Raw genomic sequence first — 50,891 nt, 5'->3', positions numbered from 1 at the left:
CAGGCGAAGCCCCGCACCACAAGGCCCACCCGCCTCCATGAGGGCTGTCCCAAAACCAGTCACCCAGCGAGGGCGACCTTCGGAGCAGTCGGGGGGAGCCGATGGTCGCCGACAGCACCGCCTTTCGGGGCTTCTGACGGGTCGTCCGGTTTCGTAGCGTTGCCGATCACCAGGACCCGACCGACCGGTCCGCTCCCCACCGCTAAGGAGATCCGAGATGAGCGATGCGCCCGCAGGAGGCATCGCACGCGGCGGCTCCGACGGAGTACCGGCGTCCGCCGCGGACGACGGCGCCCACTCCCGGCACACCGGCCGGCCCGTCACCGCCGTACTGGGCGACCCGTCCGAGCCCGGCCCGTCCACGGCGCCCGCCGACCCGCTGCGCAACACCTACCGGTCGATGCCGGAGGCCGAACGCTCGGCCCTGTGGCGTCAGCGGCTGCACGAGGCGGAGTCCGGGCTGACCCGGCTCCTGGCCGGCCGGCACAACCCCACCCACCTGGCCGACTGGTTCGCGCTCCAGTCCGAGATCTTCGCCGACCTGCCCGACCGCACGACCGGCGGCTCCGCGGACTGGCAGCGCGTCTTCTTCCGCGGCCAGGCGCTCATGGAGCGCTTCCTCGTCTCCCGCTACGGCGAACAGGCCCTCAACGCCTGGGCCCGCGCCATCGCCGAGGTCCACCGCGACGTCGAGCCCGACCACGGACGCGGCGCCGCCGACCCCGTCCACCGCATCGCCCGCCAGGCCGAACTGTACGGATCCGACTACGAGTTCGATGACGCGATCGACACCGGGGGCGCCACCCGGGCGGCCGTGACCATCACCCACTGCGCGATCTGGGACTACCGCGAGAAGGCCCGCCGCTCCGGCGTGCGGCTCACCCTCGCCTCGCCGTGCGCGTACTGCACCAAGGCACTGTCGGCGAACATCCGCGCCAAGGGCTACGAGCCCGCCCACGACCTGCGCACCGGCCCCACCGGACACGGCTGCCGCTGGGAGGCCACGGCCCCGCCGGCCGAGGGCGCGACCCCCTCCGACACCCCCGAGGAGCAGTGATGTGCGGCGTCACCGGATGGATCGACTGGGAGACCGACCTGACCACGCGCGGCGACACCGTCCGCGCCATGACCGGGACCCTGGCCTGCCGCGGACCGGACGCCGCCGGCACCTGGCTGTCCCGGCACGCCGCGCTCGGCCACCGCCGGCTGTCCGTCATCGACCTCGACGGAGGCGCCCAGCCGCTGGGCGCCGGCGCCGGGGCGGCCGACACCGTCCTCACCTACAACGGCGAGCTGTACAACCACCGGGAACTGCGCCGGGAACTGGAAACCCTCGGCCACTCCTTCCGCACCCGCTCCGACACCGAAGTGGTGCTCCGGGCCCACCTCCAGTGGGGCGCCGACGCGCCCCGCCGCTTCAACGGCATCTTCGCCTACGCCCTGTGGGACGCCGGAGCCGAGGAACTGCTGCTGGTCCGCGACCACCTGGGCGTCAAGCCGCTGTACTGGCACGCCCACGCCACCGGCGTCCTGTTCGGCTCCGAACCCAAGGCCGTCCTCGCCAACCCCCTGTTCCGCGCCGAGCTGGACGCCGAGGGCATCGCCGAGCTGTTCGCCCTGCCCGCCGCGCCCACCGCCGGTCACGGCCTCTTCCGCGGGCTGCGCGAGGTGCGCCCCGGCCACCTGGTCCGGGTACGGCGCACCGCCACCACCGAGTCGCGGTACTGGCAGCTCGTCTCCCGCCCGCACACCGACGACCCGGCCACCACCCGCCGCACGGTGCGCGCCCTGCTCGCCGACGCCGTCGAACGCCAGCTCATGAGCGACGTGCCGCTGTGCACGCTGCTGTCGGGCGGCGTCGACTCCAGCGCCATCACCGCGCTGGCCGCGCTCGCCCGGGAACGGGCCGGGCAGGGCAAGGTCGCCAGCTTCTCCGTCGACTTCCCCGGCAGCGCCGACCGCGCGCCCGACGACTGGCGCACCGGCGCCGACGCGCCCTTCGTCCGGGCCGCGGCCGAGCACATCGGCACCCTGCACACCTCCGTCGTCATCCCCGACGACGACCTCCTCCAGGCCCGGGAGGCCGTCCTGCGCGCCCGGGACCGGCCCGGCTGGGGCGAGATGGACGCCTCGCTGCACCTGCTCTTCCGCGAGGTGCGCCGCCGCTCCACGGTCGCCCTGTCCGGGGAGGCCGCCGACGAGGTCTTCGGCGGCTACCCCTACTTCCACGACCCGGCCGCCCGCGACGCGGCCACCTTCCCCTGGCTGCACGGCCGCACCACCCCCGCCGCGCTGCTGCGCCCGGAGGTGCGCGCCGAGGTCCGGCCCGAGGAGTACACCGCCGAGCAGTACCGGGCCGCCCTCGCGCAGACCCCCGAACTGCCCGGCGAGACGGCGGCGGAGCGCCGGGCCCGGCAGCTGTTCCAGCTGGCGCTGACGCGCTGGCTGCCGCCGTTGCTGGAACGCGTCGACCGGATCAGCATGTCGGTCGGCCTGGAGGTGAGGGTGCCGTTCACCGACCCCCGCCTCGTCGAGTACGTGTGGAACGTGCCCTGGTCCCTCAAGGCGCCGGGCGGCCGTCCCAAGGGCCTGCTGCGCGACGCCGTGCGCGACCTGCTGCCGGCCGAGGTGACCGACCGGCCCAAGAGCGGCTACCCGTCGACGCCGGCCGTGCGGTACACGGAGGTCCTCACCGACCGCGCCCACGACCTCCTCGCCGATCCGGCGGCCCCCGTCTTCGACCTGGTCGACCGGGACGCCGTACGCCGCGCCCTGGCCGAGGGCCGCCCCCTGCCCAGCCCCCGCACCGCCCCCAACCCGGTCGGCGGCCTGGACCACCTGGTCCAGGTGGACGAGTGGCTGCGCACCTACCGAGTGAGTCTGCGATGACCGCCCCGCACCCCGCCCGGAAGGCCGGGCCCGACACGACGCCCCGCACCACACAGCCGCCGGGCGCCCGCGGCGACGTGGAGCCACCGGCGGACGCTCCCGCGCTTCCCGCCCATCGCCACCCCGGCAGGCCCTCGCCGGCCACCGCGCGCCACGCCGACGCCGCCGCACAGATCTTCCGGGACGCCGCCCGCTGCTGGACCACCGGCGTCGCCCTGCTCACCGCCCGGCACGGCGAGGAGGTCTTCGCCAAGACGGTCTCCTCCCTGTGCACCCTCTCCCTCGACCCCCTCCTGATCAGCGTGGCCGTGAGCGTCCGCAGTCCGCTGGCCGGCGCCGTGCGGGCCAGCGGCCGGTACGCCGTGAGCGTGCTGGCCGGCCACCAGGAGCCGCTCGCCCGGCACTTCGCCGCCCCCGGCACCGGCCGGGCCCTGGGCCTGTTCACGGCCGCGCCCATGCGCACCGCGGCAACCGGGGCGCCCGTGCTGGAGGACTGTCTGGCCTGGTTCGACTGCCGGCTGCACACCGTGCTGCCCGGCGGGGACCACGCCGTCCTGGTCGGCCGCGTCGCCGCCGCCGACGCGGCCCCCGGCGAACCCCTCGTCTACCACCACGGCGAGTACCACGCCCTCGCCCACCCGCCCATACCCTCCACGGGAGCCCGTACATGACCCTCCTGGACACCTCCGCCGCCACCGGCAAGGGGCTGTTGAGCGGCGAGCGCTACCGCGCCGAACTCGACGACGGCCGCGAGCTGTACCTCAACGGCGAACGCGTCGCCAACCCCGCCGAGCATCCCGCCTTCCGCCCCGCGGTCGACGCCCTCGCGGACCTCCTGGACCTCCAGCACGACCCGGACCACCGGGAGTTGCTCACCTACGAGGACCCGCTCAGCGGCCGGCGCCTCGCCCGCGCCTACCAGCCGCCGCGCACCCTGGAGGAGCTGCGGCTGCAGCGCCGCAGCGCGGAGTTCTGGCACGCGGCGTCCTTCGGCCAGCACGGCCGCTCGCCCGCCTTCATGGCCTCCATCGCCGTCGGCGTCCACGACTTCCGCAACCGCCTGGAGGCCGCCCGGCCCGGCTTCGGCGCCAACGCCGACGCCTGGTACCGGCACTGCGCCGCCAACGACCTCGTCCTCTCGCACGCCCTCGGCGACCCCCAGATCGACCGCTCCGCCAACCCGGTCGACGACCCCGACCTCGCCCTGCGCGTGCTGGAGGAGAACGACCGGGGGATCGTCGTACGCGGCGCCAAACAGCTCACCACCCTCGCGCCCCTCGCGCACGAGGTGCTCGTCTACCTGTCGGCCTCCTTCACCCAGCAGCGCGGAGAGCAGTTCGTCGTCTGGTTCGCGCTGCCGCTGAACACCCCCGGCCTGGTCACCCTGTGCCGGGAGCCGCTGGGCGCCGAACCCTGGGGGCACGCGCACCCGTTGGGCGCCCGCTACGACGAGCAGGACGCCATGCTCTTCTTCGACGACGTCCTCGTCCCCTGGGACCGGGTCTTCCTGCTGCGCGACGCCGCCCTCGCCCGCACCGGACTCGCCCGCATCAACGCCTGGTCCGCCTACATCGGGCACGTCCGCTACCGGGAACGCCTGCGCACCCTGCTGGCCACCGCCACCCTCGTCGCCGAGAGCATCGGCGTCGACGGCTTCCGCAACATCCAGGAGGACCTCGGCAGACTGGCGTCGTACGCCGAACTGACGGAGATCTTCCTCGACGCCGCCGAGGCCCGCGCCACCGTCACCGACGGCGGCCTCCTCGCCCCCGGCGACACCGCCGCCAGCCGGGTCTGGGCCGCCGAGGTCGCCGACACCGCCGTCGACGTGGTCCGCCGCATCGGAGCCTCGGGACTGCTGATGCAGCCCACCGAGAACGACCTCGCCCACCCCCGGCTGCGCCCCTTCCTCGACCGCTACATGCGCGGGCGGGGCATCGACGCCGAGCGCAAGTCCCGGCTGCTGCGCCTGGCCTGGGAGCTGACCGGCGACGGCTTCGGCCAGCGCCAGCACCTGTACGAACTCGTCCACCGCGGCGACCTCGCCCGCAACCGCATCAACCTCTTCAAACGGTACGACCAGAGCGAGGTGCGCCGTCGGCTGGAGCAGTTCATCGCCACGCCGCACGCGGCCGTCCCGCACCCCGACACCCCGCAGCCCACGACCGCGCCCGCCCCCGCATCCGCACAGGAGACCCGCCCGTGACCCAGTCCGACACCGAGGCCCAGGCCCGCACCCTCGGCGGCTACGACGACGCCAGCCGCCTGCGTCAGGTCCACGACCGCGACTGGGTCCTCGACCGGGTGACCGGCGACCCCGCCGTCCTGATCGACCTCGGCAGCGGCATCGGCCAGCTGCTGGAGGCGGCCCTGGACCGCCACCCCTCGCTGCGGCTTGCCGTCGGCCTCGAACGCTCCGAGCACCGCATCGCCGAGGCGACCGAACGGCTGCGCCCCCACGGCTCCCGCGTCGCCCTGCACCGGGCGGACCTCACCGCCCCCGCCCCGCTGCCGCACCGCGCCGACGTGGTGACCATGACGTCGGTGCTGCACTGGCTCTACCCCGTGGAGCACCGCGTCCTGGCCTGGACCCGCGACCACCTGGCCCCCGGCGGCGCCTTCTTCCTGACGACCTATCACCCGGCGCGCGACGCCCACGGATTCGGCGGCGAGGACGACATCGTGCGCGACGCCCTCGCCGAACTCGGCGTCGCGCGGGAGGCGGTGCCGGCCCTGTTCCAGGAGTACGGCGTCCTGCCCATCGCCACCCGCACCCGCCCGCAGGCCGAACTCGGCTACCTCCTCCAGGAGTTCTTCGTCATCGAGGACCAGTGGGAACGGGACGCGGTGGTCACCGTGCGGGACGCCGCCCAGTACGAGCACTTCCACGCGGCCACCTTCGGCGACTACTACGCCGCCGTCCTGGACCCCGGACAGCGCGCCGAGTTCTTCCGCGCCGTGGGCCGCGCCGCCTGGGCCCGCCAGCAGGAGCACGGCCGCGTCAGCTCCATGCCCGTGCGCCTGTGGAAGCTCACGCCCCGTACCGGACGCACCGCCTAGGGTGAGTCACGGGCGGGCTCGGACGTCCTCCGTCCGGGCCCGCCCCCAGGGGTGCCCCGTACCCCTCGCCCTCCGCCCCTCCCGCAAGGAGCCGTCGCCATGCCGACCCCCGCCCCGGGCCCCAGCCAGGAACTGGGCGCCTTCCTGCGAGCCCACCGCGAGTTGCTCAAACCCGCCGACGTGGGCCTGACGACCACCGCCCGCCGGCGCACGCCCGGCCTGCGCCGCGAGGAGGTCGCCTCCCTGTCGGGCGTCGGACTGGCCTGGTACACCTGGCTGGAGCAGGGCCGCGTCACCGCCTCACGGCAGGTGCTGACCTCCGTCGCCAGGGCGCTGCGGCTCGACGCGGCGGGACTGCGCCACGCGATGCGCCTGGCCGGCTACCACGAACCGGCCGCCCCCGACGCCGAGCCCGGGGGCCTCGCGGCCGCCGTCCGGCCCGTCCTCGACTCCTGGCCGGCCAGCCCCGCCGTACTGCTGGACCGCCACTTCGACCTGCTCGCCTGGAACGCCGCCTGGAGCGCCCTGTGGGGCAGCCCGGAGTCCGTGCCCGCCGACCGCCGCAACCTGATGTGGCTCATGGTCGCCGACCCGCGGCTGCGCACCGTCCTGCGCGACTGGGAACCCCTGGCGATGAACATCTTCCAGCACTTCCGCGCCCAGGCCGGTCCCGCGCTCGCCGACCCGCGCACCGGCGAGCTGTACGACCGCCTGGACGAGGACGCGCCCGAGCTGCGGCACTGGTGGAGCTGCCACTCGGTGGCGGAACTGACGGCCCGGTCGGTGACGGTGCAGCCCCCGGGAGCCGCGCCGATGGCGTTGTCGCTGTCGTCGTTCCACCCGGTGGACGACCCGTCCGCGCTCATCCTGCTGTTCACGCCGATGACCGAGCGGGACCGGGTCCGCATGACGGCGCTGTGCGAGCGCCCGCTGCGCTCGCTGGACGGCGACACGGACGAGCGGCGGGCGGGCTGAACGCCCGTCCCGCCGCTTCCCGAACCGCCTCGCGGATCAGGCCTTCGAGCCCTCCCCGACCTCCGGGGCGGGCACGGACACGGAGCCGGGGCTCCCGGACGCCGTGCCGCCCGCCCGCCGCAGCCCGACGCTCACCGTGAGCGCCGTGACCGCGGAGACCAGGGCGAGCCCCGCCCCGACGACGAGCGTTCCGGTACCGGCGTCCCCGAACGCGCCGACGGCCCAGGCGCCGAGGCCGGTGCCGGCGTACATGGTCGAGGTGAGCCAGGCGCTGGACGTCGCCCGCAGGTCGGGTGCGGCGGTGCCCGCGAGCGTCTGCTGGTCGATGACGAACCCGCCGCTCGCGACGAACCACAGGGTCACGCCCACCAGCGCGAGCACGATGCCGGGCCCGGCCGCCGAGAGGGCGACGCCCGCGGCGAGCAGCAGGCCCCAGACGGGCAGCAGCGGCAGATGGTCGCGCCCGGCGGCCCTGGCCCGGTCGCCCAGCCGCCCGCCCAGCAGCGACCCGGCGACGCTGCCCGCGCCGACGAGGACCCCCACGAGACCGAGCGCCGACACCGACAGGTCGAACCGGTCCACGAACACGACGCCGAGGAACGTGTACGCGCCCAGGTTGGCGGCGTGGAACACCGTGTTCACGGCGAGCGCCCTGCGCAGCGCCGGATGGCCCCAGGCGGCGAGCACGGCCCCGATCGCTCCACGGCCGGCCGCGGGGGCGCCGGCGGCCTCGGGCGCGGGCGCGCCCTGGACCTGCCTGAGCAGCAGCGGCACGGCCGCCGCGGTGCCGACGGCCAGGGCGAGGAACGCCGAACGCCAGCCCGCCGCTCCGGCCATCAGACCGCCCAGCGGCACGCCGATCACCTGCCCGCAGGAGAACAGCGCCATCCCCAGCCCGAGCGCCCGCCCCCGCACCCGCTCGGGTGCGGTCTCCGCGATGTGCGCCCAGATCGCCGGACCCGCCGCGGCGGCGGCCAGCCCGGCCAGCGCCCGCGACACGATCAGCAGCCACAGCGAGGTGGAGACCGCGGCGGCGGCGTTGGACGCCAGGAACAGCGCGGTGCCCGCGAGCAGCGTGCGCCGCCGCCCGAAACGGTCGCTGAGCAGCCCGAGGAAGGGTGCGGTCACCGCGTAGACCAGGACGTACGCGGTGACGCCCTGCGCCGCCGCCGACTCCGAGACGTCGATGTCGTCGGCGATGGTCGGCAGCAGCGGCGAGACGAGGAAGGTCTCCGTCCCGAACAGGAACAGGAGCAGGAAGACGCCCGCGTAGCGCCACGGGTTGAACGCCTGCGAACTCAAGAAGGACCACTGCCTTTCGAGGAACCGGGGAACCCCTCCTCGCCCGGAGCGGCAAGGAGGGGAGGGGAGGACGACGGGCGACCTCGAGGAACGCCGGTCCGCCCGTCCGGCCATCGTCGTGCCGGGGAGGGAAGGCAGCCAGGGAGGCGTTGCTCCTGTTACCCGGACTCACAGGCACCGGTCTCGCAGCCGTCTGGCAGCGGGGCAGCGGGCGCCGGGCTCGAAAAATAGTAGCCATGGCTACAGTAGCCATGTACGGTATCCGTCATGAGCAAGGGTTCACCGGGCCCCACGCCCGGCTTCCTGGTGTGGCGGCTCGCCAACAAGTGGCGGGTCGCGGTCGACCGCGCGGTGGCGCCGCTGGGCCTCACCCACGCGCAGTACGCCCTGGTCGCGTCGCTGTACGGCATGCAGCGCACCGGCGAGCGGCCCAGCCAGCGCCGGCTCGCCGACCACACCGGCCTGGAGGCCCTCTACGTCTCGAAGCTGGCGCGCGCCCTGGAGTCGGCCGGCCTGATCGAGCGCACCCGCGATCCCCGCGACCCGCGCGCTGTCCAGCTCGCCCTCACCGAACAGGGCCGGGCCGTCACCCGGCAGGCCATCGAGGTCGTCCAGGAACTGCTCCGGCAACTGCTGGAACCGCTCGGCGGCCTGGACGCACCGCGGGCGCGCGCGTTCGCCGAGGAGCTGACGACCCTGCTCGACGCACCTCTCGCTCCACCCGTACCGCACGACGAGAGCACTCACGAGAGCACTCAGGGGACACCACCATGACCACTGCCCCGTCCACCGCTGCCACTGCCATGTCCACCGGTTCCGCCGCGTCCATCGCCGCGCCGGCCGCCGACTCCCGTGCCCTGGGCCTCGCCCACTACGCCGCCCGCGGCGTCCTGGAACACGTCCTCGCCCGGCACGGCGTCACGTTCCAGCAGCAGATCACCCTGCGCGCCGCCCTCACCGCCGACGCCCCGCAGACCCCGGACGAACTGGTCGCCCGGGGCCGGCACTCCCTCAAGGCCGATCCGGCCGGCCTCCGCGCCACCGTGGACGAACTGGTGGCCGGTCGGCTGCTCGACGCGGACGACGGCCGCCTGCGCCCCACGGAAGCGGGCCGCGCCCTCCTGGCCGCCGTCGGCGCGGAGACCGCCCCGGTCACGGCACGGATCTGGGGCGGCATCCCGGAGGAGGACCTGGCCGCCGCGGGTCGCGTCCTCGCCCTGGTCACCGAGCGCGCCAATGCCGAACTGGCGGCCCTGACGGCCTGACCGCACGCGTGGGGGGAGGCGCCTCGCCCGACCGGCGCCTCCCCCTCGCGCAGCGTCGTCACCCGGCGAGCCGACCGCCGGGCGCACGCGCCGCCGGTGACTTTCCCCGTTGGCTACGCGCTGTGCGCGATCTGGATCAGATTGCCGCAGGTGTCGTCCAGCACGGCGGTGGTGACCGACCCCATGTCCAGCGGTTCCTGGGTGAACACCACGCCCAGCTCGCGCAGCCGCTCGAACTCCGCGTGCACGTCGTCCACGGCGAACGCGGCGGCGGGGATGCCGTCCTCGACCAGCGCCGTCCGGTACGGCCGCACCGCGGGGTGGCCGGAGGGTTCCAGCAGCAGCTCGGTCCCGTCGGGCTCCTCCGGCGAGACCACGGTCAGCCAGCGGTCCTCGCCGCCCATGGGGACGTCGTGCTTCTTCACGAAGCCCAGCACGTCCGTGTAGAAGCGCAGGGCCTTCTCCTGGTCGTCGACGAACACGCTGGTCAGATGAATTCTCACGGGGTGCTCTCCGGTGCGTCGGGCCTGAGCCATCGCGTGACGATGCGCTCGAGGGGTTCGGTGTTGAGATCGTGGAACTTGTAGCGGCCCTGGCGCCGCGACCGGACCAGATCCGCTGACTCGAGTACGGCGAGGTGCTGGCTGACCGCCTGCCGGGACAGCCCCAGTCCGTGCTTGGTCACCAGCCGCGCGCATATCTCGAACAGCGTCTGACCGTCCCGTTCCACCAGCTCGTCGAGGATGCGCCGACGGGTCGGGTCGGCCAGCGCCTTGAACACATCATCCGCCATGACCCCACCATAGGCAAGTGATGACTTGCCTATCAATCGGACGCAGAGATGCGCAGGCGGTCCGTCCGCGTCCCGCACGCGCACCGCGCCCTGCCCACGGAACGCTCTCCGGGCGACCGTGGCCTCCGCGGTGCCGGAGTTCCGGTCGCTCCGCCGTCCGCCTCGGCCGACGGCCACCACGCGCGCCCAGGGCGGCGGCGCGTCCGGGACGTGGTCGGGATCCGTCTCGTCCACACCGCGCGCCGGTCGTGGGAAGAGGCCGACGACCGTGCGGCAGGGCGGCTGCGCGGAGGGCCGCGGTGTCCGGCCGTCCGCCAGGGCGACGATCACGTCCGGGCGGGGCCTCGAGTGCAGCGCCCGTTCGAAGCCGGAGCGCAGGTCCGTTCCCCCCGCCGCCGATCAGCTCGATGCTCTCGGCACGGCAGAGCGGCACGGCGACACCGGCCGCCGCGTCGCACGAGACGACGGACACCAGAACGCGCCGTCCGCCCACGGCCCGCGAGATCGCCCCGCCACCCCAGCAGCGCGCTCCCCAGCTCGGCGTCGCTCACCGACCCGGACGTGTCGATCACCACGCACACCCGCGGAGGCATGCGTCGCAGGCTCGGCAGCAGCCCCCGGGGACGGCGGCCGAGCGGCGGGACGGACGCCGGTGGGTGTGGCCTCTCCCATTCCCGGCGCGCCCGCCGCCGAACGCACCGCCGCGCCCAGCAACTGCCGCCACGGCTGGGGCGGATGGAACGCCTCGTCCGCCCACCGCCGCCACCCCTCCGGAGCCTCGGCGGGCCGCCCCCTGATCCCCTCGGCGACCCGGAACCGTACCGCGTCCCGCTGCTGCCTGCTCGGCCCGTGCGCCCCGTCGGGCCCCGGCTCCCACGGCCGCGCCCGATCGGCCCCTTCGCACGCGCCGGAGGCGGACCCCGGGAGTCTTTTGTGTGAGAAGTGAACCAAGCGCCCATTGCGCTCGTGTTAACTGAACACCCCGACCGGGCCGGTGCCGCAGAGACCGGCGAAAGGAGCAGAGCGTCCCTTGCCCACTGACCACGCCTGTCACGCGGCAGCAGAGCAGGCCGCGTACTGCCTCACCCCCGTCCGCTCGGTGCTCGTGCCGGTCGAGGAGGCGGAGTCGCCGCCCGCCGAGGTGATGCCCGTCGTCCTGCGGAACTACCTCGGCGCGAACGCCCGGCCGCCCGCCCCCGAACCGCGACCGCCCGGCGCCCGGTGCAGGTGGGCGTCGCGACGGGCGCCGTCGCCGTGCAGATGTGCCTGGACGGCCTCTGCGCCGAGATCACCGGGTCGATGGCGGCATGGCACGCGGATCTGGGCCGCAGGCTCCAGGAGTTGCTGGTCGATCCGCGCTCGTCCGGGCGTCCGACCGACCTGTGGCAGGCTCTCGCTGATCTCCAGCGGCGGGCGCACGACGCCCTGGTGGCGGTGACCGACGGTCAGCGCGGATCGGCCGGACCCCGGCTGCTCGTGGCCCGGTTCGCCCTGCTCGAGGACGCCGTCGCGGGCGCCCTGCGGCGGATGACCGTACCGGCCGAGACGGCCACCGCGTGCGCGGGCGGGCTGTGCGCCTCGACGGGCTCGCTGTTCGGCCTTGCCCTGCCCCACGGCAACGGCGAAGGCGGCGTGTAGCGGCGAGCGCCGCCACCTACAGGCGTACGCGCTTCCCCCCCGACCCTCGCCTTCGCCCCGTCCTGCACCAGGCCGACGATCCTGCGAACCGATGATCCTCCCGGGCCCGCCTCGAGCGGCTGATTCGGGTGCGTGGGGGCGTTGGCCGTCCTCCAGCGCACTCCCGTCCATGACCCGTGCGCTCTGCGATGGGCCCTTCCTCCTGCCGAAACCGTAGAGAGCGGGTGCCCCGCAACGGTCGGAAGGACGGCGGCGGATCGGCGGCCATGAACCTGCCGCGCCGCGCCTCCCTCATGGTGAAGGGCGGACAGCGCATGCGAGGACACTCCGGGATCAAGGAGCCCGGGTCGGGTCGGGACGAGCCGGTCGCGGTCGTCGGAGCCGCGTGCCGGTTCCCCGGCGAGGTCAGGTCCCTGGCCTCGTTGTGGCGGTTGCTGATGGCCCGCCGGGACACGGTGCGCGAGGTACCCCCCGAGCGGTGGGAGCAGGCCGAACTGGCCGGTCTGCCCGCCCAGGTGGCGGCCCGGCTGCGCCACGGCTGCTTCCTGGACGACGACGTCTACGCCTACGATCCGGAGTTCTTCGGCATCAACGCGCAGGAGGCGCCGTGGGTGGACCCGGAGCACCGGCTGCTGGCCGAGGTGGTCTGGGAGGCGATCGAGCACGCCGGAATCCCGGCCCGGCGACTGGCGGGCACGTCGACGGGCATGTTCTTCGGCGTCTACCAGAAGGACTACATGCTGCGCGTGCAGCGGCCTCTGGAAAGCGTCGACGCCTACGCGATGTACACCGGCTTCGACAGCATCGGTCCCGGCCGGGTCGGCTTCCTGCTCGACCTCCGCGGACCGCAGGTCGTCGTGGAGAGCGCCTGCGCCTCCGGCCTGGTCGCCGTGCACAGCGCCTGCCAGAGCCTGCGCACCGGCGAGTCGGACATCGCCCTGGCCGGCGCCGCCATGCTGACCCTGGGACCGGAAGGCGTCGTCGCCCCCGCCCTGTGGGGCGTCTTCTCGCCCACCGGCCGCTGCCACGCCTTCGACGCCGCCGCCGACGGCTACGTACGCGGCGAGGGCTGCGGCGTCGTCGTACTCAAGCGGCTGCCGGACGCGCTGCGGGACGGCGACCGGGTGCTGGCGGTGCTGCGCGGCACGGCCGTCAACCAGAACGGCAGGGGCACACGGCTGAGCGCCCCGTCGGAGCCCGCGCAGATCGATCTCTACCGGCTGGCGCTGGAACGCGCCGGTGTGGAGGCCGGTGACGTCGGCATGGTGGAGGCGCACGGCCCGGGCACCGCGGTGGGCGACCCCATCGAGTTCGCCGCCCTGGCCGCGGTTTACGGCAAGGGCCCGGGCCGGTGCGCGGTCGGCTCGGTGAAGACCAACATCGGCCACACCGAGCCGGTGTCGGGGGTGGCGGGGCTGCTGAAGGCGATCGCCTCCCTGCGCGAGGGCCTGGTGCCGGCCAGTCTGCACTTCACCGCCTGGAATCCGCAGATCGACCCGAGCGGCACCCGGCTGTTCGTGCCCACGGACACCACCGAGTGGCCGGTGCGCGGCGGGGCCCGGCTGGCCGCCGTGTCGTCCTTCGGCATCAGCGGCACCAACGCCCACGTCGTCCTCGAACAGCCTCCCGCCCTGCCCGGCGTGCGGCGCACCGCACGGCCGCGGCCGGAGCGGTCGGACGACGAGCTGCGCGTCTTCCCGCTGTCGGCCGGCACGCCCGCGGCCCTGCGCGCCGCGGCCGGCCGGCTCGCCGCATGGCTGCGGACCGAAGGGGCGCGGGTTTCGCAGGCCGACGTGGCCCACACGCTGGCGACGCGTCGCTCGCCCGCCAGGGAACGCGCCGCCGTCGTCGCCGCGAACCGGGCGCAGTTGGCGTCCCGGCTGGAAGAACTGGCGGCCGGGACGATCCCGCCCGCCGGGGTGGCGACGGGCAGGGCGGTGCCCGACGCCGGGCAGGGCGTGGTGTGGGTGTTCTCCGGGCACGGCTCGCAGTGGGCGGGCATGTGCCGTCGACTGCTGGACCGGGACCGGGAGTTCACCCGCGTCGTCGACGAACTCGAACCGCTCGTGGCCGAGGAGTCCGGGTTCTCCCTGCGCCACACCCTGTCCCGGCCGGAGGTGGTGACCGGGTTCGACCGCGTCCAGCCGGTGATCTTCGCCATTCAGCTGGGACTGGCGGCGATGTGGCGCTCCCACGGCGTGGAACCGGCCGCGGTGATCGGCCACTCCATGGGCGAGGTGGCCGCCGCGGTCGCCTCCGGCGCGCTGAGCGTTCGCGACGGCGTCCGGGTCATCTGCCGGCGCTCGCGCCTCATTCTGCGGACTGCGGGGCAGGGCCTGATGGCATCGGTGGCGCTGGGACGGGCCGAAGTGGAACGGCTGCTGGCGGACGGGGACGTGCGGGGAGTGGACGTCGCGGTCGTCGCCTCCCCGGAGAACACCGTCGTCGGCGGCGACGCCGACCGCATCCGCCGGCTCGCCCGGGACTGGGACGAGCGCGGCGTGGGCATCCGCGTGATCGAGGTGGACGTCGCCTCGCACACCGCCCACATGAACCCCATCCTGCCCGACCTCGCCGACGCGCTCGCCGGCGTCACCGGCCGGGCGCCGACGACGGCCTTCTACAGCACCGTCACCGACGACCCGCGCGGGCACGCCGCCTTCGACGCCGGGTACTGGGCGGACAACCTGCGCCGGGTGGTGCGCTTCTCCGACGCGGTGCGGGCCGCGGCCGAGGACGGGCACCGGCTCTTCGTGGAGATCGGCCCGCATCCGGTGCTGTCCCATCCCGTGCAGGCCACGCTCGCCGCGCACGGTCACACCGCCGTCGCGGTCGTGCCCAGCCTGCTGCGCGACACCGACGACGAGCTGGCGTTCCACACCCATGTGGCGGCGCTGCACTGCGCGGGCCACCCGCTGGACTGGGACGACCGCTACGGCGAGGGCGCACTGGCCGACGTCCCGCCCACCACCTGGGAGCGCACCCGGTACGTCGTCGACCCCTCCCCGCTGCGGCATCCGGCCGGAGCCCACGCCTCGCCCGCCCCGCACCCGCTGACCGGACCGCGCACCGCCGATCCCGACGGAGAGGGCAGGCACCTGTGGCAGACCCGCATCGGCCCGGCGACGCTGCCGTGGCTGGACGCCCACCGCGTCGACGACGTCGTCGTGGCGCCCGGCGCGGCCCTGTGCGAGATGGCCGTGGCCGCCGCCGCCGACCTGTACGGCGTGGGCCCGCAACGCGTCCGGGTCACCGGCGTCGACCTGGAACGGCTGCTGCTGCCGGCGTCCGACGGCACACGCGTCACCGCCACCGCGGAGGAGACCGGCCCGGACACCGCCCGCTGGCGGGTGACCAGCACGGCCTCCGACGGCACGGGGGTCGCGCACGCGACGGCGACGCTGCACCGCACACCGGACGACGAGCCCCTCCCGGAGGGCTGCGACCCCGAGCACCTGCTCGCCCGCTTCCCGCACGCCCTCGACGTCCCGGACGTCTACCGGCAGATGCGCGAGGAACGCGGCGTCCACCACGGCCCGCCCTTCCTCGGCCTGCAGGCCCTTGCCGCGGACCGCGACCCGCAGCAGGCGGCGCCACGCGCCGGCAGCAGCCTGCTGGCCCGTGTCCGCGTGCCCGACGAGGGCCGGGCCGGCGCGCAGACGCTGCACTGCCACCCCGTCACGCTGGACACCTGCCTCCAGGCCGTCGCGGGCGCCGTCCTGCGCACGGGCGCCGTGCCCGCGGGAGGCATCCTGCCGCGGCACATCGGGGCGCTGCGGCTGTACGGTACGGTGCCGCTCAGCGGGTACTGCCAGGTCACCCTGACGTCCACGGACGGCGGCCGGTACCTCGCGGACTTCCGCCTGTGGGACGACCACGGCGCCGTGGTCGCCGACGCCACCGCGGTGGAGTTCCGCCACGTGCCCGCCGAGAGCGCCGAGGAGCGCTTCGCCCGTCGTCTCCTCCACGCCGCCTGGGAACCCTGCGAACGACCCCCGCTCAGGCCGCCGGCCGGTCCCTGGACCCTCCTCGCCGAGCCCGGACGCGAGCCCTGGGCGACGGCCCTGGCCGAGGCCCTCACGCGGCACGGCGCCGAGGTGGCCCTCCGGACACTCGACCCGCGGGACACCACGGACGAGGCCGGCCACGCGGCCGTGACGCCGGGCGCGGCCACCGGACGCGCCGCGCAGGCGGTCGTCTACCTCCCGGAGTCCGGTCACGCCCGCCCCCACCACCGGGCGCGGGAGCAGGTCGCCCGCCTGGCGGAGACGGCCCGCGCCCTGGCCCGGGCCGACCACGACGGACCGCCGCCTCGCCTGTGGACCGTGACCGCCGCCGCACAGCAGGTCATGCCCGAGGACCGGCCGGACCTGGCACAGGCGGGACTGCGCGGACTGGTGCGGGTCCTCGGCTACGAGCACCCCGAACTGCGCCCCGGCGTCCTGGACGTCGACGCCGGAACCCCGGTCGAGGACGTGGCCGCGGAACTCCTGTCCTGCCCCGACGAGCAGGACGAGATCGCCCACCGCGACGGGACCCGGCGCCTGGCGCGGCTGCGCAACGCCCCGCTGGACCGGGACGAGCGTCGGCGGACCGTCGTCGACCGGGGCAGCGACCGCGTCGCCCTGCACCTCGCGCACGACGGCGACCTGGACTCGTTCGAACTGGTCGCCCAGCCCCGCCGCCGCCCCGGACCGGGCGAGGTCGAGGTCCGCCTGGACGCCACCAGCGTCAACTTCATCAACGTGCTGCAGGCCATGGGCGTCTACCGGCGCTTCACCGCGGGGGACGAGCAGCCGGCCGCGAGCGCCTTCGACGGCGCGGGCGTCGTCACCGCCGTCGGCGACGCGGTGCGCGGGGTGCGGGTGGGGGACCGCGTGGCCGCGATGTTCGTGGAGGAGGGGCAGACCGCCCTCATGGCCTCCTTCGCGACCGTCCGCGCCGACTGCCTCCTGCCGGTACCGCACGGGATGCGCGCCCAGGACGCCGCCGCCCTGCCGTGCGCCTACCTGACCGCCTGGTACGCCCTGCGGCACCTGGCCCGGCTCGGGCCGGGCGAGACGCTGCTCGTCCACTCGGCCAGCGGCGGCACCGGCCTGGCCGCGCTGAACCTGGCGCGAGCCTGCGGCGCTGAGGTCATGGCCACCGCGGGCAGCGAGGCCAAACGGGCCTTCCTGCGCGGCCTGGGCGTCCGGCACGTCATGGACTCGCGCACCCTGGACTTCGCCGACCGGGTCCGCGACCTCACCGGGGGCCGGGGCGTCGACGTCGTCCTCAACACCCTCACCGGCCCCGCGCAGTCGGCCGGCCTCGACCTGCTGGCCCACCGGGGCCGGTTCCTGGAACTCGGCAAGCGCGACATCTACGCCAACACCCGGCTCGGTCTGCTGCCCTTCCGCCGCAACGTCACCTTCGCCGCCGTCGACGTGCTGCTGATGATGCGGCAGGACCCGGACCTGCTCGCGGAGGGATACCGGGACCTGGCCGGCATGCTCGCGGACGAGACCCTGCCCCCGCTTCCCGTCACCGAACACCCCGTCACCGAGGCGTCCACCGCCTTCCACACGATGGCCTCCGCCCGCCACACCGGCAAACTCGTCCTCACCTGGCCCACCGAAGGCGCCGACACCCTGCCGATGCGGCCCGAGGACGTCCCCGTCGTCCGGCCCGACGGGTGCTACCTGGTCACCGGCGGACTCGGCGGACTCGGTCTGCTGGTCACCCGCCGGCTGGCCGAACGAGGCGCCGCCGCGGTGGTCCTCACCTCCCGCAGCGCCCCCGCACCGGGCACCCGTGCCACCCTCGACGCCCTCACCGCCGACTACGGCACCCGCATCGAGGTCGTCAACGCCGACATCGCCGCACCCGGCGCCGCCGACGCCCTCGTGCGCACCGCCCTGAACACCGGGCACGCGCTGCGCGGCGTCGTCCACGCCGCGGCCGTGGTCGAGGACGCCACCGTCGCCAATCTCTCCACGTCCCTGCTGGAGCGGGTCTGGCGGCCCAAGGCGACGGGCGCATGGCTGCTCCACCACGCCACGACCGGCCACGAACTGGACTGGTGGGTCAGCTTCTCCTCCGCCGCCTCCCTGCTCGGCAACCCGGGGCAGGGCGCCTACGCCGCCGCCAACGCCTGGCTGGACGAGTTCACCTCCTGGCGCCGCGCCCAGGGGCTGCCGGCCACCTGCGTCAACTGGGGACCCTGGGCGGAGGTCGGCAGGGGCGCGGGGATGGCCGCACGCGGCTACACCATGATCAGCCCCGCGGAGGGCATCGCCGCACTGGAGCGGATCCTCTGCCACGACCGCCACCGCACCGCCTACACGCCCGCCGACCTGCCCCGCTGGCTCGAGTCCTACCCCGCCACCGGCCGCACCGCGTTCTTCGCCGAACTGGCAGCCGACGCCTCCGCCACGGACACCGCCGACGCCGGCAGCGCCCTGCTGGAGTCCCTCCGGGCGGCCGACGGCCGTCGGGAGCGCCGACGACTGCTGGAGCCCTGCGTCGTCGCGCACATCGCCGCCGTCCTGCGCGTGGGCGCCGACCGTTTCGACGCCGACACCTCCCTCGTCACCCTCGGCCTGGACTCCCTCATGGCGATCGCCCTGCGCAACCGCCTCCAGCGCGAACTGGCCCTGGAGATCCCCACCACGGTCATGTGGACCCACCCGACCGCCTCCGCCCTCACCCGCTACCTCCTCAACCGCCTGCACCCCGAACGGACGCCGGCGCCGAGGGCCACTCCCGGCGAGGACGACATCCCGTAGCCCGGCCGACCGCCCCTATGCCCTCACCCACCGCCCGTCACGCACCACCGCGAGGTGACCACCGCCATGCCGCCTCCCTCCGCGCTCTCCCGCACGCCCCGCACCTGGGACGTGATCGTCGTCGGCGCCGGCCCGGCCGGCGCCACCGCCGCACGGATCGCCGCCGAGCACGGCTGTACGACCCTGTTGCTCGAACGCGCCACGATTCCCCGCTACAAGACATGCGGCGGCGGACTGATCGGAGCCTCCCTCGCCGCCCTCCCTCCCGGCCTGCCGCTGCAGGTCCACGACACGGCACGGGAGTTCACCTTCGCCCTCAACGGCCGCAGGGAACGCACCCTCACCTCCGCGTCCCCGACCTGCGCCATGGTCCACCGCAGCGAACTCGACGCCGCCCTCACCGAGGCCGCCGCACAGGCGGGCGCCACCGTCCGGGACGGCACGGCCCTCACCGCCCTGGAGCAGCACGGCGCCACCGTCACCGTGCGCACCCACCGCGGCGAGACACTGCACGCCCGCGTCGTCGTCGGCGCCGACGGCAGCGCGAGCAGAGTCTCCCGGTACGTCGGAGTGCGGTGCGCACAGGTCGACCTCGCCCTCGAGGTGGAGGCCCCGGTCGACGAGCGCACGGCCGACCGGTGGCGGGGCCGCATGCTCATGGAATGGGGTCCGCTGCCCGGCTCCTTCGGCTGGGTCTTCCCCAAGGGAGACATCTGCACGGCCGGGGTCGTCGCCGCCCGCGGCAACCCGGCCGCCCTGCGCGCCTACAAGACCGACTTCCTCCGACGCCGAGGCCTCCTCGGGCCGAGCCCCCTGCACGACACCGGCCACCTGACCCGGTGCCGCCGCCCCGACTCCCCACTGGCCCGCGGACGCGTCCTGGTCGCCGGTGACGCCGCGGCCCTCGTCGACCACTGGTCCCGCGAAGGCATCTCCTACGCCCTGCGCTCGGGCCACTTCGCCGGCCACGCCGCCGCGGGCGTCGTCACCGCGGCCGACGAAGCGGAGGCGACCGCCGCCATCGATCACTACGCCCTGCGGATCAACAGCCTCCTCGGCGTCGAAATGAGCGCCAGCAGCGCTCTGATGGACGTCTTCACCCGCAACCCCGCCGTCGTCCACACCGCCCTGACCCGCCTGCCGCCGGCCTGGCGCCGGCTCGACGCCTACATCTCCGGACGCACCAGCGTCGCCGGCATCATGACCACGCCGCTCGGACGCGCCGCCGCCGCGATCGGCGTCCGCATCCCGGCCGCCCGCCGCCCAAAGCCGCCCCAGTCGTAACCGGCGGCGCGAGACGGCCGCTGCCACCGCGCCGCGACGTCGTCGGGCCTGGGTCCGCACCGGGCCCGGCGCGAGGTTCACCGTCGCGGCGGCCCGACCGCCGTCGGCCGTGGCGCCGCCCGCGGTCGCGTCGTCAGTGCCGCGCGCAGCGCCGGTGCGGGGCCCGGCCGGGGTGAGCCCTGCCGGGGTGCGCAGCGGGTTGGAGTACCGGCTTGGGCTCGGTGCCGTCGGCCAGCACGGCACCGGCGGCTGACCGGCGGACGCGGCGCCGACGTGATCCTCGACGCCGTCGGAGGCCCCGGTTTCCGCCCGCTCGGCGAGGCCGCCGCACCCGGCGCGACCATGGTCCTGTACGGCCGGCTCGACCCTGACCCCGCCCACATGCCGGTCAACTGGCCGATCACCGTGCACGGCTACGCGGGCCCGGAGGTCGGCAGAACCGTGGAGGGGCGCCGGGAGGCCGCCCACTACATCGACTCGGGGCTCGCCGACGGCAGTCTGCGACCGGTGATCGCCGAGGTGTTCGACGGCCTGGACGCGATCGGGGACGCACACCGGCCGATGGAGTCCAACCGGCACACGGGAAAGGTCGTCCTACGGGTGTGAGGGCGGACGCGGGCGCGGGGCCGTCGGCATCCGGCCGGCCGCAGGACCGCCGTCCGCCGAGAAGCGACCGTGCGGGTCGCAGCCGCTCGTCGAGGACTGCGACCCGCACGGTCACCGCAGTTCTCAGACGAAGTCGACGTTCAGGCAGGCCAGGCGGGCGCCCGCGGTGCCGGCGTGCCCGTCGTGGGTGGCGGTGGCCATCTCGTGGATCACGACCGAACGCGCGCCGCCGTCGCGGAAGCGCCAGTCGTTCCGGGACGTGGCGTGTGCGGCGCCGCGGTGGTCGGTCTCGAAGTCGAGCCAGACCTCGTTGCGCGGGTTGGCATAGCGGGAGTCGACCGACGGCGTGACGGGGTCGACCTGGTCCTGGTAATGCGGGCCCGCGTCGGCCGGCAGCTTCCCGCAGGGCTTGGTGTGCACATGGGCGCCGTACACGCGGTCGGCGACCATGCCCTTCACGAACAGGTGTATGCGGGTCGAGCCGTCGGGACCGGCCCACTCCACTACGGCGGCCCGTGCGCCCTCGGGTGCCAGCGTGGTGTTGTAGGTGACCGCCGTCGCGCCGTCCGCCTGGCTCGCGGGAGCGAACTTCCCGTGGGCCACGGCGAGTCGGGGCGGCTCGGGGTGCCCGGTGGCGGCGGAGGCGGTGGCGGTGGCAGCGCCGAGTGCGGTGACCAGCGTGGCGGCGGTGGCGGCTAAGAGGACGTTGCGCGGGACTCGGCGCATGCGGCTCTCCACTTCGGTGACGCGGACACCGTGTCCGCGGGGTCGGAAACGGAGCGGAGCGGGCCGCGGGCCCCGGCCGGTCGCACCGGCCCGGCCCCGGTCGGCCGACCCCGCTGAGCCGACCCTACCGAGGCGTCGACGGACGTACGTGACCTACGGTCGACATGCGCCGTAATTTCGGGGGAGATACGGTGGAGGCCAACTCGACAAGCGGGCAAGGGCAGTTGACACCCGCCCGGTCAGGTGCGGCGTCCGCGGCACCGGTCGGCCGATCGGCCGCTGCGCCTCCAGGCACCGCCCCGGATCCCCTCCACCGCGCCCCTCAGCTCACTTCTCCAAGTCCCCCCGCATCTCCACGAACAGCTTCCCGGCCTCCGCCAGAGTGCTGTCCTGGAACAGCGCGACGGCCGCCGTGCCCTCGTCGGCCCAGCCGCAGATGACGTTGCCGTCCTCGCTCAGCGAGGCCAGCAGGCACTCCACCGAGCCGCCGAGCGGTCCCGGCTCCACCGGCTGCGCCTCGGGGTTGCCCAGCTCCGGGTCCCACTGGATGTACTCGAGCATGCCCCGGAACAGGTGCTCACGGCGCTTGTTGGTGTCCTCGGGGACATGGTCGACGCCCTCGAACAGCACCGGTCGGCCCTGCCCGGCCGGGTCGCCGTAGTTGCCGGTGACCAGCGTCATGCCCTCCCGCATCTCGCCCGGGTCGACCGGGACGTCCGTGAGGGCCTCGTCGCCCGTCAGCTTCTCCAGGCCGCCCGCGGTCGGGGCGTCCACCAGGGTGCGCGGGCCGCTGTGGTCCGCCGAGGGCGTCGCCGACGCCGGCTCGGAGGCCTGCCCGCTCGGAGAGGCGACGGGGTAGGCCGTGTCCTCCGCCCGGCAGCCGCTGACCGTCAGTACCGTCAGCACCGCCAGCGCCGCGACGGCCGTCAGGCCCGGTCTCGTTCTCCCGGCAGATGCGCGCTTCATCGAATCCCCCCGCTTGCTTCACTCACTGTGTCCTTGGCCGCCCGGTTGCGGCGACCATGATCAGTGACGAGCCGTCCGGCCGATTGGTTCCGGCCACTCGGGGATCTTTTTTCGGGCCGCGTGCTCTCCACGCCGCCCGTTCCGTGCGACCGACCACCGGCCCTCACGCCGCCGGACCCCGGCCTGCAGGCGGCCCGACCTTGCGGGAGCGCTCCCACGACGCGAAGCGCTCCCGTTCGGTCGTTCTTCCGAGCAGGGGGGTGGCCGGCCGGCGGATCAGCGTCCGACGGCGCAGGCGTCCCCGTTGAGCATGAACCGTGCCGGTGCCGAGGCGTCACCGGTGTGGTTGGCGAGGTACCCGAGGGTCACGCTCGCTCCCGGGGCGATCGTGGTGTTGTGCGAGGAGTTCATCGCCCTGACCGTGTTGCTCAGCTGGGTGAGGTCCGTGTTCCAGTCCGAGACGACGGTCTGGCCCGTGGCCAGCGTGAAGTTGAGCGTCCACCCGTCCACCGGGGCGGTGCCCGTGTTGGTGACCGTCAGATCCACGGTCGTACCCGTGCCCCACGACTTCACGGTGCGGTCGACGCGGCAGGTGGGCTCCTGGCGCTCGAACGACACCTTGTGCAGACCGCCGGGCAGGTCGTTGACGACGTAGAACTCGCCCTCGGCCGTGGTGCCGATGGCCGTCACCTGCGTCGGCATCTGGCCGATCTCCGCCGTCTCGTAACCGCCGCTGCCGTTCGGGCGCAGCGCCCAGATGGTGGAGGAGCAGTAGTCGGTGGCGATGTACGTGCCGCCGACCAGGTCGGCGTACTGCCGGCCCCGGTAGACCTGGCCGCCGATCACCGAGCAGCCGCCCGTGTAGGGGGAGTACGTGAAGACCGGCTTGGTGTAGACCTCACCGGGCACGCAGTGGCCGCCCTCGAACTTCTCCAGGCCCTCGTAGCAGGACCAGCCGAGGTTCAACCCGCCCCGTCCGGCCGGGATGTGGTCGATCTCCTCCCAGCGGCCCTGGCCGACGTCGCCGATCCACATGGAGCCGTCGACGCTGTCGAACGAGAACCGCCACGGGTTGCGCAGACCGTAGTGCCAGATCTCCGGGCGGGCGCCGGCCCGGCCGACGAAGGGGTTGTCCGCGGGGACGCAGTACGCCAGCGTGCCGCAGGTGCGGCTGACGTCGATGCGGATGATCTTCCCCAGCAGGGTGTCCAGCCGCTGACCGGCGCGCAGCGGGTCGGCGGAGCCGCCGCCGTCGCCGATGCTCAGGTACAGCTTCCCGTCGGGGCCGAAGGCGAGCTGACCGCCGTTGTGGTTGTTGAACTCGGCGTGCTCGTGGGAGAGCAGCACCTCGAGGCGGGACTCGTCGAGCCGGTAGCGGGCGATGGTGACCGCTCCGTCGGGCAGCGCCGTGTACGCCAGGTACAGGTCCTGGCTCTGGGCGAAGTCGCGCGGAACGGCGAGGCTGAGCAGACCGCGTTCGTTGCCCGACTCGTCGACGGACGAGGTGATGTCCACGAGCGGGGTGCCGGCGAGCCCGGTGTTCGGGTGATAGACGCGGATGGTGCCGGACTTCTCGGTGATGAACAGGCGGCCGGTGCCGTCGTTGGCCGCGACGACGGACGTGGGCCGTCGGAGGCCGAAGGCGACCTGGGTGGTGGTCGCGTGCAGCGACGGCATCGGCACGGCGGCGGCGGCGGTGTTCGCCGCCGCCTTCCGGGGCGCGGTGGTTTCGGCCGCGGCGGACGGGGCCGTCTCGTCGGGCTGGGCCGCGGTCGCGGCGGGCAGCGGAGCGAGTACGGAAAGGAGGAGGGACAGCAGGAGGGGTGCGGTCCAACGGCGTCTTAACATGTCGGCGGCTCCAAGTGCGAGGAGACTTGCACGGGGGTGGCGCATTCATGGACACAAGCGCGCGACCGGGCCCCCCGGCTCACCGGCCTTGCCGGTCGCGAGGGGGGCCGCGGGAGTGGAACGTGCGCTTTCCGGGACGGTATCGGTTTCCCCCTCCGTCACACCAGATCCATATCGCGACTTCCGTTCAGCCTTGGACTTGTCGTGGCAACGGTGCCCGACTCCCGGGCCGCGACCGGCTCGACGCCGTCAGCCGCTCCCGGCCGGCCGCACGTGCAGCCCGAGTCCGCTCGTCCCCGGAGACTCCACGCCCGGCAGCAGGCGCATGTCGTGGTCGTAGTCGCCGCCGGTGAGCGACCGGTAGGGGACCGGTCGCTCCGTGAAGAGGCCGTCCAGCCGACGCGCGTACGCCGCCTGCGTCGCCGCATACCGCTCCTGCGGCAACTCGTTCGTCCCGTGGACCGCGAACGGTTCGAGCGGGGTCATGCCGGTGAACCAGAACAGCCCGTGCTGCACCGGGTGCAGGACGTCCGCGAGACTTCCGTGGATCCCCCGGTCGGAGAACGCCGTCTCCCGTGCGCCGACGGTGACCGACACCAGCGCCCTCCGCCCCGCCAGCGCGCTGTCGCCGTACGGCGGCGGGACCTCGGGGCCGTAGGCGAAACCGCTGGTGAACACCCGGTCGATCCAGCCCTTGAGCATCGCGGGCACGGAGAACCACCACATCGGGAACTGCAGGATCACCGCGTCCGACCAGCGCACCTTCTCCTGCTCCGCCGCGATGTCCGGCGCCAGCCGCCCCGCCAGCGTGGCCCGTTCCGAGGCGGCCATCACATGCAGCCGCCGATCGGGGGCGTGCTCCGGGAAGTCGTCGGCGTCCACGGTCGCCTTCCACTTCATCGCGTACAGATCGGACACCCGCACCTCGTGCCCCGCCGCGCGCAGGTGCCCGACCGCGAAGGAGGCAAGGGCGGCGTTGAGGGAACGGGGCTCGGGGTGGGCGCTGACGACGAGGATCTTCTTCCGCTCGCGCGGCGTGACTTCGTTCATGCGGTTACGTTCTCCCGGACCCGGCCAGGCAGCCAGCACCCTGTCGAACCGGAGGAACGCCGATCCTGGTACTGCCGGGGCCACGCATACTTGACCGCATGAACGGGGTGGAACACACCGCACGCGCGGACGAGTCGGACTCCCGCGCAGGCACGGTCGGGGAACTCGACGGCATCGGCGACCCCCGACGGGCGCTCGGCGGCTTTCTGCGCGCACGGCGAGGGCGGGTCACACCGGAGCGCGTCGGGCTCGCCGGCGGCCGCCGGCGGCGTGTGCACGGGCTGCGCCGCGAGGAACTGGCCCAACTGGCCGGTATCAGCGTGGACTACTACGTACGCCTGGAACAGGGCCGCGCCACCCAGCCGTCCCCCGAGGTGCTCGCCGCCCTGGCCGGGGCGCTCGGCCTCGACACGGCGGAGCGAGCACACCTGGCCACCCTGGCGGGCGCGCGGCACGCCCCCGCGCCCCGGGCGCGGGTCAGCCGCCCGCTGCGGCGGATCCTCGACGCCATGACCGGCCTGCCGGCCTTCGCGACCAACCACCGCCTGGACGTGGTGGCCTGGAACCCTTTGGGCGCCGAACTCGTCGGGGGCGTCGGGGACCCGGCCCGCCGCGACCCGAACAACGCCCGGTACATCTTCCTGGACCCCGCCGCCCGGGACGTCCACCCCGATTGGGAGGCCCGGGCGGCGGAAGTCGTGGGCCAGCTGCGGGTGTCCGCGGGCCGTTACCCGGACGACGCCGAACTGACCGCCCTCGTCACCGAACTCTCCGCCCGCAGCGCCGAGTTCCGGCGGATCTGGGCCACCGGCGAGGTCGTGATGTGCGCGGCGGGCCGCAAGCGGCTGCGGCACCCGGTGGCCGGCCTGCTCACGCTCGACTACGAGACGCTGCACGTCCCGGCGGCCCCGGGCGAACCGGGCCTGGTGGTCCATGTGTTCAGCGCCGAGGAGACCGGCCGGGAGGCCGAGGCCCTCCATCGTCTCGCGCAGGCCTGCGACGGAACTGCCGGGACGGCGCGCTGAACCCCGTACCCGTGCCGCTCAGGCTCCGCTCGTCCGGATGCGATCTCGCCGATCCGCCGAGTCCAGTGCTCGCCACACCGTGTCGGGACGCAGCGGAAGGGACGTGAAGCGGATGCCGGTCGCGTCGCGCACGGCGTTGGCCAGGGCCGGGGCGACGGGGGTGAACGGCAGCTCGCTCATCGGTTTCGGCGCTGCCCGGGACGGGTCCTCGGGCGGGACGAAGTGCACCTCGGGCGGCGGTACTTCGCCGTAGTGGGGGATGAGGTACGTACGCAGGTCGGGCGTGCGGCAGCGGCCCGCGGAGTCGGTGGAGAGGATTTCCCGGAGGGTGGTGCCGACGCCCTGGGCGACGGCGCCTTCGACCTGCCCCCGGCACTGATCAGGGTCCAGCACCGCGCCGGCGTCGGCGACGTGCACGCTGTCGAGGACCCGGACCAGGCCGGTGACTCGGTCGACTTCGACGCGGAACCACTGGGCGCTGAACGCGAGTGACGCGACGGTGTCGTCCGCGCGGGCGGTGGCCTCCGCGCGGAGCGGGGGTCCCGCCGAGCGGGCGTGGTCGTACAGCGCGCCGAGGGGGACGGGGAAGCCGTCGCAGTCGACGGCCTCGGGTCCCGGACGGCACGCGTCGGCGCCGGTGGCGGTGCGGGCCGCCGCCAGCGCCGTGAGGCGTTCGGCGAGCGACCGACAGGCCAGGGTCACCGCGCGACCGGTGAGGACGACGCCCGTCGAACCGAAGCCGCCGCTGTGGTGGTCGAGCAGGTCGGTGTCGGCACGGCCCGGATGGACCCGGTCCGGTGTGGTCCCGAGGATCCGGGCGGCGATGCGACGCAGGATCGTGCCGGTACCGCTGCCGAACTCCGGAAGCGCGGTGTCGAGTTCGTAGTGGCCGTCGGCGCGCAGGGCGACGGCCGCCCGGGCGATGTGCCCGTCGGCGGGGACCGTGTGCTGGGCGGCGACGGCCATGCCCTCACCGATGAGGCGCTGCCCGGCGGCGGACAGGGGGAGGGCGCGCACACGGCGGGCCCGCGCCTGGCCGAGGATGCGCAGACAGCGGCCCAGGCCGGAGTCCATGACCGGGTGTCGGCCGGCGGTGCCGGGAAAGGGCGCCGGCTCGCCGGGACGCAGACAGACGCGCTCGCGCAGCGTCAGGGGATCGAGGCCGAGGCGACGGCCGAGGTCGTCGAGGGCGGATTCGACCGCGAAGACGAGCTGGCCGACCCCGTAGCCGCGGAAGGCGCCCGCGGGAACGTTGTGGGTGTGCACGCAGTAGCCGTCCACGGCGATGTTCGGGCAGCGGTACAAAGCGGTGGCCTCGGTGCAGGCGACGGTGAGGACGGAGGGACCGTGGTCGCCGTACGCGCCGGTGTCGGCGACGACGTGCAGCTTCATCGCCGTGAGCGTGCCGTCGCGGCGTGCGCCGAGGGTGACCCGTACGTGGAAGGGGTGGCGGGTGGTGGTGGCGGTGAGTTCGTCGGCGCGGGAGTTCTCCAGCTGCACGGGGCGCCCCGTGCGCAGGGCGGCCAGCAGTGTGATGTCCTCGGTCTGCAGGTCCTGGCCCCGTCCGAAGGAGCCGCCGAGGCGTCCTGTGGTCACGCGGAGTCGGCCGGGGTCGAGTCCGAAGACCTCGCACAGACGGCGGCGCACCAGGTGCGGGGCCTGGGTGGCGCAGTGCAGGCGGAGGCGGCCGTCCGGACCGGTCCAGGCCCGGCTCGCATGGCATTCCATGGCGCAGTGCTGCACCCGCTGGGTGTGGAAGACGGCTTCGTGGACGACGTCCGCCTCGGCCAGGCCCCGGTCGGGGTCGCCGAGGGCTTCGTGGAACTCGGCGGCGACGTTGCCGTGCCGGTGGACGCGTACGGCGTCCGACCGGAGGGCCTCGTCGGGGTCGGTGACGGCCGGCAGCACGCGGTAGGTCACACGGACCAGCCGAGCGGCCCGCCGTGCGGTGGCCGCGCTCTCGGCGACGACGGCGGCGACGCGCTGCCCGACGTGGCGCACGACGTCGTCCAGGACACGGGTGTCGGCGGGGTCGTCGTCGGTGCGCTCGTGCAGGGCCGTCGAGAAGCGGGTGCCGGGGGCGTCGTGGTGGGTCAGCACGGCGTGGACGCCGGGCACGCCCAGCGCGGCCCTGGTGTCGATCTCCACGATCCGGGCGTGCCGGTGCGGGGAGCGCACCAGCACGATGTGCAGCAGGCCGGACGGCTCCGGGTCGTCCAGTGTGAACCGCGCGGCGCCGGTGACGACGTCGTACGCGGTCCGGTCCGCGGTGTCGGACGCGGGGGCGGCGACGGCTTCCTGCCGGACGTGCGCGGCCCGTACCGCGTCGCCGATGGGCCGGTAGCCGGTGCACCGGCACAGGTTGCCCTTCAGCGCCTGCGGGAGATCGGCGAGCTGGTCCGGCGTCAGGGCGGCGGCGGTCATGACGAAACCGGGCGTGCAGTAGCCGCACTGGAAAGCCCGCGTCCGTGCGAACGCCTCCTGCACGGGGTGTGGCCCGTCGCCCGCCGCCAGCCCTTCCACGGTCGTGACGTCGCACCCGTCGACCCGGTGGGCCGGGTACAGGCAGCTGTGCACGGCCACGCCGTCGACGTGCACGGTGCACGCGCCGCAGTCACCGGTGTCGCACCCCTTCTTGACCCCTGTACGGCCCATGTCCCGCAGATACGTGCGCAGGCACTGCCCTGGCCTCGGCGGCCGCCGGCCGGTCTGGCCGTCGACGCGTACGGAGAAGGAGGGAAAGGGGGAGAAGGACGAGAAGGACGAGAAGGGGAAGGACACGGCTACCGCTCCTTCGCCAGTGCGCCGCGGATTTCCTCCGCCAGATGCGTCGTCAGGTGCCGGCGCCAGTCCGCCCGTCCGTGGGCGTCCTCCAGGAACAGGTCCGGCGTCAGCGTCGCCCGCAGCCCCGCCCGCAGTTCGGAGGCGGTCGGCGTACCGGTGAAGGAGACGGTCGCCGGGCGTGTCGTGGCGGCCGTGACGGCGAGGGTCACCCCTCCGCCCACCGGGTCGCGGGCGCCGGTCACCAAAGCGACCGAGCGGCCCCACGGGTGCGTGCTCACCCGGCGCATCGTGCCGCCCTCCGCGAGCGCGGCGGCCGGGAGGACGAGGGAGCGCAGCAGTTCGCCGGGCAGCAGAACGGTGCTCCCCGGTCCGGTCACGAAGTCGGCCGCGGGCACCTCGCGTTCCCGTCCGTCGAGCCCCTGCGTCCGGCACACCCCCCGCAGCGCCACGGCGAGCGAGACCATGGGACCGGCGGGCAGGGCCACGCACAGGTTCCCGCCCACCGTGGCGGCGTTCCACACCTTGAAGGAGGACGAGAACGCCCGGCAGCAGGCGGCGATGAGTGAGCGGCCCGCCGACCACGGACCGTCCGCGGCCTCGGCGAACGCGAGCAGCTCGGCGACGGTGCAGGTGGCCGCCACCTCGATCCCGTCCCCGGTCACCGTCAGGGGCGGCCACCCGCAGGCACCCAGATCGCGCAGCCGCCGAAGACCGGGCCGGGGCTCGGCGAACAGCGACGTACCGCCCGCCAGCCAGGCGTCCCCCGGTCGCCAGGGCAGGGCGTGCCGCCCGTCGACGACCTCCTCCACAGCTGTCAGATCCATGGACCGTCTCCGCTCGTCGCGCCACGGCGGGTGCCGGCCGGCGGTGAGCCCGCCGGCCCGGCGGGCTCCTTGCCGCGTCCATTCCGCCCGGCCACAGGAAGGTTCCCCTCGCGCGGAAGAGGGCAAGGGAACCGAACGGGTGACGTGCGGGCGTCGGCGGGCGTGCGGCGGCCGTGCGTTCCCTCCCGTACGACGTCCCTCCCGTACGACGCCCTTCCCCTACGACGTCCCTCCGGTACGGCCTCCGCCTCCCCACGGCCGCCCCGCCCTCCCTGCGCCGCCCCGCGCGCATCGGCGCCTTTCGCGCGTCACCGACGCTTGCGACCGGATCCCACCGTGTCGGGCGGCGCCGCGCCGCGCACCTGGGCCAGCGTCGCGGTCAGGGACTGCCGGACGTCGGCCGCGACCTCCAGGTTCATCGCGTCCATGGCCTGGCGGCCGAGCCGTTCCAGGAGCGCGACGCCGTCCTCGACACGTCCGTCGAGCATGGTCAGCCGGCCTTCGAGGACCAGCAGCCGCGCCCGGTGCCGGTACGGCAGCCGCAGGTCCTCGTCCGACAGCAAAGCCCGGCACAGGGTCCGGGCGTCGTCCAGCCTTCCCTCGTGGAAGGCGAGCTGGGCGCTCAGCGCCCGCAACTCGTGCACCTGCGACGGCGTGCCGGTCAGTTCGATGACCTTCCCGGCCTCCTCGAGCCAGCGCCGGGCCGCCTCCAGCCGGGGTGGCGACATCGCGAGGGCCGCGGCCGTCGCACAGGTGCGCAGCCGGGTCCACAAGCCCGGGTCGTCCGCGCCGTTGAGCAGGCCGAGGGCTCTCTCCAGCCGGTCCTGTGCGGTGACGTGGTCCCCTTGGCGGTGACTGACCCGGGAGGCGGTGCACAGGGCTTCGGCCGCCTGGGGCGCGGTGGCCCCGGGGAGGAGGTCGCGCTCCAGTTCGCGGACGTGCCGGCCGGCCGCGTCGAGCCGGCCCAGCTCCGCCTCGACGTCGATCAGCGCCATCAGCGCGGCCATGGCGTCGGCCGCCTGCAGTTCCTCCTCGCGGGCGATGGCCCATGCGGTCTCGGCGGCGGGCTCGGCCGTGCGCAGGTCGCCGAGGGCCCGCAGGCAGTGCGCGTACTGGACGTTCGCCCTCGTCCGCAGTTCCGGCGCCGCCAATCGGTCGCTCAGTTCGACGAGTTCGCGCAGCCGGGCGCGCTCCGTCTCGTAGTCGCCGTTGCTGTTGTCGCGGCGGCTGAGCAGCCACAGCGCGTGCCAGCGGTCGGCGGGGTCGGCGCTCGTGTCGTCCCGCAGCGCCCGGAGCAGGGAGGCGGTGCGGTTCGCGCCGGTCGGCGCCGACGCCGCCGCGGCGAGTGCGTGGTTGAGGGGAAGGTCGCCCAGTGGATCGGTCAGAGCGGACACCTCGACGCCGAGGCGCTCGGCGAGGTAGGCGACGGCACGCGTGGTGGGCCGGCGTTCACCGGACTCCAGCCGTGACAGGTAGCCCGTCGACATGCCCTCGCCGACGACCGCCGCCTGACTCAACCCCCGTTCGCGCCTGAGCCTTCTCAGCCGTCGTCCGAAGTGCGGCTGCTCGAGCTTTCCCACGCTCCGATCCCCCGAGGTCACCGTGAGTCCGCGTCGTTCCGCCCGAGGCGAGGGCAGCGCGCGGAAGTCGCTCGTATTTTACGAATCGTTGACAGGGCGGGCAACGCGGTCACGGTCCCGAAACCTTTCGGAGACGCGCCGGCGTTCTCGTCGGGCGTGACATCCGGGGTTTCCCGCAAGGTCGCCGCGTTCCGTCCAAGTGGCCTGCCGGTGAACGGCGTTGACGCCGTGCCGGACCTCGCAGGCAAACCCTTGCCAAGGGCGTTGGCGGGCCTTAGCCTTCGAAGTACCGGCCAGATGCGACCTTGCCCCTCGTCTCCGGAGGTTCCCGTGCCCTTTCGCGCCCAGTTGGGCACGTTACGGAGGTCGACCGCGGGGATCGTCGCGACAGCCGTCTGCTCAGGAGTCACCGGACGCTCCGGAGACTCGCGCGAGCGCAGTGGTGATTCCTGGTAACCCTGATCGTGCAACTGCGGGGCGTAAAAGAGCCTCGACAACGTTGTCCGACGGTCGTGCCGCACATCCCAGCCCCCCACGCACACAGAAGGACGTTACGTCCGTGGCCACCACGAGCAGCACCCTTTCCTCCCTCACATCCCTGTCCTCCTTTTCATGTCTCCCCGTCCCGCCTTCCTCCGACGCCAAAAAGGCGGCCGGCGCACCCCGTTCCCGGGAATCGGCCCAGGAATTCGCCGGCAGTCGGCGCCGCCGCGCCTACACGGCCCACGCATCCGCCCGGGACACGTCCGTCACTGCCGCGGAGGCGGAATTCGCGGCGCTGTTCGGCCTGAGTTCGGGCGAGATATACGGACGTGATCTGTGCGACCTCCTCCTCGCCCGGTCGCCCGCGGACCTGCGGCGCCGGTTCACCGCTCTCACCGAAGGCCGGGCGAGTTCCTTCACGGAACGGGTGACCGGCCGGGACGGCATCGGCCGGACCTTCCACGCGCACCTGACGGTGACCGCGGTCGCCGACCCGCACGGTCCGGCGGGACTGGTCGTCCTCCTGCACCGCACCGGCCATCCCGATCCGGCGGACCCGAACGGCCGGCACACCCTCAGCGAACTCGACGCCCGTGTCCTCGAAGGAGTGGCGGGCGGCGCGTCGACGGTGCAGTTGGCGAGCAGCCTCTACATGAGCCGTCAGGGCGTCGAATACCGTGTGGGGCGGTTGTTGCGCAGATTCGACGCGCCCAACCGTCCGGCGCTCGTCGCCCGGGCCCACGGGCTGGGCATGTTCGCCGAGGGACAGTGGCCGCCGCGCGTGCTGCCGGACTTCGTCGAGTAGCCGGCACCGGTCGCGCGGCTCACGCCGGGGCGGCTGCGCACCGCGCGCAGCCGCCCCGGAGCGTCCTTCTCGTCGCCCTCGGCGGTCGCCGGCCACCGCCACGCGCCGAGCGAACGTGATCGGCCGTCAGTTCCGTCCGACCGCCCCGGGGCCGCCCTCGCGTCAGGCGGCCGAAGGCAGCCACGCCTCGCGGAACCGGCGGCGGGCCCGGTGCAGACGGGACCGGACCGTCCCCACCGGCAGCGACAGGACCCGCGCCATCTCCTCCTCGTTGAGCCCGTACGTGCGCAGCGTGAGGACCTGCCGGTGGGAGGCGGAGAGCCGGTCCAGTACGTCGCTGATGTGCACGGTGTCCAGCGGGTTCGCCTCCTGCCCCGAGTCGACCTGCACGCAGGCCTCCTCGTCCGCCGCGCGCTTCACGGTGCGGACGGCCTCCCGCAGGGTCACCGCACGCACCCAGCCGTAGAACGCGTTCGGCTCGCGCAGGGTGGGCAGGCCGCGGTAGATGGCGAGGAGTGCCTCCTGGGTGGCGTCGGCGCCGTCGTCGTGGGTGACGGACCGGCACAGTCGGGCGACGTAGGGCGTGATGCCGGTCAGCAGGTGGTTCATGGCCTGCTCGTCCCCCGCCTGGGCCCGGGGCAGCAGGGCGAGGGGGGCGGGCATGTGGCTGACAGTGCTCATGTGGGGGAGTGCTCCTTGTGGCAGCCGGTGCGGTCGGGCGCGGTGGGCCGGGGCGGCCGTCCTCAGCGGGCGTCCGCGAGTGCGGGAGATGCCTCGGCGGCGTCCGCGAACGCGAGGAGACCGGCCAGGACGTCGTCGCGGAAGGCGTGCATGAAGGACGGGCTGAAGCAGCCGGTGAAGTGGGGGAACTCGACGGCGAGCCGTCCTTCGAAGGCGACGACGCACGCCATGACGGGACTGCGGCCCGCCTGCGGGAAGTAGTTCTCACGCGCGGGCACCAGCCGGACGTCGGTGACGTCCAGCCCGGCCGGCGTCCGGGGGCCGGGCTGGACGCCCATGTTCGTGGCGATCACGGTGGCCAGCTGGAGCGCCGGATTGCGGGGGATCTCCGGCGTGATCCGCATCTCGTGGTACTGCTCCCCGCGGTCGATGGAGTCGCGCAGCCGGGTGTGGACCGTACGCGCCAGCTCCATCGGATCGGTGTCGCCGGCCACCTCGACGGTCTGCAGATGGGTGGTGACCGCCGGGACCATGACCGCGGCCGGCAGCGGCGGCGACAGCCGGGACCGCAGGTCCACGGGGGACAGACAGCCGAGCGTGCGGGGGCCGTCGCCCTCCAGGCGGCGCCGTGCCGTCGTGAGGAGCGCGGCGGCGACGAGGGAGTGCACGGACAGGCCCGCCGCGCGTGCGGTACGCCGCAGCCGGGCGGTGCGCTCCTCGTCCAGGGTCAGCCGGCACGCCTCGATACGGCCGTCGGCGGCCGGCGCCGAGCCCGGTCCGGCGTCGTCGGCGGCCGGGCGCGTGACGTCGTAGGGCACGAGCTGGACGGGGTGGCGCCGTGTCTCCTCGATGCGCCGCTCCAGGTGGGCGGCCGTGGCCGCCGGATCGGTGCCGGGCAGCAACTCGCTGACCGGCCGCGGCCAGTCCTCGCCGACGGACGCGGCCGGGCCGGTCCCGGCCGCCTCCCGCGGGTCCGCGCCGCCCTCGACCAGGGTCCGGTAGTGGTCCCAGACGGCGTTGAGCAGAGCGATGCTGCTGTGCCCGTCGGTGACCGTGTGGTCCACGACCATGACGAACAGATGGCTGTCGCCCTCCGGCGCGCTCACCAGGACCGCGCGGCTGAGCGGGCCGCCGACCGGAAGCGGGGTGTTCAGCTCGGCGGCGTAGGCGTCCTCGCCTCCGGTGCGGGTGATCAGACGCGGCCGCTCCTCCTCGCCCAGGAGCTGCAGCGCGAAGCCGCCGCCGTCCGGGGCGATGCGCGACCGCAGGGTCGGATGGGCCTGCGTGGCGGCGTCGAACGCCGCGGACAGCGCCCCCACGTCGATCCGTCCACGCAGGGTGCAGGAGAGCACCGCTCTGCTTCGCTGTCCGACGTACAGCGTCTCGACCGGGCACAACGCACGGTGCATGCCGCCAGCCTTTCTGCTTCGATCACTTTCCGGGTGCACGCGGCGGTGACGGTTCCGTCACCGCGGGGGGCTCGAATGCCCGACGCCGTCAGAGAGTGCATCGCCGGCGGCGACGGAATCCACCCGTGGCCCATGGCGGCGGGGAAGTTGCGGGAATTCCCTGAATTCCGCCGGGGGCGCGGCTATCCCTACTCCTTCGTTCTTCAGGGAAACACCTGAATCCCCGGGCCGGGCCCGGTCCGCACTTGATCCGTTTCCTCGTGGCGGCGCACCCTTGGGGCACTTGCAGGACCCGCGACGGGGCCGTGCCGGCCCCACGCTCCCGGCGTGCGACCGCCTTTCCCCGCTTCCGGGCCCAGGCCGCACCCCCCGCCCGCCCGCCCGGCCGTCCGGGCAGGGACGTCACGACTTGCCACGTGAGGGTTGTGCCATGTCACTCCACGAGGAGTCGCTCCGCGAGGACGACCACCAGCCGATGTCCGGAGCCCAGGAGGGACTCTGGTACGCCGGACGGCTCGCGTCCGACAGCGCCGCCTACAACACCGCCGAAGCGGTGGAGATCCACGGCGCCCTGGACGTCGGCCTGTTCGAGACGGCGCTGCGCCGCACCGTGGGCGAGGCCGACACCTTCGCCCTGCGCTTCCTCGACACGGATGACGGCCCCCGCTGCCGGCGGGCCGCCGACCCGGACGACTGGACGCTGCACCCGATCGACGTCAGCGACGCCGACGACCCCGAGGGCGCCGCCTGGGAACGGGTCCGCGCGGAACTGGCGACGCCGGTGGACCTCGACAAGGGGCCGCTGTTCTCGCACACCCTGATCACCCTCGCCCCCGACCGGCGCCTGTGGCTGCTGAGGGCCCATCACATCCTCCTCGACGGCTACAGCTACAAGCTCCTCGGCCGCCGCCTGGCCGACACCTACAACGCGCTCGCCGAGGGCCGCGAGCCCGCCCCCGCCGTCTTCGCGCCCGTGGGCCGCCTCCAGGCCGAGGAGGCGGCCTACCTCGCCTCCGAACGCTGCGCCCGGGACCGCGCGTACTGGTCCCGGCGACTCGCCGGCCTGCCGGAGCCCGCGCGGCTCACGCGCCGCACAGCCGCCCCCGTGGCCCCCTTCCTGCGCCGCACCGCCGAACTGGACGGCGCCGACGCGCAGGCCCTGTCGGACGCGGCCGCCCGGCTCGGCGTCACCCGCACCGACCTGCTCACCGCCGCCGTCGCCGCCTACCTGCACCGCATGACCGGCGCCGAGGACCTGGTGCTGGGCATGGCCACGATGAGCCGGCTGGGCAGCGCCGCCCTGCGCACCCCGGGCACCGCCTCGGACATCCTGCCGCTGCGGGTGGCCGCCGGCCCCGGCACCGCGGTCGCCGACCTGGTCCGGGCGGTCGCCGGCGAACTCGTGCAGCTGCGGCGGCACCAGCAGTACCGGGGCGAGTTCATCCGCCGCGACCTCAACGTGCTCGGCACCGGCCGCCGGCTCCACGGTCCGGTGCTGAACATCGTGCCGTTCACCGAGGCCCTCGACTTCGGCGGCCACCCGGCCACCTGGCACCACCTCTCCGGCGGCGCCGTCGACGACCTCCAGATCACGGTGCGGCCCGGGACCCGGCCCGACGGGCTGTGGCTGGCCTTCGACGCCAACCCCGCCCTGTACGACGAGGACGAACTCGCCCTGCACCGCGACCGGTTCCTGCTGCTCCTGCGCCGACTGGCGCAGGCCGCGCCGACCACCCCCGTGGGAGACCTGGACCTGTTGCTGCCCGGCGAGCACCCGCGCGACGCACCCGTGCGGGACTTCCCCGTCACCGCCACCCTCACCGACCTGTTCGAGCGGCAGGTCCGCGCCCGCCCGGAGAGCGTCGCGGTCACCAGCGACGGCGAACGGCTCACCTACGCGGAACTCGACGCCCGGGCCAACCGCCTGGCCCGGCTGCTGGCCGAGCGCGGCGCGGGCCCCGGCCGGGTGGTGGCGCTGGCCCTGCACCGGGGCCCGCGGCTGCTGCCCGCCCTGCTGGCCGTCCTCAAGACGGGTGCCGCCTACCTCCCCCTGGACCCCGGCCACCCGGCGGAACGCCTGCGGCTGGTCATGGACGACACCGCCCCCGTTCTCCTCGTCACCGAGACCGGCCTCGCGCCACGCCTCACCGGCGCCGTCCCCGCCGTCGTCCTGGACGATCCCGCCGTGGAGGCGGACCTCGCCGCCCGCCCGGCCGAGGCACCGACCGACGCCGGCCGGCAGGCTCCCGGGAGCCCGTCGGACATCGCGTACATCATCCACACCTCCGGCTCCACCGGCCGCCCCAAGGGCGTGCCCGTCCCGCACGCCAACGTCGTCCGCCTCTTCGCCGCGGCCGCCGAGCACTTCGACTTCGGCCCCGACGACGTATGGACGCTGTTCCACTCCTACGCCTTCGACTTCTCGGTGTGGGAGATCTGGGGCGCCCTGCTGCACGGGGGCCGCCTCGTCGTCGTCCCCCACGCCGTCAGCCGCTCGCCCCGCGACTTCCTGCGGCTGCTGCACCGCGAGGGCGTCACCGTGCTCAACCAGACGCCGTCCGCCTTCGAACAGCTCATCGACGCCGACGCCGACGGGGCTGCCGACGGCGGCCCGGACCCGGCGCGCACCCTGCGCCACGTCGTCTTCGGCGGCGAGGCCCTGCGCCCCGAGCGCCTGCGGCCCTGGGCCGACCGGCACGGACTGGACAGCCCGGCGCTGGTGAACATGTACGGCATCACCGAGACCACCGTGCACGTCACCCACCACCGCCTCACCGAGGCCGACCTGACCGACCCCCGCCGCGCGAACCTCATCGGCAGGCCGCTGGCGGACCTGCGGGTGCACCTCCTCGACCCCGAGGGCCGACCCGTGCCGCCCGGCGCGGTGGGCGAGATGTACGTCGCCGGCGCGGGCGTGGCCGCCGGGTACCTCGGCCGGCCCGAACTGACCGCCGAACGGTTCCTCGACGACCCCTTCGGGCCGGCCGGCGGCCGGATGTACCGCTCCGGCGACCTGGCCCGCCGCCGCGCCGACGGCGCCCTGGAGTACCTCGGCCGCGCCGACCAGCAGGTCCAGCTGCGCGGCTTCCGCATCGAGCCCGGCGAGATCGAGACCGTCCTCGCCGCCCACCCGCGCGTGGCCCGCGCCGCGGTCGTCGTACGCCGCGCCGACAACGGCGCCCGGCACCTCGTCGCCTACACGGTGCCCGCCGGGCAGGAGCCGCCCGCCCCGGCGGAACTGCGCGCCCACGCCGCCGCCCACCTGCCCGACCACATGGTCCCCGCGGCCTGCGTCGCCGTCGACGCGCTCCCGCTGACCGCCAACGGCAAGCTCGACACGGACGCCCTGCCCGCACCCGACTTCACCGCGACCGCGTCCGGCGCCCGCCCGCGCACCCCGCAAGAGGCGCTGTTGTGCGCCCTGTTCGAGGACGTCCTGCGGCTGCCGCGCGACACCGTCGGCGCCGACGCCGGCTTCTTCGACCTCGGCGGCGACTCCCTGCTCGCCACCCGCCTGCTGGCCCGGCTGCGGCACAGGACCGGAGCCGAGGTGCCCATCACCGCCCTGTTCGACGGCCCGACGCCGGCGGGCCTCGCCCGGCGGCTCGCCGACCTGTCCGGGACCGCCCACGACCGCCCGGTGCTCGGGGAGGCCGAACGCCCCGAACGCCTCCCGCTGTCCTACGCCCAGGAACGCATGTGGTTCCTGCACCGGCTCGACGACGCGGCGGCCACCTACAACATCCCGCTCGTCGTGCCGCTCGGCCCCGCCGTGGACGCCGACGCGCTGGACGCGGCGCTCGGCGACGTCGCCGAGCGGCACGAGAGCCTGCGCACCGTGTTCGCCGAGCGGGACGGCGTCCCCCACCAGCGGATCCTGCCGCCCGGTGAGCTGCGCCCGCGGCTGCGCCGGGTGGACTGCCCGGCGGACGAGATCGCCGCCCACGTCACCGCGGCCGGTCGGCACCGCTTCGACCTGACCGGCGAAAGCCCCCTGGCGGCCTGGCTGTTCGGGACGGGCAAGGAGCGGACCCTGCTGCTGGTGCTGCACCACAGCGCCGCCGACGGCTGGTCGCTGCGCCCCCTCGCCGACGACCTGACCGCCGCCTACGCCGCCCGCCGCGCGGGCCGCGCCCCCGCCTTCGACCCGCTGCCGGTGCAGTACGCCGACCACGCCCTGTGGCAGCGCGCCCTGCTCGCCCCCGGCCCCGACGGCACGGGACGGCTGGAGCGGCTGACCGCCCACTGGCGCGAGGCTCTCGCCGCACTGCCCGAGGAGTGCACGGTCCCCGGCGACCGCCCCCGCCCCGCCTCCCCGCGCGGCGACGGGGCCCACGTCGCCGAGACCCTGGACGCCGCACTCCACCGCGACCTGCTGCACCTGGCCGAACGCGAGGGCGCCAGTCTGTTCATGGTGCTGCACGCCGCCGTGAGCGCCCTGCTCAGCCGGTGCGGAGCGGGCGAGGACATCGTCGTCGGCACTCCCGTGGCGGGTCGCTCCGAACCCGCCCTGGACGACCTGATCGGCCTGCTCGCCAACACCCTCGTGCTGCGCGCCGACACCTCCGGCGACCCCGCGTTCCGGGACCTGCTCGCCCGGCTGCGCCCGCGGGTCCTGGCGGCGCTCGACCACCAGGACCTGCCCTTCGACCGGCTGGTGGACGAGCTGAACCCGCCCCGCCGCCCCGGCCGGCACCCGCTGTTCCAGGTCATGCTGGCCCTGCAGAACAACGAACCCGCCGTCCTGCGCCTGGACGACCGGGAGACGCCGCTGCGGCCCAGCGCCACCGGCACCGCCAAGTTCGACCTGTTCGTCGACGTCCTCGAACGGCACGGCCCGGACGGCGCGCCCGGCGGACTCGACCTGCACCTCGAGTACGCCACGGACCTGTACAACGCCTCCACCGCGGGACGACTGGCGCGCGCCCTGGCGGAGCTGCTGCGCGCGGTGTGCGCGGACCCGGACCGCAGGATCGGCGACCTTCCGGCACCGCCGCCGCGCACCCCGGCCGCACCCCGCGAGGCCGACGCCGCCGCAGTGACGGACGCGGCCCTGGCCGTGCCCGGAATCCGCGACGCGGTCGCGCTGCCCGGGCCCGACGGCACCCCGCCGCGGCTGTTCGTGGTGCCGGGCCGCGCGGAGGCCGCCGAGCGCGTCGAACACATCCTCGCCGAGGCCGGCCACGGCGAGGTCCGTCTCACGGCGGTCAACGGCCTGCCCCGCACCGTCGACGGCGCGCTCGACACGGCCGCACTGCACGCCCTGCCCCCGCTCGACCGCACCGCCGCCGAGTCCTGGCGCCGGCACCTGTCCCGCGTCCCCGGCGTCCGGACCGCCGAAGCCGCCGTGGAGGACGCCCCGGAAGAGCTGCCCCGCCGGCACGCCGGCCCCGCGCGCCGCGCCGCCCCGCCGGCGCCCGCCGATGGCCCGCGCACGGCGTCCGGAACCGTCCCGGCGCTCAGCGAGGGACCGGAACTGGCCGAACCGACCGTCCCCGGCTGGGCGCAGGCCCTCGTACGCGCCGCCGAACACGGTCACGGCGACATCGTGCACGTGCACGCCGACGGCGCCGAGACACGGCGCAGCTACGCGTCCCTGCTCACGGAGGCCTCCCGGGTGCTCGCCGGGCTGCGTCGCGCCGGGCTGCGCCCCGGCGACCCGGTGATCCTCCAGTGCGACGCCACCGAGGACTTCCTCGCCGTCCTGTGGGGCTGCGTCCTCGGCGGTTTCGTCGCCGTCCCGCTGACCGTCCCCGCCTCCTACGACACCCCCTCCGCCGCCCTCACCAAGCTGGAGGGCATCTGGCGGATGCTCGGCCGCCCCTGGATGGTGTGCTCCCCGGCCCTGGAGGCCGGCCTGCGCGACCTGGCCGGCCGTCAGGACTGGCCCGGGCTGCGGCTGACGACGGCCGACGCGCTGCGGGATGCGCCCGAGGACCGCGGCTGGCACGCCGCCCGGCCCGACGACCTCCTCCTGATGCTGATGACGTCCGGCAGCACCGGCCTGCCCAAGGCCGTCCGGCTGACCCACCGCAACGTGCTGACCCGGTCCGCCGCCACCGCGGCCATGAACGGGCTCGGCGAGCGGGACGTCTCCCTGAACTGGATCCCCCTCGACCACGTCACCGGCGTGGTGATGTTCCACCTGCGCGACGTCTACCTCGGCTGCCGGCAGATCCACGCGCCGACCTCCTGGATCCTCCAGGACCCGCCGCGCTGGATGGACCTCGCCCACCGGCACCGGGTCACCGTCACCTGGGCGCCCAACTTCGCCTTCGGACTCCTAGCCGAGCACGCCGACCGCTTCCGCGACCGGCAGTGGGACCTGACGCCGATGCGGCTGGTGATGAACGCCGGCGAGGTCGTGGTGGCCGCGGCGGCCCGGCGGTTCCTGCACACGCTGAAGCCGTTCGGACTGCCGCAGGACGTGATGCACCCCGGCTGGGGCATGTCGGAGACCTGTTCCGTCGTCACCGACGCCGTGCTGCCCGCCGAACCGACCGGCGCCGACGAGACGTTCGTCAGCTGCGGCCTGCCCTACCCCGGCTTCGCCATGCGGATCGTCGACGAACGCGGCACCCTGCTCACCGAGGGCGACGTCGGCCGGTTCCAGGTCCGCGGCACCTCCGTGACCGGCGGTTACCACGACAACCCGGCCGCCAACGCCGAGGCGTTCACCGACGACGGCTGGTTCGACACCGGCGACCTGGCCTTCCTGCGCGACGGCGAGCTGTACATCACCGGCCGCGCCAAGGACGTCATCATCGTCAACGGCGTCAACCACTACAGCCACGAGATCGAGGCCTGCGTCGAGGAACTGCCGTACGCGGTAAGGAGTTTCACCGCCGCCTGCGCGGTGCGCTCCGACCCGTCGGCGACCACCGACGAACTCGCCCTGTTCGTCCACCTCGCCCCCGGGCACGACCCCGCCACCGCCCTGCGCGAAATCTCCGGCAAGGTGACCCGGGAGATCGGCGTGAGCCCCGCCTTCCTCGTGCCGGTCCCCGCCGACGCCATCCCCAAGACCGAGATCGGCAAGATCCAGCGGACCGGACTGCGCAAGAGCTTCGAGGCGGGCGCCTTCGACGACGCGGTCCGCGAGGCCCAGTTGCTGCTCGGGACGGCCGCCACCCTGCCCGACTGGTTCCTGCGCCCGGTGTGGCAGCGGGCCGAACGCCACCGCCCGCGCCCGGCGGCGGCCGGCCGGCACACCCTCGTCCTCGCGGGCGGCGACCCCCGCGCCCACGACCTCGCCGGGCGCCTCGCACGGGCGCTCCGGGCCGACGGCGGGCTGTGCACGCAGGTCACCGACGGACCGTCGTACACCCGCCTCGACGCCGCCCACCACCGGGTGAGGCCCGCCGACGAGGACGACCACACGGCGCTGCTGCGGGCCCTCGAAGCCGACGGCCGGCCGGTCGACGCCATCGTGCACCTCGGCGCCCTGCACACCCCCCACACCGCCGACCCGGCGCACGCCGACACCGCGGCCGTGTCCCTGCTCGCGCTCGCCCGGTCCCTCGCGGCCCGGCCCGGCGGACCGCGCCCCGCGGACCTGCTGTACGTGACCGCGGGGGCCCAGGCCGTCGACGCCGACGACCGCCCCAGTCCGGCCCACGCCATGGCCGGCGCCGTACTGAAGTCGCTGCGGGAGGAGCTCGGCGGCCTGCGCTGCGTCCACCTCGACCTCGACCCGCACGACGACGCGGACCCCGTGCCGCTGCTGCTGGCCGAGGCGGCCGGCGTCCCCGCCGACACCGAGGTCGCCCACCGCCGCGGCCGGCGCCTGGTCCGCAGGCTGGCCCCGCTGCCCGAGCCCGCGACCCGCACGGGCCCGCCCGCAGCCGACGGCTTCCACCTCGTCAGCGGGGGACTGGGCGGCGTGGGCGCCGAAGTCGCCGCCCACCTGCTGCGCACCCCCGGCGCCCGGCTCCTCGTCCTCGGCCGCACGCCCCTGCCCGCACCGGGCACCCGGCCCGACGCCGCAGGGACCGCCGCCGCCCGCGCCGAGACCCACCGGCGGCTGCGCGAGCTGGGCGAGGTCCGGTACGCCTGCGCCGACGTGACCGACGAGCGGCAGGTCCGCGAAGCCGTCCGCGCCGCCGCCGAGCACTGGGGCGCGCCCCTGGTGTCCGTCCTGCACCTGGCCGGGGCCCTCGTCGAACGCCCCGTCGGCGAACTCGGCCCCGACGCCTGGCGCGAGGCCCTGGACGCCAAGGTGCGCGGCGCCTGGACCCTGCACAATGTCGCCGCCGACCACCCGGTCGCCTCCTTCGTCACCTTCTCCTCGGTGAACGGCTGGTTCGGCGGCGCCCTGAACACCGCCTACGCCGCCGCCAACGCCTACCTCGACGCCCTCGCCCTGCACCGCCGCGCCCTCGGCCTGCCCGCGCAGAGCCTGGCCTGGAGCATGTGGCGCGAGCACGGCATGAGCAGCGGCTACCGGCTCACCGCGCTCACCGAGGCCCGCGGCTACCGCGTCCTGGACACCAGCGCCGCGCTGCGCTCCTTCGACCTGGCCCGCACCCTGGACGAACCCCACCTGCTGATCGGCGCCGACCGCAGTGCGGCCTGGGTGCGCAGCCACGCCCTCGAACCGGCCCGGCAGGTGCGCCGGCTCGCCGGCCGCGTCGCCCTGGAGGACGGCGCCGACCTCGGCGCGCTGTACCGGGCCGCCGCCGAGGCCGCGGAGGGCGACCACTGGGTGCTGCGCGCGGCCGGCGGCACCGGACAGGCCGCCGCGTCCGCCGACCGGACGGGGGAGCGGCTGCGGGAGCTGGAGAGCAGACTCGCCGGCCTGTGGCGCGAGGTGCTGGGCCGCGACCGGGTCGGCCCGGACGAGAACTTCTTCGACCTGGGCGGCAACTCGCTGCTCCTGGTCTCCGCCCAGAGCGCCGTCAACCGGGCCTTCGGCTGCGAGCTGACGGTCGTCGACCTCTTCGCCCACCCCACGGTGCGCGCCCTGGCCCGCCACCTGTCGACCCCGACCGGACCGCAGGCCCCCGCGACCACCGGCGCCCCGCCGACGGCGGACCCGCAGGCGCCGCCGCAGACCGACGGTACCGGGCCGAGCGGCCTGGACCTCGCCAAGGAACGAGCCCAGCGGCAGCGCGCGGCCCGCGCCCGCCGCTCCGCACGGCACGGGAAGGACCGAGGCCATGCATGAGACCACCGAACCGTACGACGAGCAGCCGCCGGCCGTCGCCGTGATCGGCATGGCGGGCCGCTTCCCCGGCGCGGACGACCTGGACGCCTTCTGGGACAACCTGGCCGCCGGACGGGAGTCGGTGCGGCCCGTCACCGACGAGGAGTTCCTCGCCGCCGGCGGATCCGAGCGCGACCTCGACGACCCCGCGCTGGTCCGCATGGTGTCCGTCGTCGAGGGGATCGACCGCTTCGACTCCGGGTTCTTCGGCTACAGCCCCGCCGAGGCGGCCGTCGTCGACCCCCAGCAGCGGCTGCTGCTGGAGACGGCGTACCACGCCCTGGAGGACGCCGGCTGCCTCGGCTCCGACACCGAGACCGGCACGTTCGGCGTGTACGCCGGCAGCGGCGACAGCCGCTACTACCCGGCCCACGTCCACCCCCGCTACGCCGGGCGGCCCGGCTCGGTGGAACTCGTCCACGCGGCCACCGCCAACTCGCTCGGCACGCTCGCCACCCGCGTCTCCTACGAACTCGGGCTGACCGGGCCGAGCGTCTCCCTGCAGACGGCCTGCTCCACCGCGCTCGTCGCCGTGCACACCGCCTGCCAGGACCTGCTCGACCACCGCTGCGACACCGCCCTCGCCGCCGCCGTCTCCCTCAACCCCTCGGCGCTGCTCGGCTACCGCTACGTGCCCGGCGGGCCCTTCTCGCCGGACGGACACTGCCGCGCGTTCGCCGAGGACGCGGCCGGCACCTCCTCCGGCGACGGCGTCGGCGCCGTCGTCCTCAAGCGACTGGAGGACGCCCTCGCCGACGGCGACCGCATCCGCGCCGTCGTCCGGGGCAGCGCCGTCAACAACGACGGACGCCGCAAGGTCGGCTTCAGCGCGCCCAGCGCCGCCGGCCAGACCGAGGTCGTCCTCGCGGCACAGGCCCAGGCGATGACCGACGCCGGCACCATCGGCCTGGTCGAGGCGCACGGCACCGCCACCCTCCTCGGCGACCCGATCGAGGTGGCAGCACTCACCGAGGCCTTCCGGCAGTCCACCCGACGCCGCGGCTACTGCGCCCTCGGCTCGGTGAAGACCAACATCGGCCACCTCGGGGCGGCCGCCGGCATCGCCGGACTCATCAAGGCCGTCCTCGCCCTGGAACACCGGCAGATCCCCCCGAGCCTGCACTTCGACCGGCCCAACCCGCACATCGACTTCGCCGCCGGGCCCTTCCGCGTGCCCACCACCCTGGAGGACTGGCCGGCGGACGGACACCCCCGGCGCGCCGCGGTCAGCGCCTTCGGCATCGGCGGCACCAACGCCCACGTCATCCTGGAGGAGGCGCCGCCCGCCCCGCCCGCCCCGCCCCGGGAACCGGCGCACGGCCGCCTGGTGCTGCCCCTGTCCGCGCGCACCGCCGGCGCCCTGCGCGGCCAGGCCGACGCCCTCGCCCGCCACCTCGAAAGGCGGCCGGACCTGCGCCTGGACGACGTCGCGCACTCCCTGCGCACCGACCGGCCCCGGCTGCGCCACCGCCTGGCCGTGACCGCCGCCTCCCGCGAGGAGGCCCTCTCCGCGCTGCGCGACGCCGTGCCCACGACGCCGCCCGTGCCGGACGAACCCGTACGCGTGGCGTTCCTGCTGCCGGGCGGCGGCACCCAGTACCCCGGCATGGGCGCCGAACTGCACCGCACGCACGACGTCTACCGCGACTGCGTCGACGCCTGCGCGCGCATCCTGCGCCCCGTCCTCGGCGCCGACCTGCGCGACGCCCTGTTCGGCCGCGACCGGGCCGACACCACGAGCACGTTCCTCGGCCTGGTCGTCACCGAGTACGCCCTCGCCCGCACCCTCATGGAGGCCGGCGTCCGCCCGGACGCCCTCATCGGCCACTCGCTCGGCGAGTACACGGCCGCCTGCCTGGCCGGCGTGTTCGACCTCGACGAGATGCTGCCCCTGGTCACCGAACGCCTCCGGCTCATCGGCTCCGCGGGCGGGGCCACCGTCGGGGTGGCGGCGCCCGCCGAGGACGTGCTGCCCCTGCTCGGCGACGACCTGTCCCTGGCCGCCGTGAACGGACCCGCCGCCTGCACCGTCGCCGGACACGACGACGCCGTCACCCGCTTCGAGGCCGAACTCGCCCGCCGAGGACTGCCGTTCCGCCGGCTGCGCATCCCCGCCGCGGCGCACTCCCACGTCCTGGACCCGGTGCTGGACACGTACGGGAAGCACCTGCGCGGCGTCACCCTGCGCCCGCCGCGGATCCCGTTCGTCACCAACGTCACCGGCACCTGGATCACCGACGCACAGGCGACCTCGGTGCGGCACTGGATCGACCACACCCGCGGCACCGTGCGGTTCGCCGACGGCGTCACCGCCCTGTGGGAGCACCGCCCCGTCCTGGTGGAGATCGGACCGGGCGACACCCTCACCAAGCTCGCGGCGGCGCAGCTCGCACAGGACACGCCGGTGACGGTGACCACCATGCGGCACGCCAAGGCCGACGCCGACGACGGGTTCGTCCTCGCCGAGGCGCTCGGCCGGCTGTGGAGCGCGGGCGTGGACCGGGCGCTCCCCGAGGTGCCGGGCGCGCCCCGGCGCGCCCCGCTGCCTCCCTACGCCTTCGAACGGCACCGCCACTGGATCGACGCCCCCGGCGCCCGCACGGACCCCGGCACGCCGGACGCCGGGACGGCGGCGGAACCCGGGCCGCGCCTCGGCCCGCGGCCCCGCCTGACCACCGAGCACGTGCCCCCGCGCACCGAGCGCGAACAGGCCGTGGCCCGGCTGTGGGAGGAGACCCTCGGCATCGGCGGCATCGGCGTCCACGACAACTTCTTCGACCTGGGCGGCGACTCGATGCGCGCCGTCCTGCTGGCGGGCCGGCTCGGCCAGGCCGGCGTGCTCGACGTGCCCGCCGCCGCCCTGCTGGCCGCGCCCACCGTGGCCGGACTGCTCACGGCCGCCGACGACTCCGCGACGCGCGACCAGGGCGGCGGCGGGAACGCCCTCGCGCCCCTCCTGCCGCTGCGGGCCGAAGGCGCCGCCGCGCCCCTGTTCTGCGTCCACCCCGGCGCGGGCGTCTCCTGGCGCTACACGGGACTGCTGCCCCACCTCGGCGGCGACCAGCCGGTCTACGGCATCCAGGCCGCCGGCCTCGACGGCGCCGCGCCGCCCGCGCCGGACGCGGCGTCCATGGTCGCCTCCTACGTCGACCTCGTCCGCGAGGTGCAACCGCACGGCCCCTACCGCCTGCTGGGCTGGTCCTACGGCGGCTTCGTGGCGCACGCCATGGCCTGCGCCCTTCAGCGGCGGGGCGAGCGGGTGGAACTGCTGGCGATGCTGGACGCGCCCCAGCCGCACGGCGCCGCCCACGACACCGAGGCCGCCGAACGCCAGGTGGCGTCCCTGCTGGCGAGGGTGGCCGGCCTGCCCGTCGAGCCGGGAGCGGCCGAGGCGCCGCGCGTCGCGGCCGTCCTGGACCGGATCGACGCCGCCCTGGCCGCCGATCCGGCGAGTTCGCCCGTCACCCGCGCCGAGGCCGAGGCCATCGCCGTCGTCATGCGCAACAACCTGCGCATCGCGCCCCAGTTCGCGCCCGGCGTCTTTGACGGGGACGTGCTGTTCTTCAGCGCAGCCCGGGAGGAGTCCGCCGGCTTCCCCGGCGACCTCGCCGTCCTGCCCGACAAGGCCGCGGGCTGGCGGCCCCACGTCGCCGGGACCCTGCACGAGCACCGCGTGCCGTGCGGTCACTACGAGATGACCGAACCCGAGCCCATCGCCCTGATCGGCGCCGCGGTCGCCAAGGCGCTGTGCCCGGCGTCCGACTGACCGCCCGACCCCCACCCCCTCGCCTCCCGTCCCCAGCGGACCCGACCGTCCAGGAGCCCCACATGACCGCGACCGCCCCCCAGGATCTCTACGAACTCGGTGACGCCCCCGAGATCGGCACCGTGCCGAAGCGGATGTACGCCTCGCTGATCCGCCAGGAACGCTACGGACAGCCCATCGACGCCTTCCGCACCGAAGTGGTCGACGTTCCCCCCGTCCGGCGCGGGCAGGTCCTCATCAAGGTGATGGCGGCCGGCGTCAACTACAACAACGTCTGGGCGTCCCTGGGACACCCGCTCGACGTGATCGCGGCCCGGCGGAAGGCCGGCGCCACCGAGGACTTCCACATCGGCGGCTCCGACCTGTCCGGCATCGTCTGGGCCGTCGGCGAGGGCGTGCGGGACGTCCGCCTCGGCGACGAGGTCGTCGTCCTGGCCAGCAGGTGGGACGAGACGGCCGAGGACATCCGCCTCGGCGCCGACCCGGCCTTCTCCACCAGCCAGCGCGTGTGGGGCTACGAGGAGAACTACGGCTCCTTCGCGCAGTTCGCCGTCGTCGACGACTTCATGTGCCACCCCAAGCCCGCCCGCCTGTCCTGGGCGGAGTCCGCCTGCTACATGGCGACGGCGGCCACCGCCTACCGCCAGCTCTTCGGCTGGGAACCGCACACGGTCCGCCCCGGTGACCCCGTGCTGATCTGGGGCGGGGCCGGCGGCCTGGGGAGCATCGCCATCCAGCTCGTACGGCACGTCGGCGGCATCCCGGTCGCCGTCGTCTCCAGCGAGGAGCGCGGCGAGTTCTGCATGAAGCTCGGCGCCCAGGGGTGGATCGACCGGCGCGAGTTCGACCACTGGGGCCGGATGCCGGACACCTCCGACGAGGCGGCGATGGCCCGCTGGCTGGCCGGGGCGCGCGCCTTCGGGCGGCGCTTCTGGGAGGTGCTCGGCGAGCGCCGCAGCCCGCGGATCGTCCTGGAGCACTCCGGCGCCGACACCATCCCCACCTCCATGTACCTGTGCGCCAACGGCGGCATGGTCGTCATCTGCGGCGGCACTACCGGCTACAACGGCGACGTGGACCTGCGCTTCCTGTGGATGCGGCAGAAGCGGCTCCAGGGCTCGCACGTGGCCAGCGCCCGCGAGGCCCGCGAGGTGACCCGGCTCATCGACCGGGGCTTCGTCGACCCGTGCCTGTCACGGACGTTCGGCTTCGAGGAGATCGGCCTGGCCCACCAGCTCATCCACGACAACCGCCACCCGGCGGGCAACATGGCGGTCCTGGTCAACGCCCGGGCCTGACCCGCTCCCGCACCGCCCGAGCCGCGCGCGCCGTCCGTCGTCACCCACGGCACCGCAGCCTCCGCCCGCAAGGGCGGGTGCCCTCGCGGTGAGGTGACGTCGTCCGGCCGGCAGGACCTTCGCCGTCTGCCGCGGCTTCAGCGCGTGGCCCGGCCGGCTGCTTCTCGGGTGATGTCGCCGTAGAGGCGGAAGAGGGCCGGGCGGGCCTCGCCCCGGTCGCGTTCGTGCAGAGCCGCCCAGCACCGGGCGATGAGCGTCCGGGCCTGGGCGCCGGGCCAGGGCCGGGGCAGGAGCTGGGGCGGCAGCAGCGGGTCGGGCTCCATGGCGCGGGTGAGTTCGGCGGCCAGTTCGACGGCGATGGTGACGAGTGCGGCCGGGGGGAGTCCGGCGGGGCCGGTGAGCCGGGCGAGGCGGGGCCGGGCGATGCGGCCGAGGCGGTGGTAGCGGTCGGCGATCTCCCGCAGGGGCCACAGGCGGCGGGCGAGTTCGGCGGGTTCCCGGGTCTCGCCCCTGCGCAGGTCCGTCGTGGTGAGGAGGGTGAGCGCGCCGTGGGCGCCGAGACGGTGGGCCGCTTCTTCGACGTACGGTTCCCATGGGTTGGCGCAGACGTACAGTCCGCCCTGGAGCGGGGCGCCGCCGAGGCGGACGAGCGTCTCGCGCAGGGCGTCCCGGGCGGTGCGCGCCGATTCGGGCACCGCGAAGGCGGCCAGGTGCCAGACGCCGTCCCAGGGAGCGAGCCCGGCGTCCTGCCGGAACGCGTGCCGCAGGAAGTCCGCGTTGGGGGCGAGGTCGCGCATGGTGTCCTCGGTCGCGTGCAGTTCCGCCTTGCGGCCTCGGCCTTCGTGGGTGAACCGGCCTTCGGCCACGAGTCGTTTGACGCACAGCCGTACCTGCTGGTCGCTCATGCCGAGGGTGTCGGCGACGGTGTACAGCTCGTCCGCGGCGACGGTGCCGTCCTCGCGGATCAGCGCGTGGACGAGCATGCGGGTGGGGACCTCGACGTGGTCGGTGTCGGCGCTCACGGCTTCCCCACCCCTCCTGTGGCGACCGGGCGGTGCATGGTGGTCACCGCGCCGAATCCGAACAGCCCGCGCAGGTAGGGCGTGTGCTCGGTCCGTACGGCCCTGAAGCCGCGCCGCTCGTACAGGGCCCGCGCGCGCGGGTTGGTGTCGATCACGTCCAGTCTGACCTCCCGGCAGTCCTGCTCCGCCGCGACGGCGGCCACTTCCTCGATGAGCAGGCTCCCGACGCCGCGGCCGCGCATGGCCGGGTCCACGGCGATGCCGTCCATGAGGAGCTGTCCGGGAGCCGGGCGACGTTCGAACAGGGCGAGGAGCACGAGTCGGCGCAGTCCCCGCAGATGCCCGTAGGCGCGCAGCACGGCACGGGCCGATCCCCCGGTGAGGGCCCGCCCGCCGTGCTGGTAGCCGGCGAGACCGACGAGCCGACCGTCGAGGAGCGCGCAGACCGCCCGGTCGGTGTTCAGGTGGGCGGCGAGGAAAGGCACCGCCTTGCCCGCCGGGTTCAGCGCGGGGCCGAGTTTGCGGCCGAAGGCCTCCCAGTACAGCTCGGCCGCCCGCCGTTCGGCGCCGGCCGGAACGCCCCGCCGCACCGTCACCGCTCCGGCTGCGGGGCCTGCCGCGTCCCGTCCCATGCCGTGCCTCCCGTCTTCCCGAATGGAGCCCAAAACTAACAGACTCTCAACGACCGTTCTGCTGATGATAGTTTTGGGTCTGCTGCACACCCGAGCAGAGGCGGCCCTTCCATGCGTCCCACCACCCAGCCCCGACGGCGCGGGCTCCGCATCGCCGTGTGGTCACTCGTCACGGCCCTGGCCATGGCCGTCGGCCTCGTCGGTGCGG

At 74.8% G+C, this 50,891-nt stretch carries 32 protein-coding genes and 1 pseudogene (1 of these 33 cut by a window edge); 18 read left to right on the top strand and 15 right to left on the bottom strand.

What is annotated here, in order from left to right; genetic code table 11:
* The first annotated feature begins 217 nt into the window (after window positions 1-217).
* The 6 genes from ABZY13_RS08590 (at window position 218) to ABZY13_RS08565 (ending at window position 6,924) form a co-directional block, all read left to right on the top strand.
* Window positions 218-1,057 (top strand): hypothetical protein, encoded by an 840-nt coding sequence (locus ABZY13_RS08590; protein ID WP_356628130.1) that lies wholly within the window; start codon window positions 218-220, stop codon window positions 1,055-1,057.
* Window positions 1,057-2,889 carry an asparagine synthase (glutamine-hydrolyzing) gene (gene asnB, locus ABZY13_RS08585; protein ID WP_356628129.1) on the top strand — a complete coding sequence of 611 codons (1,833 nt, stop codon included), beginning with the start codon at window positions 1,057-1,059 and terminating at the stop codon, window positions 2,887-2,889. Before ABZY13_RS08590 ends, asnB begins: the two co-directional genes overlap by 1 nt.
* The gene (locus tag ABZY13_RS08580) at window positions 2,886-3,560 is read left to right on the top strand and encodes a flavin reductase family protein (protein WP_356628128.1); all 675 of its coding nucleotides are present in this window, start codon (window positions 2,886-2,888) and stop codon (window positions 3,558-3,560) included. The genes asnB and ABZY13_RS08580 overlap by 4 nt, the downstream gene beginning before the upstream one ends.
* Window positions 3,557-5,095, top strand: coding sequence for a 4-hydroxyphenylacetate 3-hydroxylase N-terminal domain-containing protein (locus ABZY13_RS08575; RefSeq protein WP_356628127.1), 1,539 nt, complete (start codon window positions 3,557-3,559; stop codon window positions 5,093-5,095). Before ABZY13_RS08580 ends, ABZY13_RS08575 begins: the two co-directional genes overlap by 4 nt.
* Entirely contained in the window at window positions 5,092-5,949 is an 858-nt protein-coding gene (locus ABZY13_RS08570; RefSeq protein WP_356628126.1) for a class I SAM-dependent methyltransferase, read from the top strand. Before ABZY13_RS08575 ends, ABZY13_RS08570 begins: the two co-directional genes overlap by 4 nt.
* A gap of 99 nt (window positions 5,950-6,048) precedes the next feature.
* Window positions 6,049-6,924 carry a helix-turn-helix transcriptional regulator gene (locus ABZY13_RS08565; RefSeq protein WP_356628125.1) on the top strand — a complete coding sequence of 292 codons (876 nt, stop codon included), beginning with the start codon at window positions 6,049-6,051 and terminating at the stop codon, window positions 6,922-6,924.
* Window positions 6,925-6,960: 36 nt separating this feature from the next.
* Here ABZY13_RS08565 and ABZY13_RS08560 read toward each other — a convergent pair whose 3' ends face one another.
* Window positions 6,961-8,226: an MFS transporter gene (locus tag ABZY13_RS08560; RefSeq protein ID WP_356628124.1), complete on the bottom strand. Its 1,266-nt coding sequence runs from the start codon at window positions 8,224-8,226 to the stop codon at window positions 6,961-6,963.
* Between the two features lie 267 nt (window positions 8,227-8,493).
* Between ABZY13_RS08560 and ABZY13_RS08555 the strand changes: the two genes are divergently transcribed.
* Both ABZY13_RS08555 and ABZY13_RS08550 read left to right on the top strand, forming a co-directional pair.
* A complete protein-coding gene (locus tag ABZY13_RS08555) occupies window positions 8,494-9,000 on the top strand; it encodes a MarR family transcriptional regulator (protein WP_356628123.1) in 507 nt (168 codons plus the stop codon).
* Between the two features lie 29 nt (window positions 9,001-9,029).
* Window positions 9,030-9,491, top strand: a complete 462-nt coding sequence (locus ABZY13_RS08550) for a MarR family transcriptional regulator (RefSeq protein ID WP_356628160.1) — start codon at window positions 9,030-9,032, stop codon at window positions 9,489-9,491.
* A gap of 113 nt (window positions 9,492-9,604) precedes the next feature.
* Here the strand turns inward: ABZY13_RS08550 and ABZY13_RS08545 are convergent, their stop codons facing one another.
* The 3 genes and pseudogenes from ABZY13_RS08545 to ABZY13_RS08535 form a co-directional block, all read right to left on the bottom strand.
* On the bottom strand, window positions 9,605-9,994 hold the full coding sequence (locus ABZY13_RS08545; RefSeq protein WP_356628122.1) for a VOC family protein: 390 nt from the start codon (window positions 9,992-9,994) through the stop codon (window positions 9,605-9,607).
* Window positions 9,991-10,284 carry a metalloregulator ArsR/SmtB family transcription factor gene (locus ABZY13_RS08540; RefSeq protein ID WP_356628158.1) on the bottom strand — a complete coding sequence of 98 codons (294 nt, stop codon included), beginning with the start codon at window positions 10,282-10,284 and terminating at the stop codon, window positions 9,991-9,993. Before ABZY13_RS08540 ends, ABZY13_RS08545 begins: the two co-directional genes overlap by 4 nt.
* 165 nt (window positions 10,285-10,449) lie before the next feature.
* Window positions 10,450-11,181 (bottom strand): annotated as a pseudogene (locus ABZY13_RS08535) (VWA-like domain-containing protein); the annotation flags it as partial.
* Window positions 11,182-11,511: 330 nt separating this feature from the next.
* Between ABZY13_RS08535 and ABZY13_RS08530 the strand changes: the two are divergent.
* The 4 genes from ABZY13_RS08530 to ABZY13_RS08515 all read left to right on the top strand — a co-directional run bounded on the left by ABZY13_RS08530 (window position 11,512) and on the right by ABZY13_RS08515 (window position 20,579).
* Window positions 11,512-11,922, top strand: coding sequence for a hypothetical protein (locus tag ABZY13_RS08530; RefSeq protein ID WP_356628121.1), 411 nt, complete (start codon window positions 11,512-11,514; stop codon window positions 11,920-11,922).
* Between the two features lie 266 nt (window positions 11,923-12,188).
* On the top strand, window positions 12,189-18,689 hold the full coding sequence (locus tag ABZY13_RS08525) for a type I polyketide synthase (RefSeq protein WP_356628120.1): 6,501 nt from the start codon (window positions 12,189-12,191) through the stop codon (window positions 18,687-18,689).
* 66 nt (window positions 18,690-18,755) lie between these two features.
* Complete coding sequence (locus ABZY13_RS08520; protein WP_356628119.1) at window positions 18,756-19,973, top strand: geranylgeranyl reductase family protein; 1,218 nt, start codon at window positions 18,756-18,758, stop codon at window positions 19,971-19,973.
* Window positions 19,974-20,021: 48 nt separating this feature from the next.
* Complete coding sequence (locus ABZY13_RS08515) at window positions 20,022-20,579, top strand: zinc-binding dehydrogenase (RefSeq protein WP_356628156.1); 558 nt, start codon at window positions 20,022-20,024, stop codon at window positions 20,577-20,579.
* A 123-nt stretch (window positions 20,580-20,702) separates the two neighbouring features.
* Here ABZY13_RS08515 and ABZY13_RS08510 read toward each other — a convergent pair whose 3' ends face one another.
* From ABZY13_RS08510 to ABZY13_RS08495, 4 genes are all read right to left on the bottom strand, one after another.
* Window positions 20,703-21,305: a superoxide dismutase family protein gene (locus ABZY13_RS08510; RefSeq protein ID WP_356628118.1), complete on the bottom strand. Its 603-nt coding sequence runs from the start codon at window positions 21,303-21,305 to the stop codon at window positions 20,703-20,705.
* A 327-nt stretch (window positions 21,306-21,632) separates the two neighbouring features.
* Window positions 21,633-22,271: a hypothetical protein gene (locus ABZY13_RS08505; protein WP_356628117.1), complete on the bottom strand. Its 639-nt coding sequence runs from the start codon at window positions 22,269-22,271 to the stop codon at window positions 21,633-21,635.
* 276 nt (window positions 22,272-22,547) lie between these two features.
* Window positions 22,548-24,119 carry a PQQ-dependent sugar dehydrogenase gene (locus ABZY13_RS08500; protein ID WP_356628116.1) on the bottom strand — a complete coding sequence of 524 codons (1,572 nt, stop codon included), beginning with the start codon at window positions 24,117-24,119 and terminating at the stop codon, window positions 22,548-22,550.
* 249 nt (window positions 24,120-24,368) lie between these two features.
* Complete coding sequence (locus ABZY13_RS08495; RefSeq protein ID WP_356628115.1) at window positions 24,369-25,169, bottom strand: NAD(P)H-dependent oxidoreductase; 801 nt, start codon at window positions 25,167-25,169, stop codon at window positions 24,369-24,371.
* A gap of 98 nt (window positions 25,170-25,267) precedes the next feature.
* Here ABZY13_RS08495 and ABZY13_RS08490 point away from each other — a divergent pair, with 98 nt between their 5' ends.
* Complete coding sequence (locus ABZY13_RS08490; protein ID WP_356628114.1) at window positions 25,268-26,194, top strand: helix-turn-helix transcriptional regulator; 927 nt, start codon at window positions 25,268-25,270, stop codon at window positions 26,192-26,194.
* 18 nt (window positions 26,195-26,212) lie between these two features.
* Here the strand turns inward: ABZY13_RS08490 and ABZY13_RS08485 are convergent, their stop codons facing one another.
* From ABZY13_RS08485 to ABZY13_RS08475, 3 genes are all read right to left on the bottom strand, one after another.
* The gene (locus ABZY13_RS08485) at window positions 26,213-28,975 is read right to left on the bottom strand and encodes a molybdopterin cofactor-binding domain-containing protein (protein WP_356628113.1); all 2,763 of its coding nucleotides are present in this window, start codon (window positions 28,973-28,975) and stop codon (window positions 26,213-26,215) included.
* Between the two features lie 2 nt (window positions 28,976-28,977).
* Window positions 28,978-29,802, bottom strand: coding sequence for an FAD binding domain-containing protein (locus tag ABZY13_RS08480; RefSeq protein ID WP_356628112.1), 825 nt, complete (start codon window positions 29,800-29,802; stop codon window positions 28,978-28,980).
* 308 nt (window positions 29,803-30,110) lie between these two features.
* Window positions 30,111-31,382 (bottom strand): helix-turn-helix domain-containing protein, encoded by a 1,272-nt coding sequence (locus tag ABZY13_RS08475; RefSeq protein WP_356628111.1) that lies wholly within the window; start codon window positions 31,380-31,382, stop codon window positions 30,111-30,113.
* A gap of 559 nt (window positions 31,383-31,941) precedes the next feature.
* On the opposite strand from ABZY13_RS08475, the gene ABZY13_RS08470 reads away from it, so the two are divergent.
* Window positions 31,942-32,670 (top strand): PAS domain-containing protein, encoded by a 729-nt coding sequence (locus ABZY13_RS08470; RefSeq protein WP_356628110.1) that lies wholly within the window; start codon window positions 31,942-31,944, stop codon window positions 32,668-32,670.
* A gap of 162 nt (window positions 32,671-32,832) precedes the next feature.
* On the opposite strand, the gene ABZY13_RS08465 is transcribed toward ABZY13_RS08470, so the two are convergent.
* Both ABZY13_RS08465 and ABZY13_RS08460 read right to left on the bottom strand, forming a co-directional pair.
* Window positions 32,833-33,351 carry an RNA polymerase sigma factor gene (locus tag ABZY13_RS08465; RefSeq protein WP_356628109.1) on the bottom strand — a complete coding sequence of 173 codons (519 nt, stop codon included), beginning with the start codon at window positions 33,349-33,351 and terminating at the stop codon, window positions 32,833-32,835.
* A gap of 62 nt (window positions 33,352-33,413) precedes the next feature.
* A complete protein-coding gene (locus tag ABZY13_RS08460) occupies window positions 33,414-34,760 on the bottom strand; it encodes a protein kinase (protein ID WP_356628108.1) in 1,347 nt (448 codons plus the stop codon).
* Window positions 34,761-35,190: 430 nt separating this feature from the next.
* Here ABZY13_RS08460 and ABZY13_RS08455 point away from each other — a divergent pair, with 430 nt between their 5' ends.
* The 3 genes from ABZY13_RS08455 (at window position 35,191) to ccrA (ending at window position 49,029) form a co-directional block, all read left to right on the top strand.
* Window positions 35,191-43,926 (top strand): amino acid adenylation domain-containing protein, encoded by an 8,736-nt coding sequence (locus tag ABZY13_RS08455; RefSeq protein WP_356628107.1) that lies wholly within the window; start codon window positions 35,191-35,193, stop codon window positions 43,924-43,926.
* Entirely contained in the window at window positions 43,919-47,731 is a 3,813-nt protein-coding gene (locus ABZY13_RS08450; RefSeq protein WP_356628106.1) for a beta-ketoacyl synthase N-terminal-like domain-containing protein, read from the top strand. The genes ABZY13_RS08455 and ABZY13_RS08450 overlap by 8 nt, the downstream gene beginning before the upstream one ends.
* 62 nt (window positions 47,732-47,793) lie before the next feature.
* Complete coding sequence (ccrA, locus tag ABZY13_RS08445) at window positions 47,794-49,029, top strand: crotonyl-CoA carboxylase/reductase (RefSeq protein WP_356628105.1); 1,236 nt, start codon at window positions 47,794-47,796, stop codon at window positions 49,027-49,029.
* 137 nt (window positions 49,030-49,166) lie between these two features.
* Here the strand turns inward: ccrA and ABZY13_RS08440 are convergent, their stop codons facing one another.
* Both ABZY13_RS08440 and ABZY13_RS08435 read right to left on the bottom strand, forming a co-directional pair.
* Window positions 49,167-50,012 (bottom strand): PaaX family transcriptional regulator C-terminal domain-containing protein, encoded by an 846-nt coding sequence (locus tag ABZY13_RS08440; RefSeq protein WP_356628154.1) that lies wholly within the window; start codon window positions 50,010-50,012, stop codon window positions 49,167-49,169.
* A 35-nt stretch (window positions 50,013-50,047) separates the two neighbouring features.
* Window positions 50,048-50,683 carry a GNAT family N-acetyltransferase gene (locus ABZY13_RS08435; RefSeq protein ID WP_356628104.1) on the bottom strand — a complete coding sequence of 212 codons (636 nt, stop codon included), beginning with the start codon at window positions 50,681-50,683 and terminating at the stop codon, window positions 50,048-50,050.
* A 111-nt stretch (window positions 50,684-50,794) separates the two neighbouring features.
* Between ABZY13_RS08435 and ABZY13_RS08430 the strand changes: the two genes are divergently transcribed.
* Window positions 50,795-50,891: the start of an alpha/beta hydrolase gene (locus tag ABZY13_RS08430; protein WP_356628103.1), read on the top strand. 968 nt of this gene lie beyond the right edge of the window; the window shows 97 of its 1,065 coding nt (coding positions 1-97); the start codon lies at window positions 50,795-50,797; its stop codon lies beyond the right edge, outside the window.

This window comes from Streptomyces sp. NPDC006610 (assembly GCF_040611575.1).
Taxonomy (GTDB): domain Bacteria; phylum Actinomycetota; class Actinomycetes; order Streptomycetales; family Streptomycetaceae; genus Streptomyces.
This window is presented reverse-complemented; position numbering and strand designations above follow the sequence as displayed.

What these genes read in the sequence shown, in the direction of transcription:
- ABZY13_RS08590 (WP_356628130.1), top strand. Translation starts at nt 218, where the DNA reads ATGAGCGATGCGCCCGCAGGAGGCATCGCACGCGGCGGCTCCGACGGA.
- asnB (WP_356628129.1), top strand. Translation starts at nt 1,057, where the DNA reads ATGTGCGGCGTCACCGGATGGATCGACTGGGAGACCGACCTGACCACG.
- ABZY13_RS08580 (WP_356628128.1), top strand. Translation starts at nt 2,886, where the DNA reads ATGACCGCCCCGCACCCCGCCCGGAAGGCCGGGCCCGACACGACGCCC.
- ABZY13_RS08575 (WP_356628127.1), top strand. Translation starts at nt 3,557, where the DNA reads ATGACCCTCCTGGACACCTCCGCCGCCACCGGCAAGGGGCTGTTGAGC.
- ABZY13_RS08565 (WP_356628125.1), top strand. Translation starts at nt 6,049, where the DNA reads ATGCCGACCCCCGCCCCGGGCCCCAGCCAGGAACTGGGCGCCTTCCTG.
- ABZY13_RS08555 (WP_356628123.1), top strand. Translation starts at nt 8,494, where the DNA reads ATGAGCAAGGGTTCACCGGGCCCCACGCCCGGCTTCCTGGTGTGGCGG.
- ABZY13_RS08550 (WP_356628160.1), top strand. Translation starts at nt 9,030, where the DNA reads ATGTCCACCGGTTCCGCCGCGTCCATCGCCGCGCCGGCCGCCGACTCC.
- ABZY13_RS08540 (WP_356628158.1), bottom strand. Translation starts at nt 10,284, where the DNA reads ATGGCGGATGATGTGTTCAAGGCGCTGGCCGACCCGACCCGTCGGCGC.
- ABZY13_RS08525 (WP_356628120.1), top strand. Translation starts at nt 12,189, where the DNA reads ATGAACCTGCCGCGCCGCGCCTCCCTCATGGTGAAGGGCGGACAGCGC.
- ABZY13_RS08520 (WP_356628119.1), top strand. Translation starts at nt 18,756, where the DNA reads ATGCCGCCTCCCTCCGCGCTCTCCCGCACGCCCCGCACCTGGGACGTG.
- ABZY13_RS08510 (WP_356628118.1), bottom strand. Translation starts at nt 21,305, where the DNA reads ATGCGCCGAGTCCCGCGCAACGTCCTCTTAGCCGCCACCGCCGCCACG.
- ABZY13_RS08505 (WP_356628117.1), bottom strand. Translation starts at nt 22,271, where the DNA reads ATGAAGCGCGCATCTGCCGGGAGAACGAGACCGGGCCTGACGGCCGTC.
- ABZY13_RS08500 (WP_356628116.1), bottom strand. Translation starts at nt 24,119, where the DNA reads ATGTTAAGACGCCGTTGGACCGCACCCCTCCTGCTGTCCCTCCTCCTT.
- ABZY13_RS08495 (WP_356628115.1), bottom strand. Translation starts at nt 25,169, where the DNA reads ATGAACGAAGTCACGCCGCGCGAGCGGAAGAAGATCCTCGTCGTCAGC.
- ABZY13_RS08490 (WP_356628114.1), top strand. Translation starts at nt 25,268, where the DNA reads ATGAACGGGGTGGAACACACCGCACGCGCGGACGAGTCGGACTCCCGC.
- ABZY13_RS08480 (WP_356628112.1), bottom strand. Translation starts at nt 29,802, where the DNA reads ATGGATCTGACAGCTGTGGAGGAGGTCGTCGACGGGCGGCACGCCCTG.
- ABZY13_RS08465 (WP_356628109.1), bottom strand. Translation starts at nt 33,351, where the DNA reads ATGAGCACTGTCAGCCACATGCCCGCCCCCCTCGCCCTGCTGCCCCGG.
- ABZY13_RS08460 (WP_356628108.1), bottom strand. Translation starts at nt 34,760, where the DNA reads ATGCACCGTGCGTTGTGCCCGGTCGAGACGCTGTACGTCGGACAGCGA.
- ABZY13_RS08455 (WP_356628107.1), top strand. Translation starts at nt 35,191, where the DNA reads ATGTCACTCCACGAGGAGTCGCTCCGCGAGGACGACCACCAGCCGATG.
- ABZY13_RS08450 (WP_356628106.1), top strand. Translation starts at nt 43,919, where the DNA reads ATGCATGAGACCACCGAACCGTACGACGAGCAGCCGCCGGCCGTCGCC.
- ccrA (WP_356628105.1), top strand. Translation starts at nt 47,794, where the DNA reads ATGACCGCGACCGCCCCCCAGGATCTCTACGAACTCGGTGACGCCCCC.
- ABZY13_RS08440 (WP_356628154.1), bottom strand. Translation starts at nt 50,012, where the DNA reads ATGCTCGTCCACGCGCTGATCCGCGAGGACGGCACCGTCGCCGCGGAC.
- ABZY13_RS08435 (WP_356628104.1), bottom strand. Translation starts at nt 50,683, where the DNA reads ATGGGACGGGACGCGGCAGGCCCCGCAGCCGGAGCGGTGACGGTGCGG.